This window comes from Luteibacter sp. (assembly GCF_036500425.1).
Classification (GTDB): domain Bacteria; phylum Pseudomonadota; class Gammaproteobacteria; order Xanthomonadales; family Rhodanobacteraceae; genus Luteibacter.
The window spans coordinates 1-55,514 of the sequence record NZ_DASYCB010000004.1; the positions used below are offsets into that span (position 1 = coordinate 1).

Consider the following 55,514-nt stretch of genomic DNA (forward strand, 5'->3'; position numbering starts at 1 on the left):
GGACACCGAGGGCTCTCCTGCGACCACGTCCGAGCGCCGCCGCGATGGCGAAGCCGAGCCCCCCGCGCAGCCGAAGGCGAGCCCGACCGATGAAGACATGCATTCGCGTCAGCGAATGAACCGATCACGACGCGCGAGGCAGCGAACGACCCCGGTAACGCGCGAAGAACCTTTTACGCCTGCAAAGATCATGGGCGTACAGCGGTCACCTCGATCTCCACCAGGAAATTCGGACTGGCCAGGGCCGCCACCTGCATCGCGCTACGCGACGGGAGGTTGGGCTGCTCCTTCGTCCCAAAAAACTGCGTATACCCCGTCATGAAGCCGGCGAAGTCCATCTTGCCGCCCTTGCCAGGGTCGCCGACCAGGAAGACTTGCATCTTCACTACGTCGCCCATCGAAAGGCCCATGCCCTTGAGCTGCTTCTCGATCGAGGTAAGTACACCGACCGTCTGGGTCTTCGTATCGCCGTAAGCCTGTGGGGTATCCTTCGGCGCATTCGCGTCGGCTACCGGCGGTACCGTGCCGCTGAGGAATACAAGGGTCTTGCCCGCGGGCACTTCGACCGCGGCGGAAATGGGAAAGGTACTGTTGGGAATCTTGTGGCGCACGACATCGGCGGCAAAGGCTGGTGTGGCTAAGAGGCAGCCTGCCACGGCGGTAAGGACAAAGGATGGGTGGATCGCTTTCATCGGGAACCCTCGGGAGTCGGTGCGGGTGGGCGGAATGCCTTGACCTGGTCGGCCGTGAGTGCATCGGTGTAGTGATTGCCGAAGTGCGTTCGTACGTAGTTCACGACGTCGGCGACCTGCTGATCATTAAGCAGCATGGCGAACGGTGGCATACCTCCGCGGCCGTTCATCACCATGGCCGCGGGATAGGCGGCCGAGGCGAGCTTCGCATTCGCGGCGAGCGCAGGGTAATGGCCCGCGCCCACGGCGCCTTTGGCGTCGGGCATATGACAGCCCTGGCAGATATGGGTGAAGATCTGCTCGCCCGTCACGTGCGCCGCGTCTTTGCTTGAGAGGAACGCCGCATCGTTGGTCTGGGCACTGGCGGCTCCCACCGCGAGAAACAACGCAACGCCGAGCGTCCGCGCGTTCATGCCGCACCTCCGGCTACGGCCTTTCGGTGCAACTGATCGATCGCGCCCAGCGATGACAGGATCGCGCCTTCCTGCCAGGCCGGCAGGTATGAGGCATGCTCACCGGCCAGCACGATGCGCCCGTCCATCGAGCACAGATTGGCGTAGTGCTTCTCGCGAGCCTCGTCGGTCCACCAGCCAAAACAGCCGAGTGTGGAAGGCACGCGATGCCAGGCCACGGAGATACCGTTCTCAAACGCCTGCTTGTACTGGGGGTGGATCTGGCTGCCGTATTCCACGGCTTTAGCCACACGCGTAGCCGGGTCGAGCGAGGTGAACTCGTACGCCTGGGTGAAGAATGCATAGGCGCCGAGTAGCACCCCCTTCTTCGAACCGATGCCGTGGCTCGGGTAACCGATCATGCCGATCGGCGTATCCGATGTGGTGACGCCTCCGTAGATCCGGTCATCCTCTTCCCAGAAGCGTCGGTTGAACTGCAGGCCCACCTTGGCCGACGACATGTAAGGCACGGCGGAAATCGCCGCGCTCTTCTCCGCGGAAACCTGGATCGGTATCTGGCTGAGGATGGAGAGCGGGATCGTACAGACGCACCAATCCGCCTTCGCCTGCTGTACGTGGCCGGGTTTGCCGGTGTCCTCGTAGGTGACAGTGACGCCGCGGTCGTCCTGCGCGATGGCCGTCACCTTGCTGTTGTAGCGAATGACCTGCGGTGGGATCTCACGAACGAAGGCTTTGCCAATCGCATCCATGCCACCCACGGGCTGCATCAGCGAGCTCTGGTATTCATACAATGCGCTCAAGCCCAGCTGCTTCCAAAGGCCGGATTTGAGGATGTCCGAGATACCCACGGGATTCGAAAAACCCGGCTTGCCATCCAGGCCACCCCCGGGTTCTTTGGCATAGCCGCGGTGTTCGCTGCTGTCGCGACCCGCAACATAGCGGAACTGGCTGTCCAGACCACCGAACTGACGCAACGACTCCAGCAGGATTTCTCGGTCTTCCTTGCTCGCGAGATCATCGAGGGCGCCCTTGCCGGATGCCTTGGCCAACAGTTCCGCGATACCGCCATGCCAGTCGGCCTGCACTTCGCGCAGGCGCTGCGGCTTGCCGCCGAAGGCCTCCGGGTTATGCATATAGGCGTTGTGATTCACCTGGACGAAGGGTTCGAGCTGCACGCCAAATCGATGGCAGTAATCGAGTAAGCCGGTGTGGTGATACGGGATCCGCCACGGGCCTGGGTTGAAGTACAAACCCTTGTCGAAATGGCAGGTCTGGGTGTGGCCACCGAGTTCGGTATAAGTGTCGCCACCGCGTAGCGTCCAGTTACGGCCGCCGGCGCGCGCGTTGTACTCGAGCACCCGCACCTCGTAGCCCGCCTTGCCCAGCTCATACGCCGCGACGAGGCCAGCGAGGCCCGCACCCAGGATCAGCACACTGCCCTTCCCCGTACCTTGCAATGGGGGTGGGCGCCGGTAGGTGGATTCCGCGGCAAAGCCAAGGTTGGTCATCGCCTGGTACATCAACGCGCTGCCGCCAGCCACGCCAATCATCCGCAACAGGTCGCGCCGACTGATCGACGCGGGCGGGCTCTCGATCCCCATGCCAGTACCCCCTCGCTACCCCGGTGGTACAGAGTAACCACACGTCGCGACGCGCAACAACAGGCCGGAAGACATGCACCGCGCTGGTGCTATGACAGCGCCGGGCAAACCCTCTAAGCTGGTTTGATCCGAGCTTTGTTGACCGCCTGCATGACCGCTAACGACGACCGCGCCGCCGCCCGCCTGGCCTGGGCCCGCCATGCCACGGGCCAGGCCGACCTGGCACTCGAGCCTGCCTCCGCCGATGCCAGCTTTCGCAGCTACTGGCGCGGCTATGTCGATGGCCAACCGGTCATCATCATGGATTCGCCACCTGAGAAGGAAAACCCGGCACCTTGGGTCGAGATCGGCAAGCGCCTGCACGATGCCGGGCTGCACACGCCCACGGTGATGGTGGCCGACCTCGAGCAGGGCTTCCTGCTCATCGAGGACCTTGGCACGCGCACCTACCTCCCGGAACTCACCGACGCGACCGCCGATGCGCTGTATGGCGACGCGCTCGACGCCTTGCTGCGCATGCAGATGCACGTGGAGACCACCGGCCTGCCCGCGTTCAACCGCGAGTGGCAGGTCATGGAAATGGAGATCATGCCGACATGGTTCCTACAAAAGCACCTAGGCGTCTTCGTCGAATGCGAACAGTGGGATGTCGTGGAAGGCGCTTTCAGTGTCATCCTGCATACGCTCGCCGAGCAGCCGCGCACGTTCATGCATCGCGATTATCACAGTCGTAACCTGCTCATCACCCGCGACCGCTCACCGGGCGTCATCGATTTCCAGGGGGCGATGTCCGGGCCGATCACCTATGACCTGGCATCCCTGCTGCGCGATGCCTACGTGGTCTGGGATAACGAACATGTTGAGGGCTGGGTCGAGGCGTACCGCCTGCGCTTGCTAGATGCGCGCCTGCTCGACGAAACGGTAGACACCGATCGCTTCCGCCGCTGGTTCGACATGGCAAGCCTGCAACGCCACATCAAGATCCTCGGCCTGTTCTGCCGCCTGTATTACCGCGATGGCAAAGCCGGCTACCTGAATGATCTGCCACGCGTGCTGCAATACGTACTGGATATCGCACGGCGCCACGCCGATGTGGCCCCGCTGGCGGACTTCATCGTCACGACGATCGGCGATCGCGATATCCGCGTGCCGGTGGCCGCATGAAGCATGCGCTCATCCTCGCCGCCGGGCGCGGCGAGCGGATGCGTCCGCTGACGGATACCACGCCCAAGCCCCTGCTCGAGGTGCACGGCAAGCCACTGATCGTGCATCACATCGAAAAGCTCGCGGCGGCAGGCGTGAAGTACATCGCCATCAATACATCGCACCTCGCTGACCAGTTTCCTGATGCGCTCGGTGATGGTTCGCGCTGGGGCGTGCGGCTCCGTTATTCGTATGAAGGGCCGACACCGCTCGAGACCGGCGGCGGCATGTTGAAGGCACTGCCGCTACTGGGGAGCGAACCGTTTATCGTGGTGAGTGCGGATATCTGGAGCGATATCGACTATGCGACGTTGCCGCTCGCCCCGGCGGGCTTGGCCCACCTGGTGATGGTGCCGAATCCGGATTTCCATCCGAAGGGCGACTTTTCGCTGCTCGATGGCGTGCTGTACGACGACGCTGCGCCCGCACACGCGAAGCGGCTGACCTTCGGGAACGTCGGTGTTTATCGGCCGGAGATCGTCACAGGCGAGGCGGCCGGTGCGTTCAAGCTGGCGCCGATATACCGGCGTGCGATTGCGCAGGGACGCTTGTCCGGCGAGCGTTATGACGGGTTCTGGCGGAATATCGGCAGCCCGGCGCAATTAGAGAGTTTGCGTCGAGACGTGGGGTAGCGGCCATTTCGCGCCGGGGGCTATCGCGCGCAAGCGCGCTCCTACATAAGCGGCGTCGGCTCAGCTGTAGGAGCGCGCTTGCGCGCGATGCGGTTTACTGGATGGTTTCGGAAGCGAGTTCGCGGAGGCGTTCGCGCCCCAGTGCAAAGGCTTCATTGTAGGCGCTCGTCACGTCGGTGAAATCGATCGTGCCGGTGCCGGCGTCGATCTCTTCACCTATGTGATCGAGGATGCGGTAGCTCGATCGGAAGACCTGTTCACCAGCGGCATCGTGGTGCTTGACCGCGCGGGCGACGACTCTGAACTTGCTTTGATTTTCCACCGTGTTCCTCCCCCCCTGGGAGTCTCCGATACTGACCGGGTATCGTGACGGTTTCAAGTGACTTTCACTTCAGGATGACAAACCGGCGAAAGGCTAGTTCGCCTGCCCCGTCATCGCCGTCGCCTCGGACAACGCTGCCCTGGCGGCGTCGTGGGTCATGACCACGATGCTGATGCGGCGATTCGAGGCCGCGGCCGGATCGTTCTTGTCGAACGGGACCGATGCAGCGAGCCCCACCACGCGCGCGACCTTGTCGGGCTGCATCCCACCTTCAGTCAACGTACGGCGCGCGGCGTTGGCGCGATCCGCCGAGAGCTCCCAATTGCCGTACTGGCTATCGGCACGGATATACGGCGCGCTATCGGTGTGCCCGGAAATGCTGATCTGGTTCGGCACCTGGTTGATGAAGCCGGCCAGCTCGTGGAGGATCTGCACGGTATACGACTTGAGCGCGCCGCTGCCATTATCGAACATCGGGCGGTTCTGCTTATCCACGATCTGGATGCGCAGCCCTTCCGAGGTGATGTCGATCAGCAACTGGTCTTTATACGGCGCCATGGCCTGGCTCTGCGCGATCGCCTGCTGCAGGTCCTTCATCAGCTGCTCGAGGCGCTTCTTTTCCTGTGCCCTGGCCTGCTTTTCGGCCTCCTCTGCCGTGGCGGGCTTGGCGAATTTCTCCTGGTCGCCCGGGCCTTTCGGCAGATCCAGCGCACCACCCAGCTTGATCATGCTGGTGCTCGCGCCGCCCGGGCCCATCTTGCCCGAAGGTGCCATGGTGGACTGACCCTGGGTCATGCTCGGGTTCTTGAAGTACTCGGAGATTGCCGCGCGCTGTTGCTTGGTGCCGGCACCGACCAGCCACATGACAAGGAAGAACGCCATCATCGCCGTGACGAAGTCGGCGTAGGCGACCTTCCACGCGCCGCCGTGGTGGCCATGCCCGCCCTTCTTTTTCCGGCGAACGATGATGACCTGCTTGAGCTCCGTCATGGCCGCTTACCGCGCGGCCTTCAGGTGACCTTCGAGGTCCTGGAACGTGGGCCGGCTGGACGACGTAAGCGACTTGCGGCCGAACTCGACCGCCACCATCGGGTTATAGCCGCGCAGGTTGGCCAGCAAGGCCACCTTCACGCATTCAAACGCTTTGCCATCGGCGTTGGCGCGCGCTTCCATGCCGGCCGCAAGCGGACCGACGAAACCGTATGACAAGAGGATGCCCAGGAACGTGCCGACCAGTGCGCCAGCGATATGCTCGCCGATGACCGCGGCGTCGCCGTCGATGGACTTCATGGTGATCACGATGCCCAACACCGCGGCCACGATGCCGAAACCCGGCAGCGCGTCAGCCATCTTCTGCACGGCCAGCGCCGGCGTCACGGCTTCGTGGTGATGAGTTTCCAGTTCCACGTCGAGCAACGATTCCAGCTCGTGCGGGTCCATGCTGCCGCCGACGATGAGGCGCAGGCAGTCGGTAATGAAATCGATGAGGTGGTGCTCCGCGACCAGGCGCGGGTACGCCGCGAACAGAGCGCTGTTCGCCGGGTCCTCGATGTGTTGCTCCATGGCCAGCTGACCCTCCTTACGCATCCTCACGAAGATGTCGTACAGGAGGGAAAGCAGGTCAACATAATCCTGCTTCGTGTACTTCGGGCCCTTGAGCAGGCCCACGGCATCGCGGGCCGCGGCCTTGACGATATCCGTGGGGTTCGCGCTGATGAACGCACCCAAGGCGCCGCCAAAGATGATCAGCAATTCATAAGGCTGCCACAGGGCGGCCATGGAGCCGTGCGAAAGCACGTATCCGCCCAGCACCGAGACCAGGACGACGATCGAACCGATAATGACGAGCATGACTTCACTTCCTCCCAGTCGAATGGCGTATCGGCCGCTGGGGCGCGAAGTTGAGGACTTCCGTCACGCTTTCTACACGATTTAAACCTCACTGGTAAGCGCTCCCGCATAGCGCGGGAAGACCAGCCGAATCCGCGTACCGATGCCCGCGTCGCTTTCGATCTCGACGCCCCCACCGGCCTGCGCCACCGAACCGTAGACCTGGGCCAGGCCGAGGCCCGAGCCGCCCTGCTTGGTCGTGAAATAGGGTTCGAACAGGCGCTCGCGGACCTCATCGGACATGCCGCCACCGGTATCGGCGACGCACACGAAGACCTGGCGCACGGGTACCTGCTCGCGCAGGCTACCTGGCATGCCTTCGTCGGTCAGGCGGTCACCCACCTGGAGCACGATCGCGCCCATGTTGCCCATCGCGTCCCGGGCGTTGAGACACACATTCATCAGCGCCTGCTCGATGCTGTGGCGATCGACCCATATGGGCAGGGCGCCCGGCTGGCGCAGCACTTCGACACCTACCCGACCGCCCATACCGTGCCGCGCGAAGTCCGCGAAGCTCTCCACGAGGTCGCCCAGGTCGATCGGTTCCGGTCGTGAGGGCTGGTTGCGGGCGAACGCGAGCAGGCGCCTTGTAAGCGCGGTGGCGTGCCGCGCCCCCTCCACCGCGTAAGTGAGCATACGGCGCTGGTGAGCGGTGAGGTCATCGGCCTCATCCTGCAAGCCGGACAGGCTCACGATCACCGTCTGCAACATATTGTTGAAATCGTGCGCGATGCCACTGACGAGCTGGCCCACGGCCTGCTGTTTCTGCGCCTGCCGGGCCGAGGCCTCGGCTAGCTCACGGGCGCGGCTGACCATCTCCAACTGGTCGTTCATGCTGGCAAGCTGGCTTTCGGCGTCACGCCGCGCCCCATGCTCGCTCTCGAACTGCTCCATGAGCGTGCCGTACTGCGTGGTGGCGCTAGCCGAGCGCGCGACGGTTTCGTTCAGGCGCTCCTGCAGCAGTGCGTTGATGGACTCGATGGCCACCTGGAGCTCCACCCGCTCGGTGACATCGCGGCTGATCACGATGAAATGGTCCAGTTCATCGTCAGCGACGATGGGAGCCACCATCACCTCCCACCAGCGCGAGGTACCCTGCGCGGTCCGGCGGGGGCTTACGAAGTCCACGCGCTCGCCCGCCGCTGCGCGATCCAGCACGCGCGCCACCATGTCACGCGCTTCCGGCGGCCACAGATCGAGCCAACGCCGGCCCACGAGGCGCTCAGGCCCGTCGGGAGCCAGCGACACACAGCCGAGGCCAGCAACGTAGCGAATCACGCCGTCGCGGTCTAACTCCTTCATGCAATCGGCGGACGCCTCGATGAACTGGCGGTACCGCCCTTCCCCTTCACTCATCGCCGCTGCCCCTGGCCCGTCGGTTGGCGTCAAGCACCAGTATCACGCACCGTGGAGCCGCCTCCTGTCAAGGCAAAACCGATGCGATGCGCGCGACCCGCTCAGTGCGCGTCGGGTTCGGGCTCGGCGTTGTGCTGGGTGCCGTGGTGGGCCCCGTGGGGATCCTCGCGGTCATCATCGAACCCGGTCTCGCCTTCGGCGAATACGGGCGCGCCATCGTCCTCCACCCCCATGACCAGGCCGAGCGCCTTCTCGGCTGCGGCGGCCGCGCTCGCCTCGTCGCGGAAGCTACGGTTTTCGTAGACCGCGAAATAGCTGGGATAACTGCCGTCAGCCGGGTAGGACCCCAGCAGCGCCGTGTACCGGGAGCCTTCGCGGGTGGCGCTGCTGCGCAGGGTGAAATTCGGAAACTCGCGTTCTGCCATATCAGGAATGTCGATGGGGCCAGCCAAAGGCGGCGTTTATAGGAGCGCACGTGTGCGCGGCATAAGGGGCTCGCGGCCTGGGCCGCCACCCTAAAATCTAATGTACGCCGGAGCTTGGGGGCGTTCTTGCATGCAAGCCCTTAAAGTGTCAAGGAATCTGTTCAGGATTACGGCACTTGCCTCGCAGATTCTTGTAGGGTATTTCCTACATCAAGCGGCCTCACAAAGCATTCACGACGGCCGTGAAACAGGGGAAAGCAGGGGTTTAAGCATCATGAACGTCATCACCACCACGGCGCCTTCGCGCGGCCTTGCGTGGTCCGTCGCTACCGTTCTCGCCATCGCCGGCATTGTCGGCCTGGCCATGGCACCGCGCGTCGCGGCCGCCATCCCGAGGACGGCGATCCAGATGGTCTACGCCTGGCTCTGCTGTTCGCTCGTGGGCTCGGCCTACGTCGTCGTCACGCTTGCGAACGATGCCGAAGGCGCCAACGAGGACAGCGAAGATTTCTGATCCCAGGGCTGGGACGTACATGCAAAAAGAAAAACCCGCCTTTCGGCGGGTTTTTCCGTTCTGGGGCGCGGCAACCCTTACGGGCGGCGCTCCAGGGCCGGATCTTCCTTGGAGCGCGGCATCAGGTCCTGCTTGGAGACACCGAGCCAGAGGAGGATCGGGCTGGCCACGAAGATCGAGGACAGCGTACCCACCAGGATGCCGATCAGCATGGTGATGGCGAAGCCATGCACCACGGAGCCGCCAAAGAAGAACAGCGCCGCCATGGTGATGCCGGTGAACAGCGAGGTAATGATGGTTCGCGACAGCGTGCTGTTGATCGAACGGTTCAGCACTTCTTCCGGCGTGGCGTTACGGCTCGAACGGAACAGTTCGCGGACGCGGTCGAACACCACCACCTTGTCGTTGATCGAGTAACCGACCACCGCCAGCACCGAGGCCAGCACCGTCAGGTCGAACTCACGCTGGGTCAGCGCGAAGATGCCCAGGGTGACCAGCACGTCGTGGACTTCGGTGGCCAGCGCCGCGATGGCGAAGCGCTTCTCGAAGCGGATCCACAGGTAGCCCATGATGCCGATGATGACGAACAGGACCGCGTAGATACCATCCGACCGGAGTTCTTCGCCGACCTGAGGACCCACGAAGGACTTACTCTTCATGGTGGCATCGGGACGCACGGACTTGATCGCTGCCATGATGTCATTCGACACCTTGGTCGCCGCCTCGTCGCCAGAGAGACCGGTCGAGCCGTGGTCATCCTTGGGCTGCAGGCGCACCGTGACTTCACGCGTACCGCCGACCGCCTGCACGAGCGGATTCTCGAGGCCAGCCTTGGTCAGGACCTGGCGAACGTCATTCGTGTCGACCGGATTCTGGTAGGCCACGTTGACTGCAACACCGCCCTGGAAGTCCTGGCCGTAGTTGAACCCCTTCGTCAGGATGAGCGCCACCGAGGCGACCATGAGCAACACGGCCAGGCCAATGGAGAACCGGCGCAGGCCCAGGAAGTTGAAATTAGCGTTGTGGTTGAAAATTTCCATGGCGTATGTCCCCTCAGACCGACAGCGTCTTGAGCTTGCGGCCGCCGTGGATCAGCGCCGTGATGGCATGAGTGACGGTCACCGAAGTGAACATCGAGGTGAGGATACCGATGAACAGCGTGACGCCGAAGCCCTTGATCGGACCCGAGCCCATCGTCATCAGGCCGAGTGCGGCCAGAAGATGGGTGACGTTGGCATCGAGAATGGTCGCCCATGCCTTGTCGTAACCCGTGCGGATCGAGGCGAGCGGCGACGAGCCGTTGCGCAGTTCTTCGCGGATGCGTTCGCAGATCAGCACGTTGGCGTCAATCGCCATACCCAGCGTCAGCACGATACCGGCGATGCCGGGCATCGTCAGGGTCACGCCGATCGCCGACATGACGGCGACGAGCAGGACCAGGTTGAAGAACAGCGCCACGTCTGCGACAAGGCCGAAGAGCTTGTAGTAGATCGCCGAGGCGAGCAGCACCAGGCCGAGGCCGAGCATCACCGCCTTGAAGCCCTTGTCGATATTTTCCGCGCCGAGGCTCGGACCAATCACGCTTTCACTGACAATATCGACCGGTGCCGCCAGCGAACCGCCACGCAACAGCAGGGCAAGCTCGGAGGCCTCGTTGTCCGACGGCAGGCCGTTGGTCGAGAACTGCTTACCGAACGGGCCGCTGATGTTGGCGTAGTTGATGACCTCTTCGGCGATCTTCGGCGTCTTCACTTCCTTGCCGTCGACCATCCTGGTCTCGAGCGTGCGCGTGATATAGAGCACCGCCATCGGCTTGCCGACGTTATCGTTGGTGAACTCCTGCATCTTGCGCGCGCCGGCCGTGTTCAGCGTGACGCTGACGTTCGGCGTGCCGTTCGTCGTGTCGCGGCCAGATACGGCGGTGATGAGCTCATCGCCGCTGGCAATGATCTTCTTGCTGAGCAAGTAAGGCTGGTGGTCACGACCGAAGTACAGTTTGGCATCCGGCGGGACGCTACCCGAACGAGCCGCCTCCATTGCCTGCTGCGGCGTATACAGGCCTGCGCGGTACTGCAGCGTCGCCGTCGCGCCGATGATCTTCTTGGCTTCGGCCGTATCCTGGACGCCCGCGAGGTCCACGATGATCTGGTTCGCACCCTGCTGCTGGATCAGCGGCTCGGACACGCCAAGCTGGTTGACGCGCTGACGCAGCGTCGTGACGTTCTGGGTGATCGTGCCCTGGGCCAGTTCACGCGCCTTCGCCGGCTTCACGGTGGCATTAAGCACGAAGCGGGTACCGCTGGACGCACCATCGTTGACCACGAGGTCGGGATAGTCGGCACCGATCAGCGACGCCGCCTTCTGGCGGTCCGCGTCCGTACGCAGCACCACGTTGACGCCCTGGCCGCGCGCGTTGCGGGTCACCGAGTCGTACTGCACGTTCTTGTCGTGCAGCAGTGCACGGATGTCGTCCGTGTAGCGGCTTTCCTGCGTGTCGATCACGGCGTTCTGATCGACTTCCATCAGGAAGTGCACGCCACCCTGCAGATCGAGACCGAGCGGCATCGAGTTCGCATTGATGCTGCGCAGCCACGACGGTACGGTGGAGGCGAGATTCAGCGCCACCGTGTAGTCATCGCCCAAACCGACGCGCAGGGCGTCGGATGCCTTGGCCTGCTGATCGGCGTTACCGAAGCGGGCCAGCAGGCGACCATCCTTTTCGTTTACATCGACCGAAACGGCCGGCACCTTTGCAGTGGCCAGCAACGTATCGACCTTGCCCTTCAATGCCGCGTCAACCGTCGCGCCACGGTTACCCGAGATCTGCACCGCCGGCTGCGGCGGGAAGACGTTCGGCAACGCGTAAACGATGCCGACGAGCAACACGATCACAACCAGCGCGTACTTCCAGCGTGGAAAATCACTCATGCCTTACATTCCGTGAAAGCGACCGCCCAGCGGCCGCGGCTGACGCGTCTGAGAGAAAACTCAGTTCTTCTTGAGGCTGCCCTTCGGCAGCACCTGGGTGACAGCACCCTTCTGCATCTGGACGACCACGCCCGGGGCGATCTCGACCTTGACGAAGGCATCGCCTACTTCCTCGATGCGACCGGCGAGACCGCCGTTCATCACCACTTCGTCGCCCTTGGCCAGGGCGGACAGCAGGGCGCGATGCTCCTTCTGACGCTTCATCTGCGGGCGGATCATCATGAAGTAGAAGATGCCGAACAGCACCGCCATCATGATGAGCGGCGAAAGGCCGAATGCGCCCTGGGGGGCGGCGGCCGGGGCGGCCTGGGCAATGGCAGCGAACGTCACAGGGCTCATCAGATTTCTCGCAAGTCGTGGAACAGCCAAGAAAAAGCGGCTGTTCGCGTAAAAAGATCGTGGATTATGCCACGCCCCCCGGCGGCGGTGTACCGCGTCAACAAAGGCTTTGGGGGCGCGGCATGCGCCCCGCAAGGCTCTTTATGCCCCGTCGACCTCGGCTTTGCGACGCGCCGCATAGAACGCCATCACGAAATCATCGAGGGTGCCCGCCTCGATCGCGCTACGCAGGCCGGTCATCAGGCGCTGGTAGTGACGGAGGTTGTGCATGGTGGCGAGCTGGCTGCCCAGGATCTCGTTGCAGCGATCGAGGTGGCGCAGGTAGGCACGGCTGAAGCCATTGGCACAGGCGTAGCAGTCACAACCCTCCTCGATCACGCGGGTATCGGTCGCGAACTTCGCGTTACGGATGCGCAACGTGCCTTCATCGGTGAACAGGAAGCCATTCCGGGCGTTCCGGGTCGGCATCACGCAATCGAACATGTCGATGCCGCGGCGCACGGCCTCGACGATGTCTTCCGGCCGGCCCACGCCCATCAGGTAACGCGGGCGGTCCTTCGGCAGCAGCGGCAGGGTGAAATCCAGGGTGTGATTGCGCTCGGCCTCCGGCTCACCCACGGCCAGACCACCCACGGCATAGCCATCGAAGCCGATCTCGACCAGTTGCTCGACCGAGCGGCGGCGCAGGTTCTCGTAGGTGCTGCCCTGGACGATGCCAAACAGGTTGTTCGGATTCTTCAGGTCATTGAAGGCCCGGCGCGAGCGCTCGGCCCAGCGCAGGCTCAGCTCCATCGAGTCCGAAGCCACCTTCTCCGTGGCCGGGTACGGGGTGCACTCGTCGAAGATCATGGCCACGTCGGAATCCAGCACCGTCTGGATCTCCATGGAGACTTCCGGCGAGAGGAAGACCTTCGAACCATCGACCGGTGAGGCGAACGTGACGCCTTCTTCCGTGATCTTGCGCTTATGCGCCAGTGAAAAGACCTGGAAGCCACCAGAATCGGTCAAGATCGGACGATCCCAGCCGATGAACTTATGCAGGCCGCCGAACCGGCCCACGATATCCAGGCCCGGACGCAGGAACAGATGAAAGGTGTTGCCAAGGATGATCTCGGCGCCGGTATCGCGCACGTCACGCGGAGTCATGGCCTTGACCGAGCCATAGGTGCCCACGGGCATGAAGGCGGGCGTTTCCACCGTGCCGCGGCCGAAGCGCAGTCGGCCACGCCGCGCCGCGCCATCGGTGGCGAGGAGTTCGAAAGGGAGGTTACTCATCCGCCCATTCTAACCCGTACCGACTGCCCTCCCTTCACCTAAAGATTTCCCCGGATCAGCCGATTCTTACGAACACACAGGAGCGCATCCATCAGGGATGCCGCCCAGGCCCGCGGAGGACCTGCCCTTGATCATCCAGCCAACCAGCCTCGCCGCCCAGCTTTGGGCCGGTGCGGTCGCGGGTACCACGGCAGCCACTACCCAGAGCTGGGCGGTGGGCACCCTGCTGTCTGCCCGGCTGCTGGCGCAGACCGATGTGGGCAAGGTGCTCCTTGATATCGGCGGCATGACCGTCGAGGCCGATGCGGCAGGTACTTCATTACCGCAGCAATTCCAGGTCCGGGTGATGACCCAGGGCGCCCAGCCGCAACTGGAGATCGTGCCCGGGAACACCGACGAGCGCGTCGCCATGCAGGGCCTGCGCGAGCGCCTGCCCATGCAGAACGGCTACTCACAACTACTGAGCGTGCTGTCCACCCTCGCCCGCCGGCCCATTGCCCGGGTGCTGCCGGAACCATTGCGTACGGCCCTGGCTACGCTGGAAGCCTCGATCAGCAAGCCGGAGGATCTGGGTACGCCCGAGGGCATGAAGCAGGCGATCGCCAAGAGCGGCACATTCCTTGAGGCCCACCTCGCCGAGCCGCGCGAAAACGCGCCGGCGGCGGATGACTTCAAGGCGGCGTTGCTCAACCTGCGCCGGGCGCTTACCGATATTCCACAGACGCGCCAGGCCATGATCCAGGCGCCATCACGCCCGTTCACCGACACCCCGCCCCCGCTCGCGCAGCGCGCCCTGGTCGCGCAACCGCGCGCCGAGGAACTGCTCGCGGATGAAGAAACCGCCGACGGCCTGGTGGCTCACTTGCGCACCGACGTACGCGCGGCGCTGTCACGGGTCGAGATCGGCCAGCTCGAATCGCAACCGCATGCCGGCCTGTGGATGGTCGAGATCCCGCTGACCGGGGTTCGCGGGTACGACGTGCTCCAGTTGCGCATCGAGGAAGGCAAACCTTCCGCAGGCGAGCCGGAAGGCATGTGGACCGTGGGTTTTGCGATCGATCCGCCGACGCTGGGCGCCGTGCAGGGCGAAGTGCAGCTACGTGGCACGCGTGTCACCGTGCGCCTGTGGGCGCAGTACCCCGAGACCGTGGCGCGCCTTGAGAACGAATTCACCACGCTGCGCCGGGTGCTCGAGAAGAGCCACCTGCAGCTTGATCACTTTGCCTGTATGCACGGCCTTCCCGTGCCGACGAACGCCTATAGCGCCGTCCTCCTCGAAGCACGCGCATGACCCAGCAGCTCCCTTCCCCGCGCCGCAGCGTCACGCTGCGGATGGCCTCGCCTACCAGTAACGGCAACACCCAGCGTATCGATGCCGATGGCGTGAAGGCGTTACTGGAGCGTGCGCAGGCCCTGGGCCTGGCGCCGCATCTCGATCCGCAGATCGCGACACTGCTGGCGGCCGTGCGTTTACGTGACGATGTGCCGAAGGAGCTGTATGCGGCGCTCTCGGCCGTCGTTGGCACGCTGTTGAACGCAACGCACGATTAAGTGAGCGGCATCACCGCTTCGTACCCATCGCGCGCAAGCGCGCTCCTACAAAACCTTGCTACGTGGCGGCTGTTGTAGGAGCGTGCTTGCACGCGATCACACGATTCCGAGACCCTGGATGCTTGCGGCCTTGGCTTCAAAGCCAGCCATTTCCGCGAAGCGCTTGCCGCGGTCGGCGTAATCCTTGAACTGATCGAAGCTCGGTGCGCCGGGAGAAAGCACGACCGTGCCTCCGCCGTTTAGCGCCGCGCGCGCGGCGCCTACGGCAGCGGCAAGATCGGTAGCGCGAAACACGTTCGCGACGCCAGCGGCTTCCAGTGCATCAGCGATGCGCGGACCATTCCTGCCCTGGCAGATGATCGCGTCGGGCGCATGCACGCGCATGGCATCGACGAACACCGTCCAGTCCAGGCCACGGTCGTGGCCGCCCACGATCAGCGCCACGTGCTTGTCGTGAATACTTTCCAGTGCGGCCAGGCTGGCCAGCGGCGTGGTGCTGATTGAATCGTTGATCCAGCGCACGCCATCGTGGTCGCCCAACGGCTGCAAGCGGTGGGGCAACGGCACGAAGCTCGCGAGCGCAGGTGCCGCGGCCCGGGCATCGAGCCCCATGAGCTCAAGCGCCGCCAGCGCAGCACACGCATTGATCGCATTGTGCAAACCCGGCGCGGCGACCTGGTCAGCATGGATCACCGCCTCGTCGCCGCGCCGGATCCAGCCGTCGGCGACGTGCCAGCCGGCGACAGCACCAAATGTGTTTAACCCCGGGTGCTTGCTGGCGCGCGCCAGCAAGGCAGGCTGCATGGCGTTGACCAGTACCCGCGACGACGCGGCTAGCAGCTTCAGCTTGTCATCCACATAGCGCTCGCGTGAGCCGTGCCAGTCGAGGTGCTCTTCGTACAGGCTGGTCACGACACCGAGATCGACGCCCAGCGCCTCACTGGTCTGGAAGCTCGACAGCTCGATGACCCACAGGTCCGCCTCGCCGTCGTCCAGTTCCAGAAGCGGCAGGCCGATGTTGCCGGCAAGCGCGGTGCGCACGCCCAACGAACGCGCGAGGTGTGCGATCAGCGCGGAGGTGGTGCTCTTGCCCTTGGTCCCGGTGACAGCCACGCTGCGCGCCCCGGCATGGCCGCCGAACCACAACGCCGTGCCCGAGGTGAACCGCGTACCCGCCGCTTGTGCGCCCAGCAGCTCAGGCTTATAGGCGGAGATGCCCGGTGACTTGATCACGATGTCGTAGCGCGAGAGCGTCTCGACGTCGGGCGGCGTGGCGATCACACCAACGTGCGGATAGGCCGCCGTCGCGGCACCTGCTTCATCCTCGCCGACATACACATCCACGGCCTGCCCCGGCAAGCGCCACGCAAGCGCATCCAGCGCGGCGCGGCCTTCACGACCAAAACCCCACACGGCGACGCGCTTACCACTGAGCTCAGCCCAACGCATCCAGCGCTCCGAGCAGGCGCGACGGCACCAGGTGGGACGCGCCGGGCTTCAACCACGGCTCCAGTGCCAGTTCCGACTCGTCCAGCTGGGGAAGAATCTCCCGACGGAAACGCGCCACCAGCGCGTCCTCCTGCCATTCCGGCCGGCTGGCCAGGGCATGCAAGGCGGCGCGTGCTTCCGCGCCTTCACCCACGCACTCAAACGGTTTGTGGTCGCGGTATTCCAGCAGCGCATCGAACGCTTCCGCCAGGTCGGTATCATCGAGCAGGTTGCGGCCGAAGATCTGTAGCAGGCGCGGCTTGGGCATGAACGGCGCCATTGCCAGGAACACGAAGTGGCACTTCGGGCACTGCCCACACCAGCGATCGGCAGGCTTCGGCCCAAGGATCCGGAAGTTCCGGTTGCAGCTGGAAAACACATTGAAGTAGTCGCCACCGAGTCGCGCGAACGCGCTGGTGACGGCTAGTTCCGACCACGGGCGCAACAGCGAGCAATAATCGAGATCGGCCGCCACCTGCGAGTGCACGTAATCGTGGAAGGTCTTCTCGAAACCGAAGCCCTTGCTCCACTGGTGGTTCACTTCCTGGCCTTCGTATTCCAGTGTGGCGACCGAGGCGGAGCGCTCGTTCGCGAACACGATGGAGTCGTAGCCGTACAGCACCGCCGCCACCACTAGGATGGCGGAGTTGATGGCAGTGACCGGGATGTGCCCGTTCCACGCGCCGAGGCGGTTCAGTTCGAACAACCCCGGCGCGAGTTCGCGCGAGATATTCAGGGTGGACAGGCCCGTGCGCAAGGCGCACTCGGCGATAAGCGGCGAATTACCGACCCATACCGCGGTGGCATCCGCACCGATCGACTTCACGGCTTCGACGGCGACCACCGAATCCTTGCCGCCACCCATAGGCAGCAGCGAGCGCTTCGGCAAGCCGATCACCGCTGCGGAACCGGTCTTCACGCCGTTGTGCGGAAAGCGAATGCGGCCACGCAGGTCCAGGCGGTTCCGATAGGCGAACTCGGCCAGGCCATGCAGGTAGAGCGCGTCGAACATCACCGCGCCCGCCTCGTCCAGCGGCTCGCCTTCCACCACCAGGGTGGGCGGGATGCCAGCCTTGTAGTAGCTGACCCCGGCCACGAGGTGGAGCAGGCGCAGGGCAGCGGCGAACGCCGCCTCACGCCCCGCCGGGATCGCCGGTGCACCCGGGAAGGTGATCCTCTCAACCAGTTCCTGACCATCGTCGAAGGCATACGCCAGCTCCGCCACACCATCAGCGTACGTATGGCGGACGAAGCGGAAGCGCTGGCTTTCGCGTGGATCGGCAAACACGGTGGTCACGGCAAAAGCACCTCGTCGGCTGCGTCGCGCAGGTTGTAGCGCGACGCCATCACGGCGCCGTAGGCGCCTCCCTGTGCAATAAGTATCACGTCATCCTCAAACGATTCGGGCAAGCGTCGGTCGGAACCAAGGATATCGCCTGACTCGCAGATCGGGCCCACCACCTGGTACATGGTGGTCGCCGCCTCGCCAAATCGGGACAGGTTCGCGATCTCGTGCCAAGCATCGTACAGGGCCGGACGGATCAGGCTGTTCATGCCGGTATCCAGGCCCAGGTAGCGGATGTTGCTGCCCTTCTCCTTCTCCTGGGTCACCCTGGCCAGCAGCACGCCAGCATCGGCCACCAGGAACCGGCCCGGCTCCATCCACACCTGGAACTGCGGGTAGGCCTGGCGCACGGCCATCAGGACGCGGTCGAGCGCCAGCATGTCCAGCTCGGTTTCGCCCGGGTGCGAAGGCACGCCGAGGCCGCCACCGATGTTCAGCACGTTGATCGTGCCGATGCGTTCGGCCAGTGCGGCCAGCTGCGAATACACCTCACCCCAGTGCGCGGCATCGAGGATGCCGGAGCCGAGGTGAGCGTGCAGGCCGATCACTCGGGCGCCCGCATCATCAGCCAGGCGCAGGAAGCGATCGACCTGCTCGATCGGTACGCCGAACTTGCTGCCGGTACCACCGGTCTTCACCTTCTGGTGGTGGCCCAGGCCTCGCCCCAGGTCGACGCGCAACACGATATCGCGACCCTGGAACAGATCGCCCCAATGCTCGACCGGATGCAGCGCATCAATGGTGATCGTGGCACGGGTCTTCAACGCGGCTTCGAAATCGCGGCGCGCGGCGAAGTTGGGCGTGAACAACAACGGCGTGCTTTCCGGCACGGCCGCCGACACGGCTTCGAGCTCACCCGGCGACACGCATTCGAAGGCGAAGCCCTCTTCCGCCAACACCTTGAGGATGCCCGGGTGGGTATTGGCCTTGACCGCATAGTGCGCACGATCGATCGCCTGTAGCGATTGCACCTTACGCGCTTGCGCGCGCACGGTAGGCAGGTGGTAGGCGTAGCGCGGCGTGCGCTCCTCCGCCAGCTGGAGCAGGCGCGGGCGTTCGGCGTGCCACCAGGCGGCCGCGGGCAGCGCGGTTTCGCCGCTGCCGTAGAGCGATTGCCAGGCGGGGCCGAACACCATGCTGTCGTCGGTGCGCAGCGCACCCGCACCAATCAACAGTTCATGCAGGCGGGGTAGCATCTCGTCGACCACGTCTTCATCCACCACGAACGTGAGGTTGAGGTTGTTGGACGACTGCGAAATGAGGTGCACGCGTAGTTGGCCAAACTCAGCCAGCACGCCCGAGAGCTTGTGCAGCATGGAACGCATGCCACGCCCCACCAGGGTGATGGCAGCGCACGGCGCGATGACCTTGACCCGGCAGACGCGGGCAAGGTCGGCGGCGAGCGCGGCGATCGCATCGGAATCGAGCAGGTTTTCCGTGGGATCCAGCGAAACCGTCACGTTGGTTTCCGCCGAACCGATCAGATCCACCGACAGGCCGTGGCGCTTGAACGCATCGAACACGTCGGCAAGGAAGCCGACCTGCTGCCACATGCCGACCGATTCCATCGAGACCAGGGTGATGCCCTTGCGCGCGCTGATCGCCTTGATGCTCGGCGCGTGCTCACGCACTTCGGGGCCGATCACCGTACCTTCGAGTTCAGGCCGGTTGGTGTCTTTTACCAGCAACGGCACGCGCGGCTCGCGCAGCGGCGAGAGGCAACGCGGGTGCAGCACCTTCGCGCCGGTCGAGGCGATTTCCTGGGCTTCTTCATAGTCGAGGCGCTGCAGCAGTCGCGCGCCGGCGACCTGCCGCGGGTTCGCGGTGAACATGCCAGCCACGTCGGTCCAGATCTCAACCCGAGCCGCCGCCAGCAAGGCACCGAAATACGCCGCCGAGGTATCCGAACCACCCCGCCCAAGCAGCACCGTGCGGCCTGCCTCGTCGCGGGCAATGAAGCCCTGGGTGATGAAGACCTCACCACGCGAGGCAAGCGCCACCGACAAGGCCGGATCCGGGTGCGGCTCGACCATGGCGGAAAGCACGCGAGTGCGCTCGTTCTGGTTCGGCAGCGCCACCGCGTGCAGGCACTCTCGCGCATCCAGCCACGTGGTGGGCAGGCCGTTCGCACTGAGGAAGGCCGCACCGAGCGCACTGGACATCAGCTCGCCGTGTGCCTGCACCGCCGCCTGCCAGGCCAGTTCACCCAGCTCGGCCGGGCCGGCATCCGCAAAGCCCGCGAGGTCCGCCAGGCGGGCACCGAGGGTTTCCGGCAGCGCCAGCGACATCTCATCGAGCAGGGCGTGGTGGCGATCGGCCAGTGCGGAGGCCGCATCCGAGCGGCGTTTGGGTTCCGTGTGCGTGCAAAGCTGTTTCAGGCCATCGGTGATACCGGACAGGGCCGAGACCACGATCAGCACGCGTGCGCCTTCGGCGCGGCGGCTGGCGGCCAGCTCGAGGATATTGCGCCAGCGTGCGGCAGTGGCCACAGAGGTGCCGCCGAACTTCATGACGATCCAGGGCGCGTTGGCAGGCAACGGCGCGTTTGCGTTTTCGCTCACGGTTCTCTTTCGTTAGTTAGATGGTTGCGGGAAATAACCCCCGGAGTGTTGCGCCGCAACGCACAAAAGGCAACGACCCCTTCCCATCCCCTGTCCCGCACGCCATCCTCACGCTTTCCTCGAAAAAGCGCCGCCCATGGAATCCCCCGGATACGCCCGCCGCATCAACCTCATGGATGCCGCCCTCATCGTCGTAGGCGGGATCATCGGCGGCGGTATCTTCCTGAATCCGGGTATCGCCGCCCAGCGCACCAGCTCCGGCTGGGTGCTGCTCGGCCTGTGGGTCGCCGGCGGCCTGCTCACCCTGGTGGGCTGCCTCTGCTACGCCGAACTGGGTGCCCGGCGCCCGCAGGCCGGCGGTAGCTACGTGTACCTGCGTGAGGCCTTCGGCAAGCTCGCGGGCTTCCTGTTCGGCTGGACCATGCTGCTGGTGATCTACAGCGGGAGCAGCGCCGCGGTCGCTACCATCTTCGGCAGTTATGCCACCTCGGTGTTCGGTCTCTCGCCCAGCCTCGTGAAGCCCCTGGCAGTAGGCGCGCTTGTCTTCGTGACAGGAATCAACCTGTTTGGCATTCGCCTCGGCGCGCAGATCCAGAACGTCTTCGCCATCCTGAAGCTTGCCGCGATCGCAGTACTGGTTGTCACCGGCCTCGCTTTCGCTGGCGCCGGCACGACCCAGGCCATGGCCGCCAACCCGACCAGCGTCACAGGGGATCTTGCAGGCGCGCTGCTGCCGGTGCTCTTCGCCTTCTCGGGTTTCAGCTACCTCAATAACCTCGCCGGGGAGGTGCGTGACCCGCAGCGCACGCTGCCGCGCGCCCTCGTGCTGGGCATGCTGATCGTGATCGCCGCTTACGTGCTGACGAACTACGCTTACCTGGCCGTGCTAGGCCACGATGGCCTCGCGACCAGCCAGGCCCCCGCGGCCGATGTCATGAGCCGGGTGTTCGGCGCGGCCGGCGCGAAAGTCATCGCCATCGGCATCGCCGTTTCCACGCTGGGCTTCTGCAATATCACGCTCGTGGCGGGCGCCCGTGTGCTGCAGGTGATGGGCGAAGATGGTCTGTTCTTCGCCAGCGTCGCCCGCCTGCATCCAAAGCATCGCACCCCGAACATCGCACTGGCGGCGCTCTCCGGCTGGGCCATTGTCCTCGTGCTGCTGGCGAATTACGGCCAGTTGCTCGACTTTGCAGCCTTCGGCGACTGGGCCGCTTATGCGGTCACCATCGCGACGCTGTTCTGGTACCGCCGCCATGTGCAGGAACGGCCCAGCTTCGTCACCCCGGCCTATCCACTGCTCCCGCTGCTGTTTCTCGCCACGGTCATCGGCGTGGTCGTCGCGTATTCGCTTTCCAAGCCGCTCAGCGCCGCGGTGGTCTGCGCCGTGGTGGTCGCCGGTCTTCCCGTTTATGCCGTCTGGAGACGCCTGTTCAGTAAAGTGGCTCGCTGAACGAAGGGCCGGATGCCACAATGGGCCGGTTCAGCTGAGGAAAGCAGATGGCACAGCAAGGCCCGACGTCTCCCGTACCCGTTCCGACCCAGGGCGCCACCGAGGTGCCGCCCAAGCCCGTACGCGAAGGCATCGACCTGATCGTCAACGATGAGCGCTATCGCCACACCGGCGACAAGGCCATGCCGTTGCTGTGGTACCTGCGCGATGTGCTCCGCCTCACCGGTGCCAAGTACGGGTGTGACCAGGGCAATTGCGGTTTCTGCACGGTCATCGTCGATGGCAAGGCCGTGGCCAGCTGCCAGACGAAGATGGAAGGCATGGCCGGCAAGCGGGTCACCACCGTCGAGGGCCTGTCCGGCAAGGATGGTTCGCTGCACCCCGTGCAGCAAGCGTGGATCGACGAAGACGCCATCATGTGCGGCTTCTGCCAGCCGGGCCAGATCATGGCGGCGGTGGATCTGCTCAATCGTCAGAAGAATCCCTCCGACGCGGATATCGACAAGATCGGGAACCTGTGTCGCTGCGGCAGCTATGGCCGTATTCGCAAGGCGATCAAGCGCGCCGCCGTCAGCCTGAAGGATACGCAGGCATGAGTGGCGAAATCCGCCTGTCGCGCCGCCGCTTCATGCAGTACGCCGCCGGTGCGGCGGGCGCCCTCATTATTGGTATCGGCACGGTGGAAGCCGCTGACCGGCCTGTGCCGATCAGCCTGCTGGGCGATGCCTGGTCGCAGATGGGTCCCTACCTGCGCATCGCGCAGGATGGCCGCGTCTTCATCGGCGTGCGCGACCCGGATAACGGCGAAGGCACGGCCACGTCGCTCGCGCGGATCATTGCCGACGAACTCGATGCGGATTGGTCCAGCGTCGTGGTCGAGTACCTCGGCCTGGGCGTGGAGCCGGGCAACGGCGAACCCAAATTCACCTACGGTCGCCAGCGCAGCGGCGATGCCACGAGCATCCCTGCCGCCTGGGCCGACCTGCGTCAGGCCGGCGCGCTCGCGCGCTGGCTGTTGTTGCAGGCCGCCGCGCGCCGCCTCGGCGTGCCGGCAGAACAGCTGCGCGGCGAAAGCGGCATGGCGGTCGCGGCCGATGGCCGACGCATCGCCTATGGCGACCTCGCCAACGCCGCAGCGAGCATCGATGCCCCCGCCAGCCCGCCGCCCGTAAAGGCGCCGGAACGCTACAAGCTCATCGGCCAGCCGGCCGGCGATATCGATGCCCGCGCCGTGGTCACCGGGACGCTGCGCTATGCCGCCGACGAAAGCATCGGTGATCCCGTCGTGGCCGTGCTGGCTCGCTGCCCTTACCCCGGTGGCACACTGGATGCCGCCGACCGCGACGCCGCGGGCAAGGTGCCTGGCGTGTTCGCGATCATTGATATCACCCCCGAGCAGGGTCAGCTCCCCGGTATGGCCGCACAGGCGCGGGCGCTGGCTGTGATCGCCGTGGATACCTGGTCAGCCCTGAAGGGCCGCGAGGCGCTCAAGGCCAGCTGGAAGCCGGGCGAGACCAGCGAACCGGGTAGCGGCGAACTGGAAAAGAAGGCACTCGCGCTATTCGACGACGATGCGGCGACGCCCACCACCGTGCGCGACGACGGCGATATCGCCACGGCGCGCAAGAAGGCGGCGCGGGCCCTCGAGGCGACCTACGTGCAACCGTGGGTGGCGCACGCCACCGCGGAAACGCCGAATTGCCTGGTCCGCTTCGATCCCGATACGCGGATCACCGTGGTCGCGGCATCGCAATCGCCGCGCCAGGCGTACACGATCGTGCAGCGCATGACCGGGTTCGGCCCTGACAAGATCGATATCCGCGTGCCGCGCGGCGGCGGCGGTTTTGGGCGCCGGCTTGAGCACGATTACATCGCCGAGGCCGTGGCCGTGGCGATGGCGAAGAAGCCGCCCGAGATCCAGAACCGCGCCGTGCGTGTGCTGTGGACGCGCGATGATGATCTCACCCGCGATTACTACCGCCCGTTCGCCGTGCACCGCCTGAACGCATCGCTCGATCGCAAGAAGGCGATCGTCGGCTGGCATCAGCGCATGGCCAGCCCGTCGACGCTGGTGGGCCGCGCCACCCCCCCGGATCGCCTGTGGCAATCCGAGTTGGTCGCCGATGCGCTGCCTGCAGGCCTCGTGCCTAATTTCCGCAGCGATTACTACCCGCTGGATTCGCTGCTCGCTCGCGGCGACTGGCGCGGCTCGCCGCATGTCACACCCACCTTCGCCAGCGAAAGCTTCATCGATGAGCTGGCCCACGCGGTGCAGGCCAATCCGCTCGATTTCCGCCTGAAACTGCTGGGCGAAGCACGCCAGTTGCCCTACAACGGCCGTGGCGGCCCGGTCGACACCGCGCGCATGGCCAACGTGCTCAAGCTCGCCGCCGAAAAGCTCGACTGGAGCCGCTGGCTGCGCAGCGAGAACGGACTGGGCATCGCCTGCGCTTATGTGTTTGGCGCCTACGTCGCGCATGCCATTGAAGTGGCGCCCACGACCGATGGCATCGATATCCATCGCGTGGTCTGCGTGGCTGACGTGGGCCGCGCGGTGAATCCGCTAGGCCTGGCGGCACAGCTGGAAGGCGCCACTATTGACGCGCTTTCAACCGCCCTCAACCTGGCCATCACGGTGAAGGACGGTAAGGTGCAGCAAACAGGCTTTAAGGATTACCCCATCGCGGCCACCCAACCCATGCCTTACGAGGTCGAGACGGTGATCGTGGCTTCCACGGCCGAGCCGACCGGCGCCAGCGTCATCGGCGTACCGTCCGCAGCACCGGCGCTCGCTAACGCCGTGTTCCGGGCCACCGCGGTACGTGTACGCAGGCTGCCCCTGCTGCGCGAACTCGCGCGCCTGCGCTAATTATCCGAACGGTTTCCGAGGTTCCGCATGTCCACTGCATCGTTCACCTCGGGAAGCGCGCCAACGCGCACCGACGCCGACCTGATCGCCGGCAACAAACGCTTCTACGACGCCCTGTGGGCCGACGCGCAGCTCTGCGCGCCCGAGCGTTTTAATACCTGGCCACTGGTCGCCGAACTCGCCGCGCGCACCACGCGCCGGCTGGAAGTGGCGCCGGGCCTGCGGCCGCGCCTGCCGCTCGCCGATACCCAGTTCGTCGACCTGTCCCGTCCCGCGCTGGCCGAGCTGCGCCGTGCCGGTGCGAAAGTGGCCAACGCCATGATCGGCGCCCTGCCGTTCCGCGATGGCAGCTTCGATTTCGTCTGTGCCTTCGACATCCTCGAGCATGTGGTCGATGACGAGGGTGCCCTGGGCGAACTCGCCCGCGTGGCCGCCCCGGGTGCCAGCCTGCTGCTCTCCACGCCGCTGCACCCAGAGGCCTGGACGGCCTTTGACGACTTCGTCGGCCACTACCGCCGCTACGAGCCCGAGGCCATCCGTGCCCTGCTCGCCCGCCACGGCTTCACCATTGAACGCAGCGCCGTCTACGGCATGCAGCCGAAATCGTCGAAGCTGCTGGACCTGGGCCAGTATTTCCTGACCCACCACCGGGCTCGCGCCATGTGGTGGTACAACCGGGTCTTCATGCCGCTGGGCATGCGATTCCAGAAGCCGCTGGACTTCAAACCCGGCTTCGACCCCGCCCCCGGGGTGGACGAAGTTCTGCTGGTCTGCCGCAAGGCCGACGTTTAAATCGAGCAAAAACAGGGGCTTTACACATGGCGCGGCGCAACTGGTTATGATGCGCCACCCTCCCCGTACCCGGATTGAAGCGGCATGCTCTATTTGATGCACGAATGGCAGCGCTCCATGCTCAGCCCGCTGTCGTATTGGGCTGAAGCTGGCGCCAAGATGTTTGGCGACCTGGCCAGCCCGTTTGCCCGCATGCCGGGTGCCGACCGCGCCGCTGCCGGGTACGAGCTCATGTACCGCCTGGGCAAGGCTTACGAGAAGCCCGAATTCGATATCCACACCGTGCACGCCCACGGGCACGACGTGGCCATCGTCGAGCAGGTGGCCATGAGCAAGCCGTTCTGCACGCTGAAGCGCTTCAAGCGCTTCTCGGATGACCAGGCGACGGTCGATGCGATGAAGCACGACCCGGCTGTGCTAATCGTCGCGCCGCTCTCCGGCCACCACAGCACGCTGCTGCGCGATACCGTGCGCACCCTGCTGCGCGACCACAAGGTGTACATCACCGACTGGACCGACGCCCGCATGGTCCCGCTGGACCAGGGCTCGTTCTCGCTGGCCGACTATGTCTCGTACATCGAAGAGTTCATCCGCCATGTCGGCGTGCATCGCGCGCACGTGGTCTCCGTATGCCAGCCCACCGTGCCGGTGCTGGCCGCGGTGTCGCTGATGGCCGCGCGCGGCGAAGCGACGCCCGCCTCGCTCACCTTGATGGGCGGCCCGATCGATACGCGCAAGAGCCCTACCAGCGTCGACAACCTCGCCACGACGCGGCCGCTGTCGTGGTTCCGCAACCAGCTGATCCACAAGGTGCCGTACCAGTATCCGGGCGCGGGGCGCGATGTGTATCCCGGCTTCCTGCAGCACGCTGGCTTCCTGTCCATGAACCCGAGCCGGCATGTCATGTCGCATTGGGATTTCTACGAGAACCTGCGCAAGGGTGACCTCGACGACGCTGAGGCACACCGCAAGTTCTACGACGAGTACAACGCCGTGCTCGACATGCCGGCGGAGTACTACCTCGACACCATCGAAACCGTGTTCCAGGAACACCGCCTGCCGAAGGGTACGTGGGAAGTCCATGGCGAGCTTGTTCAACCGGCGAAGATCAAGGGCACCGCCCTGCTCACCATCGAAGGCGAGCTCGACGATATCTCCGGCCTCGGCCAGACCGAAGCCGCGCACGGCCTGTGCAAGGGCATCGCGAAAAAGCTGAAGAAGCACATCACCGTGGAAGGCGCCGGCCATTACGGCATCTTCAGCGGCCGCCGCTGGCGCGATGTGGTCTACCCGGACGTCCGTGACTTCATCAAGAAGCACGACAAGGGGAACAGCAACACGGGCGCCAAGGGCACCCGCAAGGCCTGAGCCCCACCCTGTAGGAGCGCGCTTGCGCGCGATGGGTGTTTACCGAACCCTCGATCGCGCGCAAGCGCGCTCCTACAAGAGCAACGCCCCGACCGCGGCCATCACGATGAAGAACGGCACCGACCAGAGATGGAAGGTGCCCCACGCCTTTTTCTCGCCGAGGAGGCGTAGTGCGATCAGGTTCGCCAGCGAACCGAGGATGAAGCCGAACCCGCCGACATTTACCGCCCAGGCCAGCGTGCGCCAGTCGTGTGAGTACTCCGCCAGCAGGATCGCCGCTGGCACGTTGCTCACGACCTGCGAGGCCAGCGCGCCCGTAGCGAACAGGTGAAGTGGCTGGTGCAGGTCGAGCACGCCCAGCCAGCGCTTGATGATGTCGAGCCCCGCGAGCATACGCAGGTCGATGAACATCAGCACGAAGGTGAGTAGAAGGCCCCAGTCGATGGCAGCGAGGACCTTGCGGCGGAACAGCGCAAACACCACGACCACGCCGAGCAGACCCCACGCGGCATGGTGTGCATCGGCGAGGAACAGGAACGGCACGTAGAGCACGGCCGCCACCACGAGCATGCTGCGGTCAAGGCGATTATCCACATGCTCGTGAACTTCCAGCCGCGTCGTCGGGAAGGCGACCGCCGTCAGCGCCAGCAACAACCCCAGCGCGATCGCCACCACCGGCAACATCGCCCAGACGAAGCCGCCAAAGCCGATGCCCCACTGTTGCCACAGGAACAGGTTCTGCGGGTTGCCGATCGGCGTAAGCATCGACCCCGCATTCACTGCGAGCGCTTCGAAGATCACGAGGCGCGTGGCTGGCATGCGTGCAATACGGCACATGCTCAAGGTCAACGGGACCATGACGAACAGCGAGACGTCATTGGTAAGCAGCATCGACAACAGCGCCGTCGCCGCCACGAGGCCGAGCGCGGCAAGACGTCGGGTCGAGGTCCGGTCGATCAGCCAGCGGCCGGCGTGGGCCAGCGCACCGCTTTCTTCTACCGCTTTGGTGAGGATGAGCAGGCCGGTTAGCGCGGCGATGGTCGGCCAGTCGACCAGCGATGGCCAGGTGGGCACGCGTGAAGGCATGGCCACCGCAAAAGCGATAGCCACGCCAAGCAATACGAGGAAGAACACGTCGCGGCGAAGGCTACGCAGCGACTCGGGCAGCCATGTCATCCGAACTATCCAGCCGAGGGTCAGCTGGATGATATCGGTTCCACGTGTCGTGAATCTGTAGGAGCGCGCTTGCGCGCGATGGGGGCTTGCGCGCGATGGGGGCTTGTCGCGAGCACCCATCGCGCGCAAGCGCGCTCCTACAGGGCGGTTTCGCCCGAGGGGTGCCGGGGTTAGTCGCGCTTGCGGGGGACGTCGACCTTACCGGTTACGCCCTTGTGGTCCACATCGCCGCTGCCGGTGGTGCGGACGCTGAGGTTGCCCTTCACACCATCGACATCGAGGTCGCCCGAGCCGATCGTGCCCACGTCGACATCACCCGTAATGTCGGTGAGCTTGGCGTCGCCTGAGCCGACGGTACCGATCCGGACACCGCCCGTGATGTTCCGCGCAGTGAGGTCGCCGGAGCCGACGCTACCGACTTCCACGGCGCCGGAGTTCGCGATCTTGACGTCGCCCGAACCGACATTGGCCTTGACGCCGCCACGCACACCATCGACTTCCAGGTCACCCGAGCCTGCCGTGCTATCCAGCGAGGCCACATTGCGCACTTCGGCATCACCCGAGCCCACGTTCACCTCGATCGGCAGGTTGCCCGGAACGCTCGCGGCGACCTTCAGGTAGGAGTAGTTGTTGCCCCAGCCCATGTGCCAGCCGCCCTCGCGCTTGTCCTTCAGCTCGACGACCAGGGTATCGCCTTCCTTCGACTGGACGACGACCAGGTTGTCGGCCGCCTCCTGGGTGGAGGCGCAGGCACGCCCCTGGATGGATGGCTTGCCACCGGCGGCGCCATCCACCTTGAGGTCGTGGGAATTCGCGACAAAGCGGATGTGGCGAACACCGCCCAGGTCGAGATCGAGGTTGCGATCCGCGTGGAACTTGCACTGCGGTTCGTCGGCCATGGCGGCCAGCGGCGCAAGCATCAGCGCGGCGAAGATGAGATGACGCATGGGTAGTGCCCTCCGTTGGTAGTGCGGTATTCCGGCATAGATGCGGCCCGGGTGCATAAGGTTGCATCCCGCGTTTTCACACGAAACTGACCGTACGGCAACGGGCCCGTCAACCGGGAGCGGGGAGCCACGTTTTTCCCCATGCAAGCCCAACCCGGAGAGACAACCTATGCAACGCAAGACCCTGCTCGTTAGCGCCGCTTCCCTCCTCCTTGCCGGTTCGGCCGCCCTTGCGATTGCGCAGGATGCCGCCCCCAAGACCCCCGCCACCACGGCGACCAAGTCCACCCAGCAAGGCCCGCAGCGTGACGGCGGCCCGAAGTGGGGCCACGCCGGCCAGCGCGGCGGCGACCATGGCCGCGGCGGCTGGGGCCACGGCCGTGGCCATGAGATGAGCGGTGTGATTGGTGACCTGCGTGGTCTCGAGCGCCTGTACATCATGAGCGGCCGCCAGAAGGAGCTGCCGGCGCTGTACAACGACGTGCTGGCCAAGTCGCAGAATCCGATGGTCCGTGACTACGCTTACCGTCACCTGGCGCGCGCCCAGATGGCCCCGACCAACGTCGACGGTGCCATCGCCACGATGAAGAAGAGCCTCGACGAAAGCCTGGCCAACGACACCAAGCGTCACCAGGAGATGGAAGCGTTCAAGGCGCGCATGCAGCAGCGTGCCGACGCCAAGTAACACCTTGTAGGAGCGTGCTTGCACGCGATAAGCCAACGAAACGGCGATGCCGGATTTGTTCGCGACCTTGAATCGCGCGCAAGCGCGCTCCTACAGTTCGTTTTTTTTGACGCTGCGCCAGAGGGCTTCTTGCTCTTCCAGCGAATACGACGACAGCGTGCGGCCGGCGCTTTCGGCGATGGCTTCCATGCCACGGAAGCGGCGTTCGAATTTCTGGTTCGCACCGCGCAACGCGCGGGATACATCGACCTTCGCATGGCGCGCCAGGTTTGCGGCGACAAACAGCACATCGCCGATCTCATCGGCTAAACGGTCTTCATCGGCACCCGTATCGAACTCGTGGCGCACTTCGTCGAGTTCTTCGGCGAGCTTGTCGAGCACAGGCCGGTGGTCGGGCCAGTCGAACCCCGTGTTCGCGGCGCGCTTCTGCAGTTTCACCGCGCGCTGCCATTCCGGCAGGCCGCGTGAAATGCCAGCGAGTGCACTGTGGTCTTCGCCACCCTTCGCCTTGCGCTCTTCCGCTTTCAAGCGATCCCAGTCACGCGAGCGTGCCGCGTCGCTTTCATGCGTGACGTCAGCGAACACATGCGGGTGGCGACGCTCCATCTTGTCGCAAATCGCGGCGACCACGTCGGCGAATGCGAACTCGCCCGCCTCTTCGGCCATGCGTGCATGGAAGACGACCTGGAGAAGCAGGTCGCCCAGCTCATCGCGCAGGTCATGCATATCGTGGCGGTCGATCGCATCGGCCACCTCGTACGCTTCTTCGATGGTGTAAGGCGCGATCGTGGCGAAGGTCTGCCTCACGTCCCAGGGGCAACCGTTATCCGGATCGCGCAGGCGCGCCATGATCGCGATGAGGTCATCGATGGGTCGGGCCATGCGTCAGGGTTCCGGGTCGATGAGCCGCGCCGTCCAGTCGATGCTGGTGTCGCCGCAGGCGATGAATTCAGGATTGATCAGTGAATCGCGCGTGTTGTAGCGGAACGGGCGGCCCGCCAGGTCCAGTAACGCGCCACCCGCTTCTTCCAGCACGCACTGCGCGGCAGCCGTGTCCCATTCGGACGTGGCACCCAGGCGCAGGTAGACATCGGCATCGCCGCGGGCGATGACGCAAAACTTCAGCGAGGAGCCCAGTGCGAAGGTCTCATGCTCGCCAAGGCGATCCAGCAAGGTCGCGGCGCGTACCCCCGCATGCGAACGGCTACCGGTGACGCGAAGCAGACCCTCCGCGCGGCGCGTTTTGATCGGCTCACGCACGGCGCCGACGCCCTGCTGGCGCCATGCGCCCTGCCCCTGCGCCGCGGCATAAAGATCGCCCGTGACGGGCGCGAGCACCACGCCCAGCACGCTGCGGTGATCTTCGATCAGCGCGATGTTCACGGTGAACTCGCCATTGCGCTTGATGAACTCGCGCGTGCCATCCAGCGGATCGACCAGCCAGTAGCGGCGCCAGGTGCGGCGTTCCGCCCAGGGTGCGGCCAACGCTTCTTCCGAGATCACCGGGACGCCCGGTGTGATCTCCTGTAGGCGGTGCGCTATCACCGCCTGCGCGGCCAGGTCGGCCGTGGTGACCGGCGATGCATCCGCCTTCTGGACGATCTCGAAATCCTGCGCGTAGACCACGAGGATGGCATCGGCAGCCTCGCGCGCGATCGCGCAGACCTCTTCCAGGCACGCCTGCGGACGCGGCACGGTCACGCGGGTTGATAGCGGCCAGCGAGATACTCGCGGGCCATGAACAGGGCGGCGATGGAACGGCCCTCGGTGACATCGTCGCGCGCAATCAGCTCATGCAGCTTGTCCATGCGCCAGGGCACCACTTCAAGCTCCTCCGGCTCATCGCCCTGCAAGCGTTCGGGATACAGATCCTCCGCGAGCACGACGTGCGCCAGATGGGTCATGTACGAAGGCGATAGCGAAAGCGTGCCCAGGATCTTCAGCTTGCGTGCGCCATAACCCACTTCCTCCTTCAGTTCGCGGTCGGCGCCCTGCTCGGTCGTTTCATCGCGATCGAGGCGGCCCTTGGGCACGCCCAGCTCGTAGCGATCGACGCCAACGCCGTATTCGCGCACCAGCAATACGGTTTCGGGATCACGCATGGCCACGATCAGTACCGCACCGAAACCACTGCCCTTGAGGCGTTCGTAGGTGCGGCGCTCGCCGTTGGAGAATTCGAGATCCACCTGCTCCGCCTTGCGGAGGGCGCTGTCGGGGGCATCGCGTGTCGCGAGGATCGTAGGGCGCTTGTTCATCAGCCGATTGTAACGCCGCGGAACCGTTCGAGCGCTTCGGCGTGAATCGCCGGGGTGCCGGCGAGAACGCCACGGGTCTCCAGGCCCACCGGGCCGCCATCGAGCTGAGTGAACACGCCGCCAGCCTCGCGGACGATCACCGCGAGTGGCGCGATATCCAGGATGTTGAGGTCGGATTCGACCACCAGGTCTACGCCGCCGCGCGCCAGCAGGTGGTAATGGCAGAAATCACCGTAGCCGCGGATGCGGTTGCTGTCGCGGATCATCTGTCCGAGGACCTCCCAGCGCGCGTCCGCCGTGAGCGTCTTCACGTTACCGGTGGAGATCACCGCCCGGGAAAACGTGGAGGTATCGGCAACCTGCACTCGCTCGCCATCGAGCCAGGCGCCGCGCCCCTTCACCGCCCACATGCGCTCACCGTAGATCGGCGCGGACGATACGCCCAGGACCAGCTCGCCGCGATGCATGAGCGCGATCTGCGTGGAAAAGAACGGTGTCCGGCGCACGAAGCTCTTGGTGCCATCGAGCGGATCGACCAGCCATAGCCATTCACGGGTGATGTCATCGGCGCCGTATTCCTCGCCGTAGATACCGGCTTCGGGCAAGGCGCGCGACAGGATCTCGCGGATGGCCAGTTCGCTTTCACGATCGGCGACCGTCACCGGCGTGTCATCGCCCTTGGTGATCACATCAACGCCGGCGCGCCAGTAGTGCTGGATGATCTCGGCCGCCGCACCCGCAGCATCGCGGGCGGCGGAGAGGGCCTTGTCGAGCGTATCGGTCATGGCGAGGTTGCCGGTGCGAGCCCGGCCTTGCGGGCCAGGGAAACGGAACCGTCCGGCCGCACGGGACCGAAGCGGGCGATGAGATGGGTCAGCGCGGTGTCGCGGATGCGCGGTACCAGCGCGCCATCCAGCCGCCAGCCCAGCGGTGAGGCGGCCACGCGGGCGTCCACCGCCAGCGAACCGTCGCCGTCATCCGCCAGCGTGGCGCGCAGGACGCCGGCGGCCGAATGCGCCTTGAATGCGAGGCCGCCCAGGGTGACATGGCCCTCGGGGGTCTTCACCGCCGCCGCGCGCCAGTTCACGTCCGCCTCGAGCGCCAGCGGCCAGTTCCCTTGCAGATCGGCTTCCGGCACCTTGCCTTCGACCACGCCCACCGGGACCAGCTCACGCGGCAGGCCCGGACCGGAGAGGGCCGCAGCGTCGACGCGGAAGTCAACATCGCGCCACTGCACGCGGTCGGCTTCGGTGCGCTCCATGTGCCCGTTGAAGCGGGCCGCGCGTCCATCCAGGTGGATATCCAGGTGGGTGCGCCCCAGGATCACGTCACGGCCGAGCTTCCAGGTCACGACGCCCAGGTCCAGCCCCTCGCGGGTCATCACGCGCCCCGCGCGGCCATCCCAGACGGTTCCCGAAAGGTCATCCAGCACCAGGCCACGGGCGCGTCGCACCACGAACGGCACCGCCACGCTGGCAGGCAGGAACCAGTAGAAGACACCGGCAGCAAGCGCCAGCACCAGGACAAGCAGGCCGATCCGGCGTAACCACTTCAATCCATCACCTCTTGGAAAACTTGAGGACGCGGCGCGGCGGGGGGATCATGGGCGGATGACTGATGCCCTTTTCGCCACCCAGGCCGCCGACACACTGGTAACGCGTGACCTTTCCGTCCTCTGGCACCCGTGCACCCAGATGCACGATCACGAAACCCTACCCATGGTACCCGTCGCGCGCGGCGAAGGGGCGTGGCTGGTTGGCACGGATGGGCGCCGCTACCTCGATGCCGTAAGTTCCTGGTGGACCAACCTGTTCGGCCATGCCGAGCCGCGCATCGCCGGCGCCCTGAAGGACCAGCTGGACCGGCTGGAGCATGTGATCTTCGCTGGGTTCACCCACGAGCCGGCCGTGGAACTGGCTGAGGAACTCGTCCGGATCACCCCGCCTGGGCTGGAACGCGTCTTCCTGGCTGACAACGGTTCGGCCGCGATCGAAGTGGCGCTGAAGATGAGCTTCCACTACTGGCTCAACCGCGGCCATGGTGAGAAGACCCGCTTCATCGCCCTGACCGGCAGCTACCACGGCGAAACACTGGGCGCGTTGTCCGTCAGCGATGTCGCGCTCTACCGCAAAACGTACGCGCCGCTGTTGCTCACGCCAGAACTCGCGCCCTCGCCGGATACCTACGAAGGCGAACCGGGCGAGTCGCCGGTCGAGGTCGCCACGCGTCGCCTCGGCGAGATGCGCACGATCCTGGAGCGGCACGCGCATGAAACCTGCGCGGTCATCGTGGAGCCGCTGGTGCAATGCGCCGGCGGCATGCGCATGTACGACGCCTCCTACCTCACCGGCCTGCGCGCCTTGTGCAATGAGTTCAACGTACATTTCATCGCCGATGAGATCGCGGTCGGTTTTGGCCGTACCGGCACGCTGTTCGCGTGCGAACAGGCCGGCGTATCACCCGACTTCATGTGCCTGTCGAAGGGGCTTACCGGCGGTTTCATGCCGTTGTCGGCGGTGGTGACCACGCAGGACATCTACCAGGCGTTTTACGCGGAGTACGCGGCCGGCAAGGCCTTCCTGCACTCACATAGCTATACCGGCAATCCGCTGGCCTGCCGCGCCGCGACGGCAACGCTGAAGATCTTCCGCGAGGACCCCGTGCTGGAGCGCAATCGCGTGCTTGCGACGCACATGGCATCACGCATCGCGCCCTTGCGCGATCACCCCAACGTCGCCGATGTACGCCAGACCGGCATGATCGCCGCCATCGAACTCGTGGCCGACAAGGCGACGCGCAAGCCCTTCCCCGCCCACGAACGGCGCGGACTTCGCGTGTATACGCATGGGCTGGAGAACGGCGCGCTGCTGCGCCCGCTTGGGAATATCGTGTACTTCATGCCGCCCTACGTCATCCGCGAAGACGAGATCGACTTCATGGTCGATACGGCTATCGCAGGTATCGCCCGGGCGATCGCCTAGATCCGCGAGACGCCTACCGGCAGCTCGCCCAGGCGAGCCATCTCGCCCTCGGCGAACATGCCGGGGTTGTCCAGATAGGCCATGGCGAAGTCATGCGCATCGGCACCCCAGAACAGTTCGCCGCCAATCGCCAGGGTCGGCACCCCGTAGAGCCGGTCTTGCATACCCTGCTCGAAATTAACCTGGAGTTCGGCTTTTACTGTCGGGGCCGACAAGGCCTCGCGCAGGTCGGTGATCCCGAACGATGCGGCGAGCGGAGCCAGCGCTTCCGGGGTATCGGCCGCGCGGCCATGCGCCCAGATCCATTCGTAGATGGCACCGACCACCTCCACCGTGCTGCCGGCGGCCACGCACAGACGCAGCGCAGGCAAGGGGTTGAACGGGTGGGTCGGCGGGAAACGCAGCGGCATGCCCGCCTGCCTCGCCCGCCACAGCGCGTAACGGTACGTAAACTCGCGTTTGCAGGGGATTTCCGCCGGCCCCAGATGGTTCATCTGCTTGAGCAGCGCACCAAACAGGATCGGCCGCAACACCACCTCACGGGTGGCGGTAAGTTCGCGGATCGCTGGCCACTGCAGCCAGCAGAACGGCGAGACGAAATCGAAATACCAGGCGATCGGCATGCATAGGCTCCTTCGCAACGCGCCGACGATAGCCGCCCGCGCAGCCCGGTACAATGGATGTTCCGTGACACAGGGCCCAGCATGCGCACCATCCGAATCCATGTCGACCAGCCGCTGGCCCCCGGCCAGCAGATCGTGCTTCCCGCCCAGGCCGGCGAGCACGTGGCGCGCGTCCTGCGCATGCAGCCCGGCGACCCGGTGGTGCTGTTCGCCGGCGATGCCCCCATGGAGTTCGACGCCACGCTAGCCGCCGTCGGCAAGCGCGAAGTCGTGGCCGAGGTCGGCGAAGGCCGGGCGCTCACGAACGAATCGCCGCTGTCGTTGACCCTGGCCCAGGGCGTGGCGCGCGGCGAGAAAATGGATCTGATCGTGCAGAAGGCGACCGAGCTGGGCATCACCCGCATCGTGCCGCTGATCACCGAGCGCTCGGAAGTGAAGCTGGATGCAGCGCGTGCGGAGAAGCGCCTTCTGCATTGGCGCGCCGTCGCGGCGAGTGCATGCGAGCAGTCGGGGCGTGCCGTGGTGCCAGTCATCGACCCGGCGGTGCCGCTTAACGCGTGGCTGGGCTCCTTGGGTGAAGGTGGGCCGATGCGGCTGGCGTTGTTGCCTGAGGGCAGCAAACGCCCCTCCGAGCTCGCGCTCACGAGTTCGGCCATCATCGCCATTGGGCCCGAAGGTGGCTTTGGCGAGCGTGATCGGACAGCGTTGGCCAGCGCCGCGTTTATCGGGTTGAAGCTCGGCCCGCGGATCCTGCGCACCGAAACTGCAGGCCTCGCGGCTATCGCGATGCTGCAAGCGCTTTACGGGGACGTTTGAGGGAACCCGATCGCGCGCAAGCGCGCTCCTACACAAGACCTGCGTAGCCTCCTGTAGGAGCGCGCTTGCGCGCGACCGGGTAGAGCGCCGCGTTCAAGACCTGCGTAGCCTCCTGTAGGAGCGCGCTTGCGCGCGATCGGGTTATAGCGCCGCGTTGATGCTTGCCATGACGGCGTCGGTCAGCAACGGCACGGCATCGAGTGCCTTCAGGTTTTCTTCGAGCTGGTGGGTCTTGCTTGCGCCGAGGATCACTGTCGAGACGTTGGGGTTTTTCAGGCACCAGGCCAGCGACATCCGCGCGAGCGGGATGTCGAGTTCTTCGGCGATGGGCGCGAGTGCACGTACCGTCTTCAGTTGCGCACCACCGTTATCTAGCAACGCATCGCGCAGCCATGCGTAGTCGGCGTGACCCAGGCGCGAATCATCGGGGATGCCTTCGTTGTACTTGCCCGTGAGCAAACCGGAGGCGAGCGGCGACCAGATCGTGGTGCCCATGCCATGCTCGCGATACAGCGGTGCGTACTCGCGTTCAAAGCGGTCGCGATGCAGCAGGTTGTACTGCGGCTGCTCCATGGAGGGTGCGACGAGATGATTTTCCCGCGCGACGCGATGCGCTTCTTCAATCAGCTCCACCGGCCATTCGCTGGTACCCCAGTAGAGCACCTTGCCCTGGCGGACCAGCGTATCCATCGCCCACACGGTTTCGATCACCGGCGTGTCAGGATCGGGGCGATGGCAGAAGTAGAGGTCGAGATAGTCGACGCGCAAGCGCTCCAGCGCCTGATGGCAGGCATCGAACACATGCTTGCGCGACAGGCCGCGCTGGGTGGGCTTCGGATCCGTCACGGCGCCGAAGTACACCTTGCTCGACACGCAGTAGGCATCGCGCGGCAAGCGCAGGTCGGCGATGACATCGCCCATCAGACGTTCGGCATCACCTGCGTTGTAGGTCTCGGCGTTATCGAAGAAGTTGACGCCGTGGTCATACGCCAGCGCGATGAGTTCGCGCGCGGCGGAGCGTCCGACCTGGCGGCCAAACGTCACCCACGCGCCATACGACAGCGCCGACAGCTTGAGGCCGGTGGCGCCGAGGCGACGGTATTCCATGGTGTTCTCCTAAAGAACGATGAGCTGGATAAGGTGCAGGACGATAGCGGCGAAGAGGCCTGCGATGACGTCGTCGAGCATGACGCCGAGGCCACCCTTCACGCGACGGTCGAACCAGGCGATCGGCCACGGCTTCCACACATCGAACAGGCGAAACAGGGCGAAGCCAAGCACGATGCACCACCACGCAGGCACGACCAGCGCGGGCAACAACGCGATCCACAGGCCGACGAACTCATCCCAGACCAGGCTGCGATGATCGTCCACGCCGATGATCCGCCCGGCCACGTTGCACGCCCATACGCCCACGGCGAACGATACAGCGATGACCAGCAGCCATGCCCACGGGGCCAGGGTGTGCAGTAATAGCCACGGGACGATCGCAGCCAGCGAACCAAAGGTACCTTGCGCCTTGGGTGCCAGGCCGGAGCCGAAGCCCGTAGCCAGCCACCCGGCCGGCGTCGCAAGCAGGCGGCGGCGATCTTCTGCATCAAGCACGTACTTGGTGCTCATGCGAAGTGATTCCAGCCCGCGTGGGTCGGCGTGCGCGTCGCGCCCGTGGCATCGATCACACGGACGCCCTCGCCTTCGACCACGCGGCCGATGCGCGTGGCGCCACAACCGAGTCGGGCGAGATCCGCGGCGATCTCGCTGGCCTTTTCAGCGGGCACGGTAAAGCACAGTTCGTAGTCATCGCCGCCGGCCAGGGCGAAGTCAATCGCGTCGGTGTCGTGGAAATGGGTGAGCATGGCGGACGAACGCGGCAACAAGGCCGCGTCGATTTCCGCCCCTACCCGGCTCTGCTTGCAGATATGGCCGAGGTCGGCGACGAGGCCGTCGGAGACATCGATGCATGCCGTGGCGATGCCGCGCAGGGCCTGGCCTGCCGCGACGCGCGGGGTCGGCCGGTTCAGGCGGTCAATCAGGCCGGCATAGGGCGAGGCATCCGTTTCAGAAAGGCACCGCAAGCCAGCGGCCGCATCACCCAGGGTCCCCGTCACCATCACCACATCACCCACCCGCGCGCCGGAGCGCAGCAGGGCCTGACCGGGCGAGGTGAAGCCATGCACGGTGACGGTGACGGTCAGTGGACCGCGGGTGGTGTCGCCACCAATCAACGCCAGCCGGAACGGCGTGGCGAGTTCGGCGAAGCCGCGGGCAAGGCCGTCGATAAAGGCTTCATCAGGCGCTGGCAGCGTGAGCGCCAACAGTGCCCAGGCAGGCGTGGCGCCCATCGCGGCCAGATCGGAAAGGTTCACCGCAAGCGCCTTCCAGCCGATATCGGCGGCCGCGGTGCCTGCGGGAAAATGGATACCCTCGACCAGGGTATCCACGGCGATCGCCAGTTCACGCCCGGCGGGCACGGCGACGACAGCGGCGTCATCGCCGATGCCGGTCACCACGTCGTCACGGTGGACGTCGGTGTGCCGGCGGATGCGTTCGATCAGGTCGAATTCCATGCGTGCTCCATCAGCGCGCACGAAACGCGCGGAAGATCAGGATCGCTTCTCGGCCGTACGCCAATGCGTCGCGAGTTTGTCGAGAACACCGTTCACATAGCTGTGGCCATGGTCGGCACCGAAGCGCTTGGTGGCTTCCACGGCTTCGTTGATCACCACGCGATAAGGCACGTCCGGGCGGTACTTCAGCTCGTAGGCGCCCATGCGTAGTGCCGCGCGCTCGATCGGATCGATCTGTGCCACATCGCGATCCACGAACGGCTTGATGCCTTCATCCAGCTCAGCGACGTGCTTTTCGACGCCACGGAGCAGGTCTTCGAAGTACTCCTGGTCGGCCACCTGCATATCCTGCTCGTGGCGGAACTGCTCGATGACGTTACCCATCTTCGCGCCGCCCACCTGCCACGCGTAAAGCGCCTGCAGGGCACGGCGGCGGGCGCGGGAACGCGCAGCCAGGTCGATACCGTGCGGAGGAGTGTTAGTCATTTGCCCAGCTTCGTGTAGAGGTTAACCATTTCGATCGCGACCATGGCCGCGTCCACGCCCTTGTTGCCTGCCTTGGTGCCGGCACGCTCGATAGCCTGCTCGATGCTATCGGTGGTGAGCACGCCGAACGACACCGGCACGCCCGAAGTGTACGCGGCCTGGCCGAGGCCCTTGGCAGCTTCGCCAGCAACGTAATCGAAATGCGGCGTGGAGCCGCGGATCACCGCACCCAGGCCGATCACGGCGGCGTACTTGCCGGAGCCAGCGACCTTGTAGGCAGCCTGCGCGATTTCCCAGGCGCCTGGCACGCGGATCAGGTCGATCGCGTCGTCCTTCACGCCGTGGCGGACCAGCGCGTCACGTGCGCCTTCAACCAGTGGCTCGACGACGAACGAGTTGAAGCGGCCGGCGACGATGGCGAAACGGCCCTTGGGGGTGGCGAAATCGCCTTCGATGATCTTCATGGTGGGGTCCTGTGGGGCGGGTGGCCGCCGGGCGGCCGGTTATTTTACGGGGTTTTGGGGCGCGGGTGGCCGTTGAAAGCCAGCTCGGCGCGGCCATCGACGACGCTGAGCCGTCCTTGCACCCCAAACGGTAGGGTGAACTTGGCCGGGCCGTGGCCGAACGGCAGGCCGCGAACCAGCGGAATACCCGCCGCCGCGCCGATCCGTTCGAAGGCCATGGCCAGGTCATAGCCGTTGTCGTACTCGGCGACGCGGCAGCTGGTGAAATCACCGATCAGCAAGGCCTTCTGGCGGCCCAGCACCCCGGCGTGAAGCAGGTGGTAGAGCATCCGCTCGACCCGGAACGGCGGTTCCGCGATGTCTTCGATAAAGAGAATGCCGCCCTCGACCCGGGGGAAGTAGTCGGAACCGACCAGGCCGCTAAGCATGGCCAGGTTGCCGCCCCAGATCGTGCCTTCCACAGGGAGGGCCAGCGAGTCCGGCGTTTGCCAGACCGCGAGGCCTTCATCGCTGGCCAGCGTTGTCCAGAAATGCTCCCAGGTGAGGCTATCCAGCTCAGGGGCACCGAAATCGGGACCGAGCATCGGACCGCCCAGGGTGGGCAGGCCGCTGCGGGCCAGTAGCGCACACTGCAGGGCCGTGAAATCGCTGTGCCCGACCAGAGCCAGCGGAGCGCCGACCAGGCGCGCGCGTAAACCGTCGTAATCCAGCAGCGGCAGGATCGGATGCGCACCATAGCCGCCACGGATCGCCAGGGCGATATCGGGCAGCGACTGCGAAGGGTCCGCCAGCGCGTTGAGGTCGCCCGCCCGCTGGGCATCGGTGCCGGCAAAGCGGAGGTCACGCCGGGTCAGCACATCCTTGCCGTGCACGCGGTGCCCCGCTCCTTCGAGGCGGGCGATGCCAGCGTGCATGGCTTCGGGGTTATGGGGATAGCCGGCGGGGGCGATCAGGCGAATATCGTAGGAGCTAGGCATGGGCTCAGGTTTAGCTGTCCTGCTCCACCACTTCAAGGCCGAAGCCTGAAATGCCAACGAATTTCCTGGGCGTGCCGATGACCCGCAGGCGCTTCACGCCGAGATCGGCGAGCATCTGCGCACCGAGGCCGAGCTGACGCCACTCCTGGTCATCCTTGAGCGCCGGGATCGGCTGCTTGTCGCCACGCAGGCGAGCCAGAAGCGCATCTGGCGTGTCTTCGCCAGACAGCACCAGGAGCACGCCGCGGCCTTCATCGGCAAGCCGGCGCAACGCCTCGGTCACGGTCTGGCCGAGGTCTTCGCGCTTCAGGTGCAGCACGTCGGAGAGCGTGTTACGCACATGGACGCGGGTCAGCACCGGCTCGCCATCCGCGATGTCGCCACGCGATAACGCGAAATGCAGGCCGCTGCGGATCGCATCGCGGTAGGCCACCAGGTGGAACGGCCCGAATTCGGTCTCGACGTCGTCCTCGAACACACGCTCGACGGTCTTCTCGGTTTCGAGGCGATAGCGGATGAGGTCGGCGATGGTGCCGATCTTCAGGCCATGCTTCGCCGCAAAGGCCTCCAGCTCCGGGCGGCGCGCCATGGAGCCATCATCGTGCAGCACTTCGATAATCGCCGCAGCGGGCTCGAGGCCGGCCATCGCCGCGAGGTCGCAACCGGCTTCGGTATGCCCGGCACGGGTCAACACGCCACCCGGTTGGGCGGTCAGCGGAAAGACGTGGCCCGGCATGGTGATGTCGGCGGGCTTCGCATCCTTCGCTACGGCGACCTGTACGGTGCGCGCGCGGTCGTGCGCGGAAATACCCGTCGTGACGCCTTCGGCCGCCTCGATCGAGACGGTGAAGTTGGTGTGGTACGGCGAGTTGTTGTCCGCGACCATCGGCTTCAGGCCAAGCTGGCGGGTGCGCTGCTCGGTGAGCGTGAGGCACAACAGGCCGCGTGCTTCGCGGACCATGAAGTTCACGTCTTCCGGCCGCACCTTTTCGGCGGCCATGACGATATCGCCTTCGTTCTCGCGGTCTTCGTCGTCCACGATGATGACCATGCGGCCATTGCGCAGGTCTTCGACGATCTCGGGGATGGTATTGAATGCCATGGTCATGCGATCCCGTCAGGCGAAGCCGTGTTCTTTGAGGAAACCTTCGTCGAGCCGCGGTGCGCCGCCACTGGAGAGCAGGCGCTCCACATAGCGCGCGACCACGTCGACCTCGATGTTCACGCTATCGCCCGGCCGGCGCGCGGCGAACGTCGTGTGTTCCACCGTGTGGGGGATAAGGTTCACGCCGAAACGCGTGCCATCCACTTCGTTCACCGTAAGGCTGGTGCCGTCGATGCAAACCGACCCCTTGTGGGCGATATAGCGGGCCAGATCGCGCGGCACCTCGAAGGTCCAGCGCAGCGAACGGCCATCGGGTACGACCGAAACGACCTTGCCGGTGCCGTCGACATGCCCGGAAACCAGGTGACCACCGAGGCGATCGGCCAGGCGCAGGGCTTTCTCCAGGTTCACTGCGTCGCCGGCCTTGTGCTTGCCCAGCGAGGTCATCGCCAGGGTCTCGTTGGAGACATCGGCAGCGAAGCTGGCGGCGTCGAATTCAATGACGGTGAGGCATACGCCGGACACGGCGATGCTATCGCCCAGGGCGACATCAGCCATGTCGAGGGAGGTGGTGTCGACCACGAGGCGGACATCGCCGCCGCGCGGTTCCAGCCGCTTGATGCGGCCGACAGCCTGGATGATGCCGGTGAACATGTTGGCGTTTCCCGCTAGGTTGGCGAAAAACGTCCCAAGGCGCATGACGCCACGCGCCCCGCGAGGAGCGCATGGAGCCGTCTTCTTTCATCCGGACTATGACCGTCGGCTCCGGATTTGGACCGGATCTGCTGACCTCCCGGCGGGTGCCGGGAGCGCTCGCGGGCTCGTTTCCGTGAAGAAACCTACCGCCGGTGGGGAGTTACACCCCGCCCTGAAGACGCTTGAATGTGTTGCGAAGCATAACATGGGGCCCACCCCACCCGACGCAACCCCCGTAGGAGCGCGCTTGCGCGCGATCGCCGATGCGGCTAGACCCATCGCGCGCAAGCGCGCTCCTACAGGACCTGATCCATTACCCAACTGGTGCGGGCGGCAGTTTCGCCGGTGGATGGGCATTCGCCCCGCCCCAGCAGGGCATCGACCATCGCGGTGATCAACGGTTGCTGGATGTGTGCCGGGTTGTCGATGGAAAGGTTGTCGACCACGCCGTCGGCCTCGACGCGGATCGGGCCGTCGCCGAAAGTGGCGAAGACCAAACGGCCGCGGTCGCCGACGATTTCGACGCGATCCTCGCGGCGGTCGGCGCCGAAGTTCCATAAGCCGGTGCCGAGCATGCCGTTTCCGAAGGCAAAGGCCATGGCCACCGCGTCTTCCGCCGGGTAGGCACCTAGCTGGTTCCGCGCCATGCCGCGCACCTCGACCATCGGCCCCAGCAGGAAATCCAGGATATCGAGCGTATGGCTGGCGAGGTCGACGAAGATGCCACCACCCGAGAGCTCGGGCTGAACCCGCCACGGCAGGTTTGCCGGATCCTGGTAAACCTTTTCAAATGGGTGATGCAGCACGACGTTGACGAAACGCGGTGTGCCGATCACACCTTCGCGCAGCAGGCGGGCGATCGTGGTGAAACGCGGCAGCGCGCGGCGGTAGTACGCCACGAACACCGGGACGTTCGCCGCCCTGCCCGCCTCGACGATATCGAGGCACTCACGGTGGTTCATCGCCATCGGCTTCTCGATGTAAACCGGCTTGCCCGCAGCGATGGCTCGCAACGCGTAATCGCGGTGGCTGGACGGTGGCGTGGCGATGTAGACCGCATCCACACCAGGATCCGCGATGAGCTGGCCGGCATCGTCGTACCAGCGCGGCACGCCATGCCGCTGCGCGTAGTCGCGCGCCTTGTCGCCATCGCGGCGCATGACGGCGACCAGCGCCGACCCCGGCACCTTCGCAAAGGCCGGACCGCTTTTCACTTCCGTCACGGCGCCGCAGCCGATGATGCCCCAGCGCACGCGATTCATGCGGCGGGCCGCATCAGCAGGCGGGTATCGTCACCCACCTGGCGGCGATCGATCGTGTTGAGCTTCCAGCGCGAGGCCATGTCGTCCAGCGGCGGCAGGTGAAGCATGGGTCGGCCGGTATGGCCGAGCAGAACCGGTGCGACGTAAATCAGCAGTTCGTCGGCGAGGCCCGCGGCAAGCAACGCGCCACAAAGCACCGGGCCCGCCTCGACATGCACCTCATTCACATCGTGCTCCGCGAGCCAGTGCAACGCAGCGCGCAGATCGAGGCCTTTACCTTCCTCACTGCGGATCACTGCACGCTGTACATCCTGCAGATGCGCAGGCACCACGGCGTCGGAAGCATGCAGCAAGACGGTGGGTGCGCTGGCGTCGAGCACGTGATACCCCGTCGGCGTGCGCAGGTGGGTATCAAGGATGGCGCGCAGGGGCGGCACGAACGGCCCGGCGCCGGGCAGGCGCACGGTGAGGCTAGGGTCATCGGCGAGGACCGTGCCGCTCCCGGAAAGAATGGCGGAGGCACGCGCGCGCCAGCGGTGTCCATCAGCGCGCGCCGCCTCTCCAGTGATCCATTTCGATGAACCATCCGCCAGCGCGGTGCGGCCATCAAGGCTCATGGCGAGCTTGATCCGCACCCAGGGGCGGCCGCGCTGTATGCGGCTGAAAAACCCGATATTGAGTTCGTGCGCGGCATCGCGCATCAGGCCCACGCGCACGAGGATGCCCGCCTCGCGGAGCTTCTCGATGCCCTTGCCATCGACCTGGGTGAACGGATCTTCGTGGGCGATGACGACGCGGTCGACGCCGGCCGCGATCAGCGCATCGGCGCAGGGCGGCGTGCGGCCGTGGTGGGCACACGGCTCCAGCGTGACATAAGCCGTGGCACCACGCGCCGCGTCACCGGCCTCGCGCAGGGCGAACACTTCCGCGTGAGGTTCACCGGCCTTCGGGTGCCAGCCCGTGCCGAGCACGGTCTCGCCGCGGGCGATGACACAGCCAACACGGGGATTCGGTTGCGTGGAGAACATGCCGCGTTCGGCAAGACGCAGCGCATGGGCCATGTGCACATGGTCCATGGCGGGAAAGAACGGACGGGACATCAGGACTTGCGTCCGCGCCGGGCCGCCTCGAGCAGCGGCAGTTGCAAACCTTCCATCGATGGCAGGTCGCGCTCGAGCTTCTCGATTTCCTCGCGAAACGCGTGGACGTCTTCGAAGCGGCGGTACACGGACGCGAAACGCACGTAGGCGACCTGGTCGAGCAGCTTGAGCTCGCGCATCACCAGCTCGCCCACCTGGCGGGAGGGCACTTCGCGATCACCGCTGCGGCGCAGGTCGTTGGTCACGGCACGTACCGCGGCATCCACGGCATCGCTCGCCACCGGGCGCTTCTGCAGTGCGCGTTCAAAGCTCACGCGCAGCTTGTGCTCATCGAACGGCTCGCGACGATCGCCAGACTTCACGATCGCCGGGAGCTTCAGTTCCGCGGTTTCGAACGTATTGAAGCGTTCACTACATTGTGGGCACTCGCGCCGCCGACGCACCGTGCCACCGTCTTCGGTGAGCCGGGAATCGATGACGCGGGTGTCTTCATGCTGGCAGAACGGGCAATGCATCGATCAGCCGTACACCGGATACTTCTTGCACTGCGCCGTGACCTTCTCGCGCACGGCCTTGATGACGGCGTCATCGTTCGGCGCGTCGAGTACATCGCAGATCCAGTTGGCCAGTTCCACCGTATCCGCTTCCTTGTAGCCGCGAGTGGTGATCGCCGGGGTACCGACGCGCAGGCCCGAGGTAATGAACGGCGAACGCGGGTCGTTCGGGACGGCGTTCTTGTTCACCGTGATGTGGGCCTTGCCGAGGGCCGCTTCCGCATCCTTGCCCGTAGCATCGCGGCCGATCAGGTCGATCAGCATCAGGTGGTTTTCCGTGCCGCCGGAGACGACCTTGTAACCGCGCGAGATCAGCGTCTTCGCCATGGCCTTGGCGTTGGCGACGACCTGCTTCTGGTATTCGGTGAACGAAGGCTCCAGTGCCTCCTTGAACGCCACGGCCTTGGCGGCGATGACGTGCATGAGCGGGCCACCCTGGATACCCGGGAAGACCACCGACTGCAGCTTCTTTTCCAGTTCCTCACCGAGGCCCTTGGCCACGATGATGCCGCCGCGCGGGCCGCGCAGGGTCTTGTGCGTGGTCGAGGTGACGACGTGCGCGTGCGGCACCGGGTTCGGGTAGACGCCTGCGGCGATGAGGCCTGCGACGTGGGCCATGTCGACGAACAGGTACGCGCCGACCTTGTCGGCGATCTCGCGGAACTTCGCCCAGTCGAGCACCTGCGAGTAGGCCGAGAAGCCGGCGACGATCATCTTCGGCTTGTGCTCCACGGCGAGCTTTTCGATCTCGTCGTAGTTGACCAGGCCGGTATCCGGATCGATGCCGTACTGCACGGCGTTGAAGATCTTGCCCGAGAGGTTGACCTTGGCACCGTGGGTCAGGTGGCCGCCGTGGGCCAGGCTCATGCCCAGGATGGTGTCGCCCGGCTGTAGCAGCGCGAAGTACACGGCCTGGTTGGCCTGCGAGCCGGAGTGCGGCTGCACGTTGGCGTAATCGGCGCCGAAGAGCTTCTTCAAGCGCTCGATGGCCAGCTTTTCGGCCACGTCCACATACTCGCAGCCACCGTAGTAGCGCTTGCCCGGGTAGCCCTCGGCGTACTTGTTGGTCAGGGTGGAGCCCTGGGCTTCCATGACGCGCGGGCTGGCGTAGTTCTCCGAGGCGATCAGCTCGACGTGATCTTCCTGGCGGCGGGACTCGTTGGCGATGGCCTGGGCGAGCTCGTCGTCATAGCCGGCGATCGTTGCATCCTTCGGGAACATCTCAACCTCGTGGGAAGTACGTAGGGGAAGGCGAAAAGTGTAGCTGAGGTGGGGGTTTGCGGCCAGCGAGGCAAGTCCGTAGGCATCCAGCGAGGCTCCCTGTCGGCATCGACCTACAGCGCGCCAAGGATCATTCCTACTCCCGGGCAGCCCAAAGTCTCTTAACGTTGCCGGCGGACGTGGAACGTCCGTTTGCCAAACCACGAAAGGAATCCTATGAAAACCAAGCTCCTGGCCTTCGGCCTGGCCCTGTCCGCCCCGTTGTCCGCCTTCGCCGGGGCTCCGCCGACGATCAACGTCCACTTCGTGCTCCACGAGGACGTCCAGATGAATGTGCAGGATTTCGTCTCAGAGCACGTGAGCGCCTGGCTGGGCCACATGCGTGCCGACGTCCTGCCCGGACAGGACATCCAGATCCATGTCCACCGCCAGCTGGACGGCCTGGAGCGCCTGCCCTACGGCCACGAAGGCGCGCTGGGCGACTGGCGCAGGGCTGCCCAGCCCGTGCTGGATCGGCTGGGCAGCCGGGACACCCGCGCGACGCGCATGGTCCTCGTGGTCCAGGGTTCCCCGAACGGCAGCGCCCTCGGTGTCGCCTACGAAGGGACTCCCTTTGCGATGGCGAGCGTACGGACGTCGTCCAATGTGGCGCATGAGCTGGGCCATACCTTCGGCGCCATCCACGAGTACGCCGAGACATGGACCACCTGCAACACGAACATGGGCGACTTCCAGTTCGGCCTGTGGCCCTGTGAGGTCTATTCGGTGAGGAACCAGCAGCGGATCCGGGATTACGTCGAGACGGGACGCCTGTGAGGGCCGGGCGCCGGCTCGAACCCGTTCAGCCGGCGCCCTTCCCAGGCGGCGGTGTTCGTCACCAAACCCCGCTATAATGAGGGTTTGCCCGCCGGGAGCTTCCGCTCCCGGGGCCGGCTTTCCTTACGGAGCGTCCATGCAATACATCTACACCATGAACGGGGTCAGCAAGATCGTCCCCCCGAAGCGCCAGATCATCAAGGACATCTCCCTCTCGTTCTTCCCTGGCGCCAAGATCGGCCTGCTGGGTATCAACGGCGCGGGCAAGTCCACGGTCCTGCGGATCATGGCGGGCGTCGATAAGGACTTCCAGGGCGAAGCCCGTGCCAACCCGGGCACCAAGATCGGTTACCTGGCCCAGGAGCCGGACCTCGATCCGACCAAGACCGTGCGCGAAGCCGTCGAGGAAGGCGTCTCGGAAGTGCTCGATGCCCAGAAGGAACTCGAAGAGGTCTACGCCGCCTATGCCGAGGAAGGTGCGGATTTCGAGGCCCTGGCCAAGCGCCAGGAGCGTCTGGAAGGCATCCTTGCCGCCAACGATGCGCACGCGCTGGAGCGCCAGCTCGAAGTCGCCGCCGACGCGCTGCGCCTGCCGCCCTGGGATGCCGTGATCGGTCCGCTGTCCGGTGGTGAAAAGCGCCGCGTGGCGCTGTGCCGCCTGCTGCTTTCCAAGCCTGACATGCTCCTGCTCGACGAGCCTACCAACCATCTCGACGCCGAATCGGTCGACTGGCTGGAAACCTTCCTGCACGACTACCCCGGCACCGTCGTGGCGGTCACGCATGATCGCTACTTCCTCGACAACGCCGCCGAGTGGATCCTCGAGCTCGACCGCGGCCGCGGCATTCCCTGGAAGGGCAACTACACCGAGTGGCTGGAGCAGAAGGACGAGCGCCTGAAGCAGGAAGCCAACCAGGAGAAGTCGCGTCAGAAGGCGATCCAGAAGGAACTCGAGTGGGTTCGTTCGGCCGCCAAGGGCCGCCAGTCGAAGGGCAAGGCGCGCCTTAACCGCTTCGAAGAGCTGAACTCGGTCGAGTACCAGCGCCGCAACGAAACGAACGAGATCTTCATCCCGCCGGGCGAGCGCCTGGGCCAGGAAGTCATCGAGTTCAAGAACGTCACCAAGTCGTTCGGCGACCGCGTGCTGATTGAAGACCTCTCGTTCAAGATCCCCGGCGGTGCCATCGTCGGCGTCATCGGCCCGAACGGTGCCGGTAAGTCCACGCTCATGAAAATGATCATGGGCAAGGAAACCCCGGATTCCGGCGAAGTGAAGCTCGGCCACACGGTCAAGCTCGCCTACGTCGACCAGTCGCGCGATGCGCTCGATCCTTCCAAGAACGTGTGGCAGGAGGTGTCGGGCGGTTCGGACATCCTCACCATCGGCAACTTCGAGATCCAGTCGCGCCAGTACATCGGCCGCTTCAACTTCAAGGGCACCGACCAGCAGAAGATCGTTGGCCAGCTCTCCGGTGGTGAGCGCGGCCGCCTGCACATGGCCAAGACCCTGCTCCAGGGTGGCAACGTGCTGCTGCTCGATGAGCCGTCGAACGATCTTGACGTCGAAACGCTGCGCGCGCTCGAAGATGCGCTGCTCGAGTTTCCCGGCTGCGCGGTAGTCATCTCGCATGACCGCTGGTTCCTCGATCGCATCGCCACGCACATCATCGCGTTCGAAGGCGATTCACACGTCGAGTTCTTCCCGGGTAACTACAACGAATACGAAGCCGACAAGAAGCGCCGCCTCGGCGACGATGCCGGTCCGAAGCGCGTCAAGTACAAGAAGCTGGTCTGACCCCTGCAGGAGCGCGCTTGCGCGCGATGGTTCTTGCGATGCCATAGCGTCAGAGCAAGTGCATCGCGCGCAAGCGCGCTCCTACATTTATCTATTGGAGCGACTCCCGTGAACTTCATGACCTCGTTGAAGGACGCCTGGCGTCGTAACGATTCCCTGGTCTGCGTGGGACTCGACCCCGAGCCAGGCCGGCTTCCCGCGGGTTTGTCAGGCGAGGAAGGCATCTTCGCGTTCTGCCGCGATATCGTGGATGCCACGGCCGGCGTGATCTGCGCCTTCAAGCCGCAGATCGCCCACTTCGCTGCCCAGCGTGCCGAAGGCGTGCTTGAGCGGCTGATCAAACATATCCACGATAAGCATCCCGACGTTCCGGTCATCCTCGACGCGAAACGCGGCGACATCGGTTCCACTGCGAAGCACTACAGCGTGGAAGCGTTCGATCGCTACGACGCCGACGCCGTCACGCTGAACCCGTACCTTGGCAAGGATTCAATCGATCCATTCCTGGACCGTGCCGACAAGGGCGTCATCTTGCTTTGCCGTACATCCAACCCCGGCGGCGCCGATTTTCAGGCACTGGATTGCGGTGGGGAGCCGCTCTATATCCGCGTGGCGGAAACCATCGCCAGCCAATGGAACGAAAACGGCAATTGCGCACTCGTCACCGGCGCCACCTGGCCAGAAGAACTAGGTCGCGTGCGCGCGGTTGTGGGTAATATGCCCTTGCTGGTTCCAGGTATCGGCGCGCAGGGCGGCGACGTCGCCGCGGTCATGAAGCACGGCCAGACCAGCGACGGAGCGGGCCTGATGATTTCGTCCTCGCGCGCCATCCTCTACGCTAGTAGCGGAAGGGACTTTGCCGAGGTAGCACATCGGACGGCCGACGAAATGAGAAAATTGATTAACTCGTTTCGTCGTTAAGGGCTGAAAGCGAAAAACAGTCGTAAATTGCACTACTTGGCAACTGTCAAGGGCTTACGCTCTCGCTCCGGGCTATCAACAATACCGGGTCTTTTGCGCCGTAAAAGCGTTCTGCCGGAGTTGTTATGCCACTCACCAACCGAGGTTTTTCTCAACGTCTGCATGTCGCGCTGGACATGGCTGGCGTCAAGAAAGGCCGCGGCCGCATTACCCAGCTGGCCGATCTGTTTGATGTCAGCCGTGAAACGGCACGTAAGTGGCTCAGCGACCTCGGCTTGCCCGAGCTCGAACGCCAGATCGATATGGCCGTCCGCTTCGGCGTGAACTTCGAGTGGCTCGCCACCGGCCGCGGCTCACCCAGCGGCGCCACCGGGGTCAAGGAAAGCCCTGCGCTTTACCGCGCCGACTCCCGCGAACAGCTGCGCCTGGTCGGCCTGGTCAGCCGGCTTCCGAAGGAACGCCGCAAGGCCCTCCTGGTCATCGTCGAGGCCCTGGCCGAGGCCGAGTAGGAGCATCGCGCGCAAGCGCGCTCCTACCGGGAACCGCTGCGATTGGCGCGCTGGGTCGCGCGCAAGCGCGCTCCTACAGGGGTTCGGGTCGTGGCGGCGGTTGTAGGAGCGTGCTTGCACGCGATAAGCCGACGAAGCGATGAAGCCGGAGACCTCAATCGTCCCCGATGTCCATCCCCGGGAACAGCACGTCGGTGTATCCGAACTTCGCAAAATCCGTAATCCGCGACGGGTATAGCCGCCCGATCAGGTGGTCGCACTCGTGCTGTACCACCCGGGCATGGAACCCTTCCGCCGTGCGATCGATCTTCTCGCCCTTCGGATCGACACCCTGGTAGCGGATCAGTGAGTAACGGTTCACCGCCCCGCGCAGGCCAGGCACGGAGAGGCAACCTTCCCAGCCTTCTTCCATGTCCTGCGATAGCGGCGTGATCACCGGGTTGAGCAGAATCGTCTGCGGCACAGGCGGCGCATCCGGGTAGCGCTCGCTGCTGTCGAAGCCAAAGATCACCAGCTGCAGGTCCACGCCAATCTGCGGCGCGGCAAGGCCTACACCACCGGCGTCGTGCATGGTGTCGAACATATCGGTGATCAGGGCGTCCAGCTCCGCGGAGCCCAGCATGTCGTCGGGAACGGCGGGGGCGATGCGCAAAAGACGCTCGTCGCCCATTTTCAGGATCTCGCGAATCATCGGCGGGCCGCGGGGAGTGGGGTTACCCCCAGCATGGCGGGAGCGGCGGCCGGGCTCAAGCCCTTCCATTCGACCAATGGCTAATACGCCAGGCGGTCGTGAATCATTGACCCCCACCGGCCCGGGGGCGACCCTTGTGGCCAACCGCAAGGGGAGCCGAGACACCATGCAAAGCGCCATTCCCAAACCCAGCCCCGCAGGAAAAATCCTGTGGGCCGCCATCGCCATCGTCGGCGCATGGTGTCTTGGCGTCGTGGCCCTGCGCCGCGGTGAGCCCATCAACGCCATCTGGATCGTTACCGCTTCCATCGCGGTCTTCCTTATCGGCTACCGCTTCTATAGCCGGCTGATCGCCACCCGCGTACTGCAGCTTGATCCGAGCCGCGCGACGCCCGCCGTGCTGCGCAACGACGGCCTTGATTACGTGCCGACTGACAAATGGGTGGTCTTCGGGCATCACTTCGCCGCTATCGCGGGTGCCGGGCCCCTCGTCGGTCCCGTCCTCGCGGCGCAGATGGGCTACCTGCCCGGGATGCTGTGGATCCTGGTCGGCGTGGTATTTGCCGGCGCGGTCCAGGACTTCATGATCCTGGGCCTTTCGCTCCGCCGCGATGGGCGCTCGCTCGGCCACATGCTGCGAGAGGAACTGGGCGAGGTGCCTGGCGTCATCGCGATGGTCGGCGTGCTGGTGCTCATGATGATCGTGCTGGCCGTGCTGGCGCTGGTCGTCGTCAAGGCGCTTACCCATAGCCCGTGGGGCACGTTCACGGTGGCCGCCACCATTCCCATCGCGTTGCTCATGGGCCTGTACCTGCGCTATCTGCGGCCGGGCCGGATCCTCGAGGTGTCGATCATTGGCGTGATCCTGCTGCTCGCGTCGATCTGGTACGGCAAGACGGTGAACGATACACCGGCACTTGCTGTCCTGTTCGATTACGACGCGAAGGCGCTTGCCTGGTGGCTCATTGGTTACGGCTTCTTCGCCTCGGTACTGCCCGTGTGGCTGCTGCTGGCTCCGCGCGATTACCTTTCCACCTTCCTGAAGATCGGCACTATTGCCCTGCTCGCTCTGGCGATCTTCCTGTCGGCACCTACGCTGCAGATGCCGGCGGTCACCAAGTTCATCGATGGCAGTGGGCCCGTGTTCCAGGGCAACCTGTTCCCGTTCCTGTTCATCACCATTGCCTGCGGGGCGGTTTCCGGCTGGCACTCGATCATCGCTTCGGGTACCACACCAAAGCTGCTGGCCAATGAAGGCGAAGCGCGCATGGTCGGCTATGGCGGCATGTTGATGGAGGCGTTCGTCGCCATCATGGCCCTGATCGCCGCGGCATCGCTGCACCCGGGCGTGTACTTCGCGATGAACTCGCCGGGCGCACTGGTCGGCACGACGGTGCAGGACGCCGCCACCGCCATCAGTGGCTGGGGCTTCACGGTCACGCCCGCGGAACTTACCGAGACCGCGAAGAACATTGGCGAGTCCACGATCCTTGGCCGTGCGGGCGGTGCTCCCACGCTCGCGGTAGGCATGGCCCAGCTGCTGCACGGGATCATGCCGGGCGAGAACATGATGGCGCTGTGGTACCACTACGCCATCCTGTTCGAAGCGCTCTTCATCCTGACGACCGTCGATGCCGGTACCCGTGTGGGTCGCTTCATGATCCAGGAACTCGCCGGCATGGCGTACGCGCCGCTGAAGAAGACCGAGTCGTGGGTAAGCAACGTGATCGCCACCGTGATCTGCGTGGGCTTGTGGGGTTACTTCCTATACCAGGGCGCAGTGGATCCGCTGGGGGGCATTAACACCTTGTGGCCACTGTTCGGCATCGCCAACCAGATGCTTGCCGCGATCGCCCTGATGCTGGCGACGCTCGTGGTCGTCAAGCTGAAACGGAAGCGCTACGTGCTGGTACCAGCGGTGCCGGCCGCGTGGCTGGTCGTGTGCACCCTCACGGCGGGCTGGCAGAAGCTCTTCGATGCCAAGATCAGCTTCACCGCCGCCGCGCAGAAGTACGCGGAAGCCGCCGCCGCGAACAAGCTGCTGCCACCGGCGAAGACGGCCGAGGAGATGCAGCGGATCATCACCAACAACCGCGTCGACATGGCACTGACCGGCCTGTTCATGCTGTTGGTGCTGGTGATGCTGTTCTTCTCACTGCGTGCGATCGCCCGTGCCTGGCGCGCCAACCACGCGACAGCGCATGAAGAACCGTACGTTGCCCTCTCGAGTGTCACCCCGTAAAGGAGCATGGCGATGGACACCTCTATCCCCGCTTCGCCCCGCACCCTGTGGAAGTGGGCGGTACAAACCGCCCGCCTCTGCTGTGGGGTACCGGATTACGACGTGTATGTGAAACACCTGCGCGAACACCACCCGGAGCGCCCCGTACCGAGTTACGGGGAGTTCTTCCGTGAACGCCAGGAGGCGCGCTACCGCGGCACCGGCGGTCGCTGCTGCTAACCAGATGTAGGAGCACGCTTGCGCGCGATGGGTGCTTGCGGCAATACCCATCGCGCCAAGCGCGCTCCTACAGGGGTTGGGGCTTCCAGCGCGTTCCCGTCGCGCCCGGGCGCACAGTTATTTGCGGCTGGGTTTGCGCATGTTGGTGCGGGAGTCGTCGATCATCGCGCGCATCGCTTCTGCCGCTTCGTTGGGGCGGCGGCGGCGGATGGCTTCGTAGACAGCGCGGTGCTGCGGTAGCGAATACTTGAAGTTCTTCGCCGTGCGCGCGGACATCACGAAGAACGTCGCAAGCGACGTTTCGATCACTGAGAACAACGAACTCAACAACTCGTTGTTCGTCGCCGTAAGGACCGCCTCGTGGAAGCGCAGGTCGGCTTCGGCCCAGGCGTCCAGATCGGGCGCATCTTCCATCGCATCCAGCGCAGCGCCGATCGCCTCCAACTGCGCGGCGTCGCGACGACGCGCCGCTGCCATGCACGCAGCCGGCTCGATGATCGCGCGCATCTCGACCAGCTTGCCGACGAAATCCTCCGTCGGCATCGAGGCGCAGCGCCATGACAGCACGTCCGGGTCCAGGTGATTCCAGAAGCGGGCGTCGCGCACACGCATGCCGGTCTTCTGCCGGGTCTCGATAAGACCCTTGGCGGCGAGCACCTTCAATGCCTCGCGCAGGATGGTACGGCTGACCTCCATCTGCGCCGCCAGCTGGGCTTCGCCCAGCAGCGCATCGCCCGGACGGAGCACCCCGCTGACGATGGATTCGCCGATCTCGCCGACGACCCGCGCGTGCAGGCTTCGTGAATTTGCCATCTTCATTATCATCGCGCCCCTTCCCGCGTTAACTCCCAGCGCATCCTAGCTATGTTCGCGCTAACCACCTTGACGCAGCGCAGCTTGTCAATTGTCGGACAAATATGCTCTCGTCGGCGGGTCATCACAATGGGAGGGGACGATGCGCAAGCTACTGGCCATGGCCACCACGGCGTTTCTGCTTGGCAGCGCCACTGCGGCATCCGCGGGCGATGCGACAAAGGCCTCCTTCGGTACAACGCCGGATGGAAAAGATGTGACGGTCATCACCCTCACCAATGGCAAGGGCATGACGGCCAAGGTTATCTCACTGGGGGCCGCGCTGTATGCGCTTGAGGTACCCGACCGTAACGGTAAACCGGGCGACATCGTGCTCGGTTACCCCGACCTGAAAGGCACCTTCGAGAAACCGCAGTATTTCGGTGACACGGTCGGCCGCTATGCAAACCGTATCGCCAAGGGCAAGTTCAAGCTCGATGGCAAGGACTACACCGTACCGGTCAATGATGGGCCCAACTC

The 55,514-nt window shown here is 65.0% G+C and carries 56 protein-coding genes, 1 pseudogene and 1 riboswitch (1 of these 58 running past the window's edge); of the genes and pseudogenes, 20 read left to right on the forward strand and 37 right to left on the reverse strand.

Translation table 11 applies throughout. From position 1 onward, the window contains the following. Positions 1–188: 188 nt before the first annotated feature. The 3 genes from VGN46_RS00980 to VGN46_RS00990 are packed head-to-tail and all read right to left on the reverse strand — an operon-like array spanning position 189 to position 2,706. Entirely contained in the window at positions 189–692 is a 504-nt protein-coding gene (locus VGN46_RS00980) for a RidA family protein (RefSeq protein WP_331639656.1), read from the reverse strand. Then, on the reverse strand, positions 689–1,105 hold the full coding sequence (locus VGN46_RS00985) for a cytochrome c (RefSeq protein ID WP_331639658.1): 417 nt from the start codon (positions 1,103–1,105) through the stop codon (positions 689–691). Before VGN46_RS00985 ends, VGN46_RS00980 begins: the two co-directional genes overlap by 4 nt. Beyond that, a complete protein-coding gene (locus tag VGN46_RS00990; protein ID WP_331639660.1) occupies positions 1,102–2,706 on the reverse strand; it encodes a flavin monoamine oxidase family protein in 1,605 nt (534 codons plus the stop codon). The genes VGN46_RS00985 and VGN46_RS00990 overlap by 4 nt, the downstream gene beginning before the upstream one ends. Positions 2,707–2,856: 150 nt before the next feature. Between VGN46_RS00990 and VGN46_RS00995 the strand changes: the two genes are divergently transcribed. Both VGN46_RS00995 and murU read left to right on the forward strand, forming a co-directional pair. Continuing rightward, complete coding sequence (locus VGN46_RS00995) at positions 2,857–3,870, forward strand: aminoglycoside phosphotransferase family protein (protein ID WP_331639662.1); 1,014 nt, start codon at positions 2,857–2,859, stop codon at positions 3,868–3,870. After that, a complete protein-coding gene (gene murU, locus VGN46_RS01000; protein ID WP_331639664.1) occupies positions 3,867–4,541 on the forward strand; it encodes an N-acetylmuramate alpha-1-phosphate uridylyltransferase MurU in 675 nt (224 codons plus the stop codon). Before VGN46_RS00995 ends, murU begins: the two co-directional genes overlap by 4 nt. A 94-nt stretch (positions 4,542–4,635) precedes the next feature. On the opposite strand, the gene VGN46_RS01005 is transcribed toward murU, so the two are convergent. From VGN46_RS01005 to VGN46_RS01025, 5 genes and pseudogenes are all read right to left on the reverse strand, one after another. After that, a complete protein-coding gene (locus tag VGN46_RS01005; RefSeq protein ID WP_331639666.1) occupies positions 4,636–4,863 on the reverse strand; it encodes a hypothetical protein in 228 nt (75 codons plus the stop codon). A 120-nt stretch (positions 4,864–4,983) separates the two neighbouring features. After that, positions 4,984–5,853, reverse strand: a pseudogene (gene motB, locus VGN46_RS01010) (flagellar motor protein MotB); the annotation flags it as partial. Positions 5,854–5,859: 6 nt separating this feature from the next. Further along, complete coding sequence (motA, locus tag VGN46_RS01015; protein ID WP_331639668.1) at positions 5,860–6,714, reverse strand: flagellar motor stator protein MotA; 855 nt, start codon at positions 6,712–6,714, stop codon at positions 5,860–5,862. An 81-nt stretch (positions 6,715–6,795) separates the two neighbouring features. Beyond that, the gene (locus VGN46_RS01020) at positions 6,796–8,109 is read right to left on the reverse strand and encodes an ATP-binding protein (RefSeq protein WP_331639670.1); all 1,314 of its coding nucleotides are present in this window, start codon (positions 8,107–8,109) and stop codon (positions 6,796–6,798) included. Between the two features lie 101 nt (positions 8,110–8,210). Then, entirely contained in the window at positions 8,211–8,534 is a 324-nt protein-coding gene (locus VGN46_RS01025; RefSeq protein ID WP_331639673.1) for a hypothetical protein, read from the reverse strand. A gap of 274 nt (positions 8,535–8,808) precedes the next feature. On the opposite strand from VGN46_RS01025, the gene VGN46_RS01030 reads away from it, so the two are divergent. Beyond that, a complete protein-coding gene (locus tag VGN46_RS01030; protein WP_331639675.1) occupies positions 8,809–9,048 on the forward strand; it encodes a hypothetical protein in 240 nt (79 codons plus the stop codon). 77 nt (positions 9,049–9,125) lie between these two features. Here the strand turns inward: VGN46_RS01030 and secF are convergent, their stop codons facing one another. The 4 genes from secF to tgt all read right to left on the reverse strand — a co-directional run bounded on the left by secF (position 9,126) and on the right by tgt (position 13,650). Then, positions 9,126–10,088 (reverse strand): protein translocase subunit SecF, encoded by a 963-nt coding sequence (gene secF, locus VGN46_RS01035; RefSeq protein WP_331639677.1) that lies wholly within the window; start codon positions 10,086–10,088, stop codon positions 9,126–9,128. Positions 10,089–10,101: 13 nt separating this feature from the next. After that, positions 10,102–11,976, reverse strand: coding sequence for a protein translocase subunit SecD (gene secD, locus VGN46_RS01040; RefSeq protein ID WP_331639679.1), 1,875 nt, complete (start codon positions 11,974–11,976; stop codon positions 10,102–10,104). Between the two features lie 60 nt (positions 11,977–12,036). Continuing rightward, a complete protein-coding gene (gene yajC, locus VGN46_RS01045; RefSeq protein WP_331639681.1) occupies positions 12,037–12,375 on the reverse strand; it encodes a preprotein translocase subunit YajC in 339 nt (112 codons plus the stop codon). Between the two features lie 141 nt (positions 12,376–12,516). Beyond that, positions 12,517–13,650 (reverse strand): tRNA guanosine(34) transglycosylase Tgt, encoded by a 1,134-nt coding sequence (gene tgt / locus VGN46_RS01050; RefSeq protein WP_331639683.1) that lies wholly within the window; start codon positions 13,648–13,650, stop codon positions 12,517–12,519. A gap of 127 nt (positions 13,651–13,777) precedes the next feature. Between tgt and VGN46_RS01055 the strand changes: the two genes are divergently transcribed. Both VGN46_RS01055 and VGN46_RS01060 read left to right on the forward strand, forming a co-directional pair. Beyond that, entirely contained in the window at positions 13,778–14,941 is a 1,164-nt protein-coding gene (locus VGN46_RS01055; protein ID WP_331639685.1) for a flagellar hook-length control protein FliK, read from the forward strand. Further along, the gene (locus VGN46_RS01060) at positions 14,938–15,201 is read left to right on the forward strand and encodes a flagellar biosynthesis protein (protein ID WP_331639687.1); all 264 of its coding nucleotides are present in this window, start codon (positions 14,938–14,940) and stop codon (positions 15,199–15,201) included. The genes VGN46_RS01055 and VGN46_RS01060 overlap by 4 nt, the downstream gene beginning before the upstream one ends. Before the next feature lie 96 nt (positions 15,202–15,297). Here VGN46_RS01060 and murD read toward each other — a convergent pair whose 3' ends face one another. The 3 genes from murD to VGN46_RS01075 are packed head-to-tail and all read right to left on the reverse strand — an operon-like array spanning position 15,298 to position 20,595. Then, on the reverse strand, positions 15,298–16,650 hold the full coding sequence (gene murD / locus VGN46_RS01065; protein ID WP_331639689.1) for a UDP-N-acetylmuramoyl-L-alanine--D-glutamate ligase: 1,353 nt from the start codon (positions 16,648–16,650) through the stop codon (positions 15,298–15,300). Then, on the reverse strand, positions 16,637–17,986 hold the full coding sequence (gene murL, locus VGN46_RS01070) for a UDP-N-acetyl-alpha-D-muramoyl-L-alanyl-L-glutamate epimerase (RefSeq protein WP_331639691.1): 1,350 nt from the start codon (positions 17,984–17,986) through the stop codon (positions 16,637–16,639). Before murL ends, murD begins: the two co-directional genes overlap by 14 nt. Then, complete coding sequence (locus tag VGN46_RS01075) at positions 17,983–20,595, reverse strand: bifunctional aspartate kinase/diaminopimelate decarboxylase (protein ID WP_331639693.1); 2,613 nt, start codon at positions 20,593–20,595, stop codon at positions 17,983–17,985. The genes murL and VGN46_RS01075 overlap by 4 nt, the downstream gene beginning before the upstream one ends. 136 nt (positions 20,596–20,731) lie before the next feature. On the opposite strand from VGN46_RS01075, the gene VGN46_RS01080 reads away from it, so the two are divergent. From VGN46_RS01080 to VGN46_RS01100, 5 genes are all read left to right on the forward strand, one after another. Further along, positions 20,732–22,045, forward strand: a complete 1,314-nt coding sequence (locus VGN46_RS01080; RefSeq protein ID WP_331639695.1) for an APC family permease — start codon at positions 20,732–20,734, stop codon at positions 22,043–22,045. Between the two features lie 182 nt (positions 22,046–22,227). Next, positions 22,228–22,641, forward strand: a complete 414-nt coding sequence (locus VGN46_RS01085) for a (2Fe-2S)-binding protein (RefSeq protein ID WP_331639777.1) — start codon at positions 22,228–22,230, stop codon at positions 22,639–22,641. After that, the gene (locus tag VGN46_RS01090) at positions 22,638–24,914 is read left to right on the forward strand and encodes a xanthine dehydrogenase family protein molybdopterin-binding subunit (RefSeq protein ID WP_331639697.1); all 2,277 of its coding nucleotides are present in this window, start codon (positions 22,638–22,640) and stop codon (positions 24,912–24,914) included. The genes VGN46_RS01085 and VGN46_RS01090 overlap by 4 nt, the downstream gene beginning before the upstream one ends. Positions 24,915–24,941: 27 nt before the next feature. Further along, positions 24,942–25,706: a class I SAM-dependent methyltransferase gene (locus tag VGN46_RS01095; RefSeq protein ID WP_331639699.1), complete on the forward strand. Its 765-nt coding sequence runs from the start codon at positions 24,942–24,944 to the stop codon at positions 25,704–25,706. A gap of 84 nt (positions 25,707–25,790) precedes the next feature. After that, on the forward strand, positions 25,791–27,074 hold the full coding sequence (locus VGN46_RS01100) for a polyhydroxyalkanoate depolymerase (RefSeq protein WP_331639701.1): 1,284 nt from the start codon (positions 25,791–25,793) through the stop codon (positions 27,072–27,074). A gap of 72 nt (positions 27,075–27,146) precedes the next feature. Here the strand turns inward: VGN46_RS01100 and VGN46_RS01105 are convergent, their stop codons facing one another. Both VGN46_RS01105 and VGN46_RS01110 read right to left on the reverse strand, forming a co-directional pair. Continuing rightward, complete coding sequence (locus tag VGN46_RS01105) at positions 27,147–28,250, reverse strand: SLC13 family permease (RefSeq protein ID WP_331639702.1); 1,104 nt, start codon at positions 28,248–28,250, stop codon at positions 27,147–27,149. Positions 28,251–28,420: 170 nt separating this feature from the next. After that, positions 28,421–29,197, reverse strand: a complete 777-nt coding sequence (locus VGN46_RS01110; protein WP_331639704.1) for a DUF4097 family beta strand repeat-containing protein — start codon at positions 29,195–29,197, stop codon at positions 28,421–28,423. A gap of 169 nt (positions 29,198–29,366) precedes the next feature. Between VGN46_RS01110 and VGN46_RS01115 the strand changes: the two genes are divergently transcribed. Continuing rightward, positions 29,367–29,882, forward strand: coding sequence for a hypothetical protein (locus tag VGN46_RS01115; RefSeq protein ID WP_331639706.1), 516 nt, complete (start codon positions 29,367–29,369; stop codon positions 29,880–29,882). Between the two features lie 90 nt (positions 29,883–29,972). Here VGN46_RS01115 and mazG read toward each other — a convergent pair whose 3' ends face one another. Genes mazG through gspN form a run of 5 tightly spaced genes read right to left on the reverse strand, consistent with a single transcriptional unit; the run spans position 29,973 to position 33,692 of the window. Then, positions 29,973–30,764 (reverse strand): nucleoside triphosphate pyrophosphohydrolase, encoded by a 792-nt coding sequence (gene mazG / locus VGN46_RS01120; protein ID WP_331639709.1) that lies wholly within the window; start codon positions 30,762–30,764, stop codon positions 29,973–29,975. A gap of 3 nt (positions 30,765–30,767) precedes the next feature. Continuing rightward, entirely contained in the window at positions 30,768–31,577 is an 810-nt protein-coding gene (cysQ, locus tag VGN46_RS01125) for a 3'(2'),5'-bisphosphate nucleotidase CysQ (RefSeq protein WP_414675192.1), read from the reverse strand. 2 nt (positions 31,578–31,579) lie between these two features. Beyond that, on the reverse strand, positions 31,580–32,137 hold the full coding sequence (nudE, locus tag VGN46_RS01130) for an ADP compounds hydrolase NudE (RefSeq protein WP_331639713.1): 558 nt from the start codon (positions 32,135–32,137) through the stop codon (positions 31,580–31,582). After that, positions 32,137–32,922: an inositol monophosphatase family protein gene (locus tag VGN46_RS01135; protein ID WP_331639715.1), complete on the reverse strand. Its 786-nt coding sequence runs from the start codon at positions 32,920–32,922 to the stop codon at positions 32,137–32,139. The genes nudE and VGN46_RS01135 overlap by 1 nt, the downstream gene beginning before the upstream one ends. After that, complete coding sequence (gspN, locus tag VGN46_RS01140; RefSeq protein ID WP_331639717.1) at positions 32,919–33,692, reverse strand: type II secretion system protein N; 774 nt, start codon at positions 33,690–33,692, stop codon at positions 32,919–32,921. The genes VGN46_RS01135 and gspN overlap by 4 nt, the downstream gene beginning before the upstream one ends. A gap of 55 nt (positions 33,693–33,747) precedes the next feature. On the opposite strand from gspN, the gene VGN46_RS01145 reads away from it, so the two are divergent. Further along, positions 33,748–35,118: an adenosylmethionine--8-amino-7-oxononanoate transaminase gene (locus VGN46_RS01145; RefSeq protein WP_331639719.1), complete on the forward strand. Its 1,371-nt coding sequence runs from the start codon at positions 33,748–33,750 to the stop codon at positions 35,116–35,118. On the opposite strand, the gene VGN46_RS01150 is transcribed toward VGN46_RS01145, so the two are convergent. Further along, entirely contained in the window at positions 35,115–35,741 is a 627-nt protein-coding gene (locus VGN46_RS01150; protein ID WP_331639722.1) for a 2-hydroxychromene-2-carboxylate isomerase, read from the reverse strand. The genes VGN46_RS01145 and VGN46_RS01150 overlap by 4 nt on opposite strands. A gap of 81 nt (positions 35,742–35,822) precedes the next feature. Here VGN46_RS01150 and VGN46_RS01155 point away from each other — a divergent pair, with 81 nt between their 5' ends. Then, positions 35,823–36,557, forward strand: coding sequence for a 16S rRNA (uracil(1498)-N(3))-methyltransferase (locus tag VGN46_RS01155; protein WP_331639724.1), 735 nt, complete (start codon positions 35,823–35,825; stop codon positions 36,555–36,557). A 141-nt stretch (positions 36,558–36,698) separates the two neighbouring features. On the opposite strand, the gene VGN46_RS01160 is transcribed toward VGN46_RS01155, so the two are convergent. The 12 genes from VGN46_RS01160 to glyA form a co-directional block, all read right to left on the reverse strand. Next, on the reverse strand, positions 36,699–37,664 hold the full coding sequence (locus tag VGN46_RS01160) for an aldo/keto reductase (RefSeq protein WP_331639726.1): 966 nt from the start codon (positions 37,662–37,664) through the stop codon (positions 36,699–36,701). Between the two features lie 9 nt (positions 37,665–37,673). Further along, the gene (locus VGN46_RS01165) at positions 37,674–38,177 is read right to left on the reverse strand and encodes a phosphatidylglycerophosphatase A (RefSeq protein ID WP_331639728.1); all 504 of its coding nucleotides are present in this window, start codon (positions 38,175–38,177) and stop codon (positions 37,674–37,676) included. Next, positions 38,174–39,124 (reverse strand): thiamine-phosphate kinase, encoded by a 951-nt coding sequence (thiL, locus tag VGN46_RS01170; RefSeq protein WP_331639730.1) that lies wholly within the window; start codon positions 39,122–39,124, stop codon positions 38,174–38,176. Before thiL ends, VGN46_RS01165 begins: the two co-directional genes overlap by 4 nt. A gap of 36 nt (positions 39,125–39,160) precedes the next feature. Next, positions 39,161–39,610: a transcription antitermination factor NusB gene (nusB, locus tag VGN46_RS01175; RefSeq protein WP_331639732.1), complete on the reverse strand. Its 450-nt coding sequence runs from the start codon at positions 39,608–39,610 to the stop codon at positions 39,161–39,163. Beyond that, positions 39,607–40,074: a 6,7-dimethyl-8-ribityllumazine synthase gene (ribE, locus tag VGN46_RS01180; protein ID WP_331639733.1), complete on the reverse strand. Its 468-nt coding sequence runs from the start codon at positions 40,072–40,074 to the stop codon at positions 39,607–39,609. The genes nusB and ribE overlap by 4 nt, the downstream gene beginning before the upstream one ends. 44 nt (positions 40,075–40,118) lie before the next feature. Further along, a complete protein-coding gene (ldcA, locus tag VGN46_RS01185) occupies positions 40,119–41,051 on the reverse strand; it encodes a muramoyltetrapeptide carboxypeptidase (protein WP_331639735.1) in 933 nt (310 codons plus the stop codon). Positions 41,052–41,061: 10 nt separating this feature from the next. Then, positions 41,062–42,153, reverse strand: a complete 1,092-nt coding sequence (gene ribBA / locus VGN46_RS01190) for a bifunctional 3,4-dihydroxy-2-butanone-4-phosphate synthase/GTP cyclohydrolase II (protein WP_331639737.1) — start codon at positions 42,151–42,153, stop codon at positions 41,062–41,064. Between the two features lie 15 nt (positions 42,154–42,168). After that, the gene (locus VGN46_RS01195; protein ID WP_331639739.1) at positions 42,169–42,810 is read right to left on the reverse strand and encodes a riboflavin synthase; all 642 of its coding nucleotides are present in this window, start codon (positions 42,808–42,810) and stop codon (positions 42,169–42,171) included. Positions 42,811–42,885: 75 nt separating this feature from the next. Beyond that, positions 42,886–43,036: riboswitch (FMN riboswitch) on the reverse strand. A gap of 112 nt (positions 43,037–43,148) precedes the next feature. After that, positions 43,149–44,114 carry a Gfo/Idh/MocA family oxidoreductase gene (locus tag VGN46_RS01200; RefSeq protein ID WP_331639741.1) on the reverse strand — a complete coding sequence of 322 codons (966 nt, stop codon included), beginning with the start codon at positions 44,112–44,114 and terminating at the stop codon, positions 43,149–43,151. Then, positions 44,111–45,175 (reverse strand): bifunctional diaminohydroxyphosphoribosylaminopyrimidine deaminase/5-amino-6-(5-phosphoribosylamino)uracil reductase RibD, encoded by a 1,065-nt coding sequence (ribD, locus tag VGN46_RS01205; protein WP_414675193.1) that lies wholly within the window; start codon positions 45,173–45,175, stop codon positions 44,111–44,113. Before ribD ends, VGN46_RS01200 begins: the two co-directional genes overlap by 4 nt. Before the next feature lie 38 nt (positions 45,176–45,213). Next, positions 45,214–45,729 carry a transcriptional regulator NrdR gene (gene nrdR / locus VGN46_RS01210; RefSeq protein ID WP_331639746.1) on the reverse strand — a complete coding sequence of 172 codons (516 nt, stop codon included), beginning with the start codon at positions 45,727–45,729 and terminating at the stop codon, positions 45,214–45,216. Positions 45,730–45,732: 3 nt separating this feature from the next. Continuing rightward, entirely contained in the window at positions 45,733–46,989 is a 1,257-nt protein-coding gene (glyA, locus tag VGN46_RS01215) for a serine hydroxymethyltransferase (protein WP_331639748.1), read from the reverse strand. Positions 46,990–47,205: 216 nt separating this feature from the next. Between glyA and VGN46_RS01220 the strand changes: the two genes are divergently transcribed. From VGN46_RS01220 to VGN46_RS01235, 4 genes are all read left to right on the forward strand, one after another. Beyond that, positions 47,206–47,805 (forward strand): hypothetical protein, encoded by a 600-nt coding sequence (locus VGN46_RS01220; protein WP_331639750.1) that lies wholly within the window; start codon positions 47,206–47,208, stop codon positions 47,803–47,805. Between the two features lie 136 nt (positions 47,806–47,941). Then, the gene (gene ettA / locus VGN46_RS01225; protein WP_331639752.1) at positions 47,942–49,600 is read left to right on the forward strand and encodes an energy-dependent translational throttle protein EttA; all 1,659 of its coding nucleotides are present in this window, start codon (positions 47,942–47,944) and stop codon (positions 49,598–49,600) included. A gap of 108 nt (positions 49,601–49,708) precedes the next feature. Next, positions 49,709–50,521, forward strand: a complete 813-nt coding sequence (gene pyrF / locus VGN46_RS01230) for an orotidine-5'-phosphate decarboxylase (protein WP_331639754.1) — start codon at positions 49,709–49,711, stop codon at positions 50,519–50,521. Positions 50,522–50,646: 125 nt separating this feature from the next. After that, positions 50,647–51,030, forward strand: coding sequence for a helix-turn-helix domain-containing protein (locus tag VGN46_RS01235; RefSeq protein ID WP_139984663.1), 384 nt, complete (start codon positions 50,647–50,649; stop codon positions 51,028–51,030). Between the two features lie 154 nt (positions 51,031–51,184). Here the strand turns inward: VGN46_RS01235 and def are convergent, their stop codons facing one another. Further along, positions 51,185–51,721 (reverse strand): peptide deformylase, encoded by a 537-nt coding sequence (gene def / locus VGN46_RS01240; RefSeq protein ID WP_331639759.1) that lies wholly within the window; start codon positions 51,719–51,721, stop codon positions 51,185–51,187. A gap of 166 nt (positions 51,722–51,887) precedes the next feature. On the opposite strand from def, the gene VGN46_RS01245 reads away from it, so the two are divergent. Both VGN46_RS01245 and VGN46_RS01250 read left to right on the forward strand, forming a co-directional pair. Further along, a complete protein-coding gene (locus tag VGN46_RS01245; protein WP_331639761.1) occupies positions 51,888–53,963 on the forward strand; it encodes a carbon starvation CstA family protein in 2,076 nt (691 codons plus the stop codon). Positions 53,964–53,975: 12 nt separating this feature from the next. Further along, a complete protein-coding gene (locus tag VGN46_RS01250; RefSeq protein WP_331639763.1) occupies positions 53,976–54,182 on the forward strand; it encodes a YbdD/YjiX family protein in 207 nt (68 codons plus the stop codon). A 117-nt stretch (positions 54,183–54,299) separates the two neighbouring features. Here VGN46_RS01250 and VGN46_RS01255 read toward each other — a convergent pair whose 3' ends face one another. Further along, on the reverse strand, positions 54,300–54,995 hold the full coding sequence (locus tag VGN46_RS01255; RefSeq protein ID WP_331639765.1) for a FadR/GntR family transcriptional regulator: 696 nt from the start codon (positions 54,993–54,995) through the stop codon (positions 54,300–54,302). A 142-nt stretch (positions 54,996–55,137) separates the two neighbouring features. On the opposite strand from VGN46_RS01255, the gene VGN46_RS01260 reads away from it, so the two are divergent. Continuing rightward, positions 55,138–55,514, forward strand: partial view of an aldose epimerase family protein gene (locus VGN46_RS01260; protein ID WP_331639767.1) — the 5' end (the start) only. Its footprint extends 757 nt past the window's final position; 377 of the gene's 1,134 nt are visible here — the first part of the coding sequence; its start codon is at positions 55,138–55,140; its stop codon lies off the right edge, out of view.

Bases quoted from the DNA above. Each gene is read 5' to 3' on its own strand.
- VGN46_RS00980 (WP_331639656.1), bottom strand. From the start codon at position 692: ATGAAAGCGATCCACCCATCCTTTGTCCTTACCGCCGTGGCAGGCTGC.
- VGN46_RS00985 (WP_331639658.1), bottom strand. From the start codon at position 1,105: ATGAACGCGCGGACGCTCGGCGTTGCGTTGTTTCTCGCGGTGGGAGCC.
- VGN46_RS00990 (WP_331639660.1), bottom strand. From the start codon at position 2,706: ATGGGGATCGAGAGCCCGCCCGCGTCGATCAGTCGGCGCGACCTGTTG.
- VGN46_RS00995 (WP_331639662.1), top strand. From the start codon at position 2,857: ATGACCGCTAACGACGACCGCGCCGCCGCCCGCCTGGCCTGGGCCCGC.
- murU (WP_331639664.1), top strand. From the start codon at position 3,867: ATGAAGCATGCGCTCATCCTCGCCGCCGGGCGCGGCGAGCGGATGCGT.
- motA (WP_331639668.1), bottom strand. From the start codon at position 6,714: ATGCTCGTCATTATCGGTTCGATCGTCGTCCTGGTCTCGGTGCTGGGC.
- VGN46_RS01020 (WP_331639670.1), bottom strand. From the start codon at position 8,109: ATGAGTGAAGGGGAAGGGCGGTACCGCCAGTTCATCGAGGCGTCCGCC.
- VGN46_RS01025 (WP_331639673.1), bottom strand. From the start codon at position 8,534: ATGGCAGAACGCGAGTTTCCGAATTTCACCCTGCGCAGCAGCGCCACC.
- VGN46_RS01030 (WP_331639675.1), top strand. From the start codon at position 8,809: ATGAACGTCATCACCACCACGGCGCCTTCGCGCGGCCTTGCGTGGTCC.
- secF (WP_331639677.1), bottom strand. From the start codon at position 10,088: ATGGAAATTTTCAACCACAACGCTAATTTCAACTTCCTGGGCCTGCGC.
- secD (WP_331639679.1), bottom strand. From the start codon at position 11,976: ATGAGTGATTTTCCACGCTGGAAGTACGCGCTGGTTGTGATCGTGTTG.
- yajC (WP_331639681.1), bottom strand. From the start codon at position 12,375: ATGAGCCCTGTGACGTTCGCTGCCATTGCCCAGGCCGCCCCGGCCGCC.
- tgt (WP_331639683.1), bottom strand. From the start codon at position 13,650: ATGAGTAACCTCCCTTTCGAACTCCTCGCCACCGATGGCGCGGCGCGG.
- VGN46_RS01060 (WP_331639687.1), top strand. From the start codon at position 14,938: ATGACCCAGCAGCTCCCTTCCCCGCGCCGCAGCGTCACGCTGCGGATG.
- murD (WP_331639689.1), bottom strand. From the start codon at position 16,650: ATGCGTTGGGCTGAGCTCAGTGGTAAGCGCGTCGCCGTGTGGGGTTTT.
- VGN46_RS01080 (WP_331639695.1), top strand. From the start codon at position 20,732: ATGGAATCCCCCGGATACGCCCGCCGCATCAACCTCATGGATGCCGCC.
- VGN46_RS01085 (WP_331639777.1), top strand. From the start codon at position 22,228: ATGCCGTTGCTGTGGTACCTGCGCGATGTGCTCCGCCTCACCGGTGCC.
- VGN46_RS01090 (WP_331639697.1), top strand. From the start codon at position 22,638: ATGAGTGGCGAAATCCGCCTGTCGCGCCGCCGCTTCATGCAGTACGCC.
- VGN46_RS01095 (WP_331639699.1), top strand. From the start codon at position 24,942: ATGTCCACTGCATCGTTCACCTCGGGAAGCGCGCCAACGCGCACCGAC.
- VGN46_RS01100 (WP_331639701.1), top strand. From the start codon at position 25,791: ATGCTCTATTTGATGCACGAATGGCAGCGCTCCATGCTCAGCCCGCTG.
- VGN46_RS01105 (WP_331639702.1), bottom strand. From the start codon at position 28,250: ATGACATGGCTGCCCGAGTCGCTGCGTAGCCTTCGCCGCGACGTGTTC.
- VGN46_RS01110 (WP_331639704.1), bottom strand. From the start codon at position 29,197: ATGCGTCATCTCATCTTCGCCGCGCTGATGCTTGCGCCGCTGGCCGCC.
- VGN46_RS01115 (WP_331639706.1), top strand. From the start codon at position 29,367: ATGCAACGCAAGACCCTGCTCGTTAGCGCCGCTTCCCTCCTCCTTGCC.
- mazG (WP_331639709.1), bottom strand. From the start codon at position 30,764: ATGGCCCGACCCATCGATGACCTCATCGCGATCATGGCGCGCCTGCGC.
- nudE (WP_331639713.1), bottom strand. From the start codon at position 32,137: ATGAACAAGCGCCCTACGATCCTCGCGACACGCGATGCCCCCGACAGC.
- VGN46_RS01135 (WP_331639715.1), bottom strand. From the start codon at position 32,922: ATGACCGATACGCTCGACAAGGCCCTCTCCGCCGCCCGCGATGCTGCG.
- VGN46_RS01145 (WP_331639719.1), top strand. From the start codon at position 33,748: ATGACTGATGCCCTTTTCGCCACCCAGGCCGCCGACACACTGGTAACG.
- VGN46_RS01150 (WP_331639722.1), bottom strand. From the start codon at position 35,741: ATGCCGATCGCCTGGTATTTCGATTTCGTCTCGCCGTTCTGCTGGCTG.
- VGN46_RS01155 (WP_331639724.1), top strand. From the start codon at position 35,823: ATGCGCACCATCCGAATCCATGTCGACCAGCCGCTGGCCCCCGGCCAG.
- VGN46_RS01160 (WP_331639726.1), bottom strand. From the start codon at position 37,664: ATGGAATACCGTCGCCTCGGCGCCACCGGCCTCAAGCTGTCGGCGCTG.
- VGN46_RS01165 (WP_331639728.1), bottom strand. From the start codon at position 38,177: ATGAGCACCAAGTACGTGCTTGATGCAGAAGATCGCCGCCGCCTGCTT.
- thiL (WP_331639730.1), bottom strand. From the start codon at position 39,124: ATGGAATTCGACCTGATCGAACGCATCCGCCGGCACACCGACGTCCAC.
- nusB (WP_331639732.1), bottom strand. From the start codon at position 39,610: ATGACTAACACTCCTCCGCACGGTATCGACCTGGCTGCGCGTTCCCGC.
- ribE (WP_331639733.1), bottom strand. From the start codon at position 40,074: ATGAAGATCATCGAAGGCGATTTCGCCACCCCCAAGGGCCGTTTCGCC.
- ldcA (WP_331639735.1), bottom strand. From the start codon at position 41,051: ATGCCTAGCTCCTACGATATTCGCCTGATCGCCCCCGCCGGCTATCCC.
- ribBA (WP_331639737.1), bottom strand. From the start codon at position 42,153: ATGGCATTCAATACCATCCCCGAGATCGTCGAAGACCTGCGCAATGGC.
- VGN46_RS01195 (WP_331639739.1), bottom strand. From the start codon at position 42,810: ATGTTCACCGGCATCATCCAGGCTGTCGGCCGCATCAAGCGGCTGGAA.
- VGN46_RS01200 (WP_331639741.1), bottom strand. From the start codon at position 44,114: ATGAATCGCGTGCGCTGGGGCATCATCGGCTGCGGCGCCGTGACGGAA.
- ribD (WP_414675193.1), bottom strand. From the start codon at position 45,175: ATGGCCCATGCGCTGCGTCTTGCCGAACGCGGCATGTTCTCCACGCAA.
- nrdR (WP_331639746.1), bottom strand. From the start codon at position 45,729: ATGCATTGCCCGTTCTGCCAGCATGAAGACACCCGCGTCATCGATTCC.
- glyA (WP_331639748.1), bottom strand. From the start codon at position 46,989: ATGTTCCCGAAGGATGCAACGATCGCCGGCTATGACGACGAGCTCGCC.
- VGN46_RS01220 (WP_331639750.1), top strand. From the start codon at position 47,206: ATGAAAACCAAGCTCCTGGCCTTCGGCCTGGCCCTGTCCGCCCCGTTG.
- ettA (WP_331639752.1), top strand. From the start codon at position 47,942: ATGCAATACATCTACACCATGAACGGGGTCAGCAAGATCGTCCCCCCG.
- VGN46_RS01235 (WP_139984663.1), top strand. From the start codon at position 50,647: ATGCCACTCACCAACCGAGGTTTTTCTCAACGTCTGCATGTCGCGCTG.
- def (WP_331639759.1), bottom strand. From the start codon at position 51,721: ATGATTCGCGAGATCCTGAAAATGGGCGACGAGCGTCTTTTGCGCATC.
- VGN46_RS01245 (WP_331639761.1), top strand. From the start codon at position 51,888: ATGCAAAGCGCCATTCCCAAACCCAGCCCCGCAGGAAAAATCCTGTGG.
- VGN46_RS01250 (WP_331639763.1), top strand. From the start codon at position 53,976: ATGGACACCTCTATCCCCGCTTCGCCCCGCACCCTGTGGAAGTGGGCG.
- VGN46_RS01255 (WP_331639765.1), bottom strand. From the start codon at position 54,995: ATGGCAAATTCACGAAGCCTGCACGCGCGGGTCGTCGGCGAGATCGGC.